Consider the following 57,671-nt stretch of genomic DNA (forward strand, 5'->3'; position numbering starts at 1 on the left):
AGCTTACACCTGATAAACATTCAGGTTCAATGTCACTCAAAAGATTGAGCTCTATGATTTCTTTATTTGTTAAAATCACGACAAACAGATTTACACGTAAATTGGCTACTACTTATTAAATTTTAGTAAGATCTACAATCTCGTTATTTCGATAAAGATTGTTTAGATATAATGACTTTGTACGAAACTGACTGCGCCTTTTAGAGCTGGGTTTATTAGAAGATGCGTCTACTAATTTAATTCCCGGATCATAATAAATATTGCCCAAAGCCATTTGCTGAAGAAATAAATCGAAGCTGGTATCTACACCGAGAATAATTGAAGAGCCATATCGGTACTGCCTGATTAGTCCCTTTGCTACCTGACTCGGTACATAGCAAGCCTGATTGTGTTTTTTGTTCCAATGTCTAAGCATAGAAGCAAAGGACCATGTTGCAGCTTCATTGCCATTAGGGTCTATTAGTGCAATTCGGCCGTCAGCATTCCGAATTTTACCTGATGAGTTATCGAATCCAATCAAATCCATATATAGCTTTGTCGTTGGATGTCGAGCACCTACAATGTGAATACCCCCAAAATTGATACGGTCGGCTCGTCCTCTTTTGTCAGCATAACCATAATGACGCATAAAATAATCAAAGCCTTGCGATACATATATTCCGCCTGTAGGCTCAGGGGTCATGAGCGTAATTGTTTTGCTACTTATTTTTTGAAAACTTGATACGCTAAATTGCTTTATCTCCCATCCCAAAAAATCGGGTTCGGAATAGCCATTAGGAGTAATACCTAATTCTGCTTCTAAAGTATATCCCCCACAGTTCGGAGCGTCACAAGGTATTGGATTGCCGGACCTATCCAGTCTCTTTGAATTTATCCAATTCAAGAGATGAATACGTTTCAACTCCTGAAGTAACTGGTACTTGCTATCCGTAGCTAATAAGCTAAATACCTGAAAAACGCCTAATTGAGCTGTTTCAACGTTTGAAAACTCAGTAGCAAGGCTTGAATTGGGAGAGGTTACAAATCCTAATATACACCCTCCATCAGTTACTGAAAGGAAAAGTAAACGACCTGTTTCTCTTACTGTCATTAAATCAGATGGGGCTTTCTCACAGTTTGCTAAGAAACCGGAAAATCGAACCTCTGGATATTTTGGGTATAAAATAAACTGGGCATTGGGAGCGTCATAAAGTACTCCTTCATCGCTAATCCAAGAGAAATTACAGGCTGCTTTAAATCGCTCTCTCTCCCAGTCGCCGGGCGATTCTGCCCGTATTTCTGAAACCGGAAAAATATTTAGCACATCGAAGCTACCACCTAGATAGACTTGGTTCTTTGAATTGTCATTTGCTGACAGCTTTTTTACATATACCTTCTGACAACCACTATCAACCAACACTTTTTTTAATCTTTCGAGGTTCATATTACAGACATTTTACGACCTCTTGGCCTACCGCCTGCATTAATGGCATAACCACAGAATTACCAAACTGTCGGTATGCCTGAGTATCAGATACAGGAATAATAAAACTGTCAGGGAAACCTTGCAAACGAGCGCATTCACGTGGGGTCAGACGGCGTGGGTTTTCGCCGGGCTCTTGTGGGATTAAAATTTCAGAACCGTCTTTGTGATAACGTGCGCTTAGAGTTCGGGCAATACCATCAAGGGGGGTAAGGCCGAAACCAAACCCGTTACCGGCTGCCTTGTGTTTGGCTGCGTAATCTTGTAAATATTTCCAAAGATTGTTTGTTAGCGTGTACTTAGCTGGTACATCCTTCTCTAAAATATCTTCAATTACTGAAGTAGGTTTTGGTAATTCAGGAAATTCAAACGGCTCGTCGCTGTTGTATCGGTCACGGTCAAAACCTACAATAATAATACGTTCCCTATGTTGCGGTACAAAGTGTTTTCCGTCGAGCACACGGAAATGGATATTATAACGTAGTTCATCTAGTGCTTCGCGGATAATACGGAATGTGTTTTTCTTGTCATGTGAGACAAGATTTTTAACATTTTCGAGCATAAAGGCTTTAGGTCTTTTGTGCTCCAGAATCCGAACAACATCAAAAAATAGCGTCCCCTGCGTCTCGTCTTTAAAACCATGCTCCCTGCCTAAGCTGTTCTTTTTCGATACACCAGCAAGGGAAAACGGCTGACAGGGAAAACCCGCCAATAATACATCGTGGTCAGGTATAATGGTTTCGCTTATTTTAGTAATATCACCAAAAGGTACTTCGCCAAAATTAGCAGCATATGTTTGTTGTGATGCCGGATGCCACTCCGACGTAAAAACGCACTCTCCGCCTAAATTCTGGTAAGCCAGACGAAGTCCACCAATACCAGCAAATAGGTCAATAAACTTAAATTTTGCCGTTTTGGGTGTTGGAAAAGGGACGTTTCTTACTTCATTCTCCAGTATATCAAGTATCTGTTCTACATTGGCTACATCAGGGCCGAGCAATTGTTTTACAAACCTTGTGGCTTCTGGTTCGTAAAATTTTGATTCATCGTTATTACGGTTGTGTAAATAATGGGTTAAGTATGCCATTTTACTGGCAAATTCTTCTTTGCTCAGCTCTTTAAAGTTGCGCGGGTGGATGTCTGCTAACCGAATATCAGATTTAAGAGAATCCTTCTGCCTAGGTTTATGATTTCCTGCACTAATCGGATCAACTTCTGTCTCTTCTCCTGTTATAGCAATGCTCTCTACTATCATGTTATTTAGGGTAAAAGTTATTGGATTTGTCCGCAATTGCGTTTATCCTATTGAAATCTGGTTTAGCTGATCAAGTAGATTTTGCAATGTTTGCTCCCGACTAGCGGGTTTAAGCTCACATTCATATATCGTTATGATTCGCCAGTCTGTTTCTGCTATTTTGGCATAATTGTCTGCATCCCGCTTCCTGTTACCAGTAATTTTGTCTAGCCACCATTCTGTACGAGTTTTAGGTACAACAAAGTACTTACATCCCTGATGCCCATGATAAAAACAGCCATGCACAAAAATGACCGTTTTATATTTAGGCAAAACTATGTCAGGTTTACCGGGTAATTTGTTGTCATGTAATTTGTACCTAAATCCGCGAGCATGTAAAAACTTCCTTACCAGCAATTCCGGTTTAGTATCTTTGCTCTTAACGCGGCTCATATTATAGCTACGCTGTTCAGGTGTGTGTACGTCTGCCATGCTCTCCTGTGCTTGTTATGAGAACCTAGATTACAAAATGTTCAAATAGTGCTATACATCTTGTATGATACATTCTAATAACGTTCATCAAAGTATTCCTCTCCATCTATGAACGTCCGTCTTGACTGACCTGAAAATTGTATCGTACAAACTAGATGTGATAGAGAATAAGCAGCTCGAATGCTGGTAGCGTCTACTTCAAACGACTGCTCGTCATATCCTATGAATTGAGCCGTAATAGGATTCTCTCCGGGCTCACGAATAACCCTGATACTATACGTTTTAACTATCGACATCACCTATAGAAACTGTTCAAGTGCTTCTGTAACCATTTCCTTTAGGCTCTTATCGGCTTCGACGCCCCTCACCTTTAAACGTTTCATAAGGTCTTTAGGAATCCAGACATTTAATTGCTGCTCCTCCTGTGGACTAGCTCTGGTATAGACGAGCTTAGCCTCTACTTGGTTGGCTGAATTTGCATTTTTAGCCATGAGTTTGGGGTCTATAATTATGCAAATATAGAATTCTAAAAGTACAGAAACTAGACTAAATATTCACTATGTGTTTAAAAAGGGATATATAATTGAGCATGAATACTTTATAGAGTGTCTCAATTTGCAGATAACTAATACAACCCAATTTACAATTCTTTGCCATTTAGTCGAAAATAACTGTCTATGCTCCCTCTAACTTAGCTACTAACCAGCCAAGTATATATAAACTTATGACAAACGAACTCAAAATATTATCTAAACCAAGAATACATAATCGATCGGATTATATCAAGGCTGTTTCAATAGCGATTAAACTGAACAATCATTTAAATGAGGATGAAATAATCGCAAGAGTTTCAGAAAAACATATACCCCATGCAAATAGTCGCGAGATCCAAGATATATTATTGCTAAAAGCATTGCAACTTGGATTTCTTAGTGAGAAAAGAGGAATCTTTAAAGGGTTAGCCACGAGCCAGCTTAGGCCAGATTATTTTTTAAAAATAGATGACACCTCCGGAATTATAATGGAGGTCGAAAGAGGAAGAACAATTGCTAACAATATGGATTTGCTTGACCTCTGGAAATGCCATATTTGCCCATATGCAAATTACTTATTTCTGATTGTTCCTAAAATTAGGCAATCTACAAATGGAAGTTCGGATGTATTCCCAAAGGTAGTTCGTAGATTAAGCACTTTCTTCACAGAGAGTAATTTCACGAATGTCGATGCAGTTTTTGTGTTTGGATATTAGATTGTGCTTAACTCGGGTTTTGCATCAGGCAGGTTGAGATTGAAATCTAAGGCTGAATGTTACTAAGGAAGTTTTAGACTGAAATGTAAAGCTCGGCACATTTAGCTGATACATTTCATAAATTTTTACTTTTATTATAGTCCGTATGGCTATTGATGTTTAATAAAGATATTATATGGATTCAACTAATACCCCTTCAGAATTTTGCGCCCTTACTACGAGTGTGGAGGCAATATATCACAGCCTGTGATTGGACAAACGATAGCCCCGGTGGTAGTAGTTAGGCAGTTTATTAGTAAAAAGAATTAACTCAGATTGCTTGGTGTGGATTGAGTTTTCTTTGTACCAAGTTATGAATGCCCATACCCTTATATGCTAATCAAAATGACACACATTGTCCAAGACAGTTTATATCCAGATATACTCTTTCATTTCACCAATAGGAAGGCGTTATTTGACATTTTACGTTCAACTTTCAAAGTATCTTACGCCAGGGAATTTATAACTGGCAAGAATTACGACCGAAAGTTTGCAATCCCTATGATTTCATTTTGTGACTTAAAATTGACAGAACTTAAGAATCATATGGAAAAATATGGTAGCTACGGAATTGGCTTAACGAAGGAATGGGCTAACAGAAATGGACTCAATCCCGTAATGTATATAAGTAGACATTGCGATTTAACGGACGACTTTATTACAGGCCTAAATGGAATATATAATCATTTGGATAAACTTAATAATACAGACAAATTTGAGGGACTAAGCAGAAGTTATACTAATATTCTTTCAGTGTATCAGTATCTTAAAAATTATGAAGGACCTCTTGTAAGAGGTGAAAAATTAATAAACAAAAATTATCGGTTTGCAGATGAAAGGGAGTGGAGATATGTGCCAAATCTAAGGGATACGGGTGGTCAGCCCTTTATACCAATTTCAAAAATTGATACACATGAGAAGAAAATGTATTATAACCAAAAGATAGACCACCTTAGCCTTAATTTTCAGCCAGATGATATCAAGTATTTAATTATCGAGCAAGACGAAGAAATATCTGACCTTATCAGACATTTAAAAAACGTAAAGCAAAAGTTCGACAAGTTAACAATAGAACGATTATCTAGTAGAATCCTTACGGCTGAGCAAATAAGAAGAGATATATGAAGTCTTAAGTAAATGGCTTATTTAGGGCATAATAAAGTAAAATTAGTACAAAAATCATTAAATGTAATATGAGCGTTTCCAGTATACCCCGTTGTTTAACGAAGTCTAATATTGACAAAGCAGTCAGCGACTATTTAAATCTTGTTTCGAATATTCCGTTAAGAATAGAAAGTGATAACTTTCTTGGATTGATGAAGAAATTGAAACGTGGTAAAATAGCTACAGGGCCATATCCTGAGGTATCAATTTTTGAAGCAGCAAATAGAATTATGTCCGATCTGGTAATCTTGTTTGGTGTTCGTGATATATTACAAGATCGATACAAAGAATTTGCTTCTTTCGATGAATTCACAGTTGAGTTAGGCAACGAAAAGGCTAATGCTCATGACATTTATAGCAAGTGCGAAACGGGATCGTTAGCTGGTGAAGCATTCAACGTCGCACCTTCATTTTTTCATGGAAAATCTTCTATGTCTGTAAGAAAGCTATTAGCTAACCAAGACAATCCTGAATTCTTAATTATTCTATGTAATTCTGACTGTTATTCATTTTCCCAAAAGCCTTTGTTTAAAGGTAAGCGCGTTCGAGTAATTCCTGTGGATGTCGTTATTTAATATACAATTTACCGTTCATAATATGGAGTGGACATGCTACATTTTTAGGTGAAAAGTAATTAATATTTTTCTGGCAAAGTAGTAAGTATAGTTGCGTAACCCCTTCCTTTTTTGAATTATGGTTTAATCATATGAAAACTACTAACATTCCACTCTTAATTTTGACCGCGGATATTTTTAGTTAGGCTAACGGTCGTGCAGATTGTTATTAGTAAAGAATTATTATACCCCTCCCCACTGGCCCGTCTGATTCAGTTGTAGAAGGCTATGCACTCAAAAATTGATCTCATAAGGTGTTCCTTTCCAGTAGTTAAGTAAAGCATGGTGTTTCTCGGTCAAGTGCATAGGCTGTGAGTCGGAGAATAATCCTTGTTGTCCTTCCATCTTTTGTAAATACCGTAGGATTCTCCGGCGTATGTTGTTGCGGGGGTTACTTTCTTTGTTTCTGACGTTATGAGCCGCCCTGCTATACTGATCCTCTTTTGAGCCTTTGGTATACTGGTTATGCTGGCGGTCAAGAGTCAGCATGAGGTCGTCGTTGTTCCGTAGCAATAGTGCCGAAACAAAACGTTGCTGTGGGTGCGGTTAGTCAATTGTTACTCTTGTAACCGGATAGATAACAACCCCGAGCGGTGGCGATGGGTGAGGTGGTTTAAGAGTGTAATTATCTGGTTGGTTACTGTCAGCAATTAACTAGAGCGGCTTTGTTATGAAAAGATTCTAAGTTTGTAAACAAGTTTTTCGTAATAACCGATCACATAGAGTTATTGACGACTATATCAGATTATATCCTTTCGTATAATTATAAAATAGAAAAATCTCATTCTTATTTACTATTACAAAAAACTAAATACTTATTGTGCTATGATATCGGCTTCATGGATGCTGCTTACAATAATCATTATTTTATTGACTATTCTAGCTATTAGTTATAAAGGGTTTGATAATAAGCCTAGTGTTAGACTGGGTATTGCCGGAACATTCTTCGCTTTAATGTTACCGTTACTTTCTTACTTGTTTTTATATTCCATCTCAGAAGGTGACAAAAGTATCAGGGACTTTGATAGGTGGGAAAAGGCAGCACAGGTCGCTACTGCTTATGCTGCTTTTATTTCAATTATCGCTAGTGTAATAATTTATAGAGAGTCACGTAAAATAAATATTTCTCAAACTATAGTAGTTTTGTTTGAAAAATTTAGAGATGATAGGTTTGATCATATTCGAAAAGAGGCTTGGCAAACAAGGTACAAATGGAAAGATAATGATTACAAAGCAAAATCAATTAAGGCATATTTTGAGTCAAATTTAACAGGCATAATAGATGCTAAAGAAAGAGAAGCAGTATTAGCGCTAAAGAAAGAACTAAGGTATGTTAGGGATATTTTAGAGTTTTACAATGGTCTAATTCCTTACAAAGAGGATGCTACAACATTAAGGCAGTGCCGATATTTTTTCTACGATTGGTGGAGGCCTTTTCTTTATGAATTTGCTGAACAATGTGATAAGTACTACAAACCGACTATTAATTTAAGTAGCCAAAAATTCGACAATCAGCAGTATCTTAGTATAACCTCTTATACTTTGACTTTAAACCAACTAGATAAAATTTTCGGTTTTGAGAAGATACCTACTGATTTTGAGTTTCATGATTAAAACTATACATATGCAAAGACTAATATGATATTCATATTAGTCTTTGCATATGTATAATGGTCATATCAGAATTGCACTCTATATCTATGACTGTAAAACCATTTTTTTTCCAGAAATCTACTGCTCCCTTTAAAAAAGGGTGGGTATGAAGGTAAATGACTTTGTAGTTTAAGTCTATTGCCTTTTGTATAGCAAAGTTGACTAATCGTTTGCCTATGCCCAGATTTCTTATATTAGGTTCTACATAAAGTTTTACTATTTCAACAGTTTTCACATTATCGTTTTTTATTTGTTGAAAACGATTGTCATAAGGAACAAAACCAATTGTACCTGCTATAGCTCCGTTTTCGTATTCAGCTAATATAAATGAAGCTAATGGGTCATTAATATAAACTTTGTTAAAGTTGATTAAGTCGTAAGGAGACTTATTACCAAGCATAGGATAAAGTATCTTTCTGTAAGAATTTATGTATTGAACTATATATTCAGTATTATCGTCCTTTACTTCTCGTAATGTGATTTTCATTTTGCGTTCTACGAATAAATCATTCTAACATTAAAGTACTGGCGTAATGTTCATTTTCGACAAAAAATGAATACATAAAATAATTGTCTTATATATCTATTTCGTGTCGTGTCCCCCGTCGATAAGCAATTCCGGCCTGTATTCGCTCCGAAAATTGATAGAGTTGGATATTAGGAAAAAGTAGTGGTAATTGCCCTGATGGACCTCGTTGATACTTCTTAATGCGTCGTAGTGGATTATTAAATTGATTAGTGTGGGAATTGCGGATATTATGAGCCATGTAGTAGCATTGTTTATCTAACGAAACTCCGGCCTGTTTTGCAGTTAGAAACCGAGCTGCTACGTTGTCAAACTTGGGGCGGTCAATATCGTATAGGTTCCTCAACTGAGTGGCCGAAAGAAACCGTTGACTTGGCCGAGGTGACTCTATGGGAATATTTGTAATTGGGCAGACAACAGCCCCCGGCGGTGGTGGCGGGTCAGGTGGTTCAAGGGTGTATTTATCTGGCTGGTTACTGTCAGCAATTAACTCAGAATACAAGGGGTTAATTGCTGACATTTCGTTCTTGGCAAAGTTGGTTAATTGCTGACAGGTCGTATAGGGTAAATCCTCACTAGACAAATTGCCAGGGTCGGTTAATTGCTGACATGTACCGCCCAATGAAGGGGGGGGGATTCCTGGTTTCGTTAGGTCTTGCCATGCCGTTAGGTGTTCGTTGATATGTTTCAGTAGAGGGTCGTCAATGGCAGTTAGCTGGGTCCAAGTCTGACCAATGAGCGTAGCTGCCTCATGCTGCCACTTTCCCCCGTATTGCTCAAACAAGACCCGATAACGTCGTCTTTCCCGACCCAATCGCTGGTAGTGAGCGTTGGCCTGTTTCCGGGTTAAATCTTCAGGTATTTGCCAGTAACGCGAGTTACGTCCATTCTGGTAAAGTTGTTGTTTAACGGGGGATAAATTAGCCGAAATAATGGCAGGGTCATCAAATAGGATTTCGTTGAAGGTATCAACCAACAAAGCGCCTAGCAGTGGATAATTCGCGACATTCATTAAATCAGCCAAAGTACGTATTTTAATACCATTGCCTTTGAAATACTCCATTTTATTCACTCGAATCTCAAGCCGCAACCAATTACCATCTAATCCTTTTTGTTTTCCCTTGTCATAACACTTGACGGCGTAGCGTTGTAGCCGACAAATGTAGTAGGGCGTATCGCTGTAAGGGTCGATGCTAAACGGTAAGTTCTTATAACAAACCAGATTATTAAGTACCTGACTAACCGGAAACGGCAACTCGACATTAACGCCAAACTCCAGAGTATTAATTTTTGATTTGAACAGGTTAAAACCGTAAGAGCGGGTTATTTCATCCAGAGTCAGTAAAAGGTCGTTGACGGTGAACTGATCGGCATTATGTCGGCCGTTGTTGTGAAACTTGTGCAAACTACCTTTCATCTCCAGTCGGTAGCCTTGCTGAGTTTGGCGGGGGACAAGTCGAAACCTTAACCCCCGATGATTGGCCCGGCGGATAGGATTCAGGATAAACCCGGTTTGAGTGTCAACTAAAGCCCCGAACGTTAAACGGTCATTGGTCAGTAGTAAATCAACATCTACCGACACGTCGAGTATGGTGGTTCCATCAAACATGGTAAAGAAGAACCGCCCTCACGGTGAAACGTGTGGTAAATACCCGCGTGGGTGGCCCGTTACGTTTAGGTAGTTAGTGAAGTAGTCCCCGTTGAATGATGGCCGATACGAACGCTTCCCGGTCTTTGGGGTAGGGGTAGTAGGCAGGAAAATAGCGAAGGGTCATACGTCCGGCATCGGTGGAGAATTGCACGACAACCCCGTTACGTACTTTATCCCCTCGTTGCCCAAACGTAACAACATTGCCGATGTAAACACCTACATAGTCGGTACGTTGTAAGCCTGTGAAGAAGATTATCTTTCTTCTTGCTCCCTTACCTGTTTCTTTCTTTTGGGTGTTTGGCCCCCGTAGAATAACCTCAGCGTCAATGTTGTCGTTAAACCGCCGTTCCTCCACAGTCAATTCACGAGGCACCTTGCAAAATCCTGGCTCACATTCTTTGACAATGTAGCGGCCCCGGTCGGCATCGAGCCGAAAGGTCAGGCGGTGGGAAGTAGGTAGGTAGGTCATTGGCCCCGGCCCTCCTGTGCCTTATGCCGAAACCGGCGCGGTTGTTTGAGGGCGGCCAATACGTCGGATTTCTGGTAACGAACGCGGCCGTTTATTTTGAGTGGAACTAAAACGGCTGGGCGGTCGTCGGTGTCGGTTGCCCACTCGTGCAAGGTGGTGAGTGATACCTGCAAGGTTTCGGCGGTTTGCCGACGTGTCAGCAAGTCGGGGAGGTTAAGACCTTCCGGCGCGGGTGGTGTATAGTTCGCTAACTCTGAGCGAACGGCCCCCCGTACTAGTTCGGTTAATTGGTCGGGGGTAATCTGGATTTGTGTTACTGTGCCGTACATCTTTGAGTTATACATTGTTTTGTACAACTCAAAATTGATGTTTCTTTATAGTGTAGGGTTAATCATGTAGGAGTAAATCTTCCTACATTTTGTAAGGATTCATCAAGTAAGATTAGCTCGCAAAAAGTCGTCAACTTTCTTAATATCATCCTCTTTGCTGGTATTATACCTGTCCTCCGTTTTTTTTACGCCCCAATAAGTTAGTATAGCTCGGATATCCTGTTCATTTCTACCTAATAATTGACTCAATATTTTTGCCTTCTTTTGAGTGCCAATATTTTGCCAAACAGCGGCATCCTTGAAGCCTAATTTATCTAATGCGATCATCTGCTGTTTGAGTGAAAATCTTTCTGATTTTATTATGGCTTCGATACCAGCGTTTTCTCCAGTATCCTTGTATAGCTCAGGAGCATTCTTCCACTTTTCATATTCTTTAGGGGTAAATCTTCTTGATAAACTTTCGATTTCTGAAGTTATCATTTCAACTGTTTGGCTGATTAACATTATAACAAGCTCATCAACTCTGTATCGTTCGTTATCTTCTTCTTGTCCACTTGGTATCAATAATTCTAAGTGATCATTTTCAAAATATTGATGGAAGCCGTCAATCTCTATTGATTTAAAAAGAGATTGAGCTAGATCTGTTCGCCAAGTTATGCCATGTACTAAATCTAAAAGATACCTTGTATAGCCTTGCTGGGATTCAAAGTCCCGGAAATAACAGTACCTCTTTGCAATTAATGTCCGAATTGTACGAGTATCATAGTTTCCTGATTTCTCTTCCCCTATAGTATTGAATTCTGCTATTGCCTTATAATGGTCCGAATCAATTAAATAGCGAAAACTTTCATTAAGAACGGTCTTTCCATCTTCTGGACGAACGTTAAATAACTCCCTAAGGGGGAAAATCCATTCTAGAGCGAAAACAAAAAATGAATTTAATTTCATGGTGATATCATTCAAGATAACCACTTCATCGGTCTCCATCTCTTTAAAGTCCATATAAATAACATTAATTATTGAAAATGAGCGTGGTCGAGTAACATTATTGCGTTCTGCTCTGATGAAACTTTTATATATCGCAATAGCATCTTTTCCGAACGGTGGCCGGTTATCTGCATAATCTGAATAACTGGCACCTTTGCCAAGTACGCGTTCGTAGCAAATGAACGTCGGGCGGTGTGAGAACTGACCAACTCCCACTTTTCCAAAGTGCGTAATTCATTACGCCCACCCCGCGTCCGATTTACTTCGATCCGGTCATTTATACCCGCTCGTTTGCATAATTCCTTAAGATGATCGTTCAGCCGTTGGTTTGAGATCGGACGAGGGGGCGTACCGTTGTATTTGTTGATGATAGCGACGACTTTAGAGTTGAGGGGTATCGAAACCCGTTCTGATGTTTTCAGCGTTCTACGTGTCAAAATACGGCCGTTAATATTTTCAGGACGTAGCTGCGTAAAGTCGGAAAACCGTAGGCCAGTATAACAGCCAATTAAAAAAAGATCACGCGCCCGTTCAATTCCTGGGGTTGCTGCTAGATTAAGGTTATAGAGTGTTGTTAGTTCGTCTTCAGTCAGATAAATGCTATCAACATCTTCAGAAAACTTTTTAAAGTCCTTATGTTGAAATATGGTGTTTGTATGCAAACCATCCGCGTGAGCCTGTTTCAGCATCACTTTTAGGTCTTTTAGAAGGGAGCCTACATAGTTAAGCGTTAGCCCCTTACCTGTTAGCCATAGTTTAAACAGATGGTAGAATTCAAGAGTAAATGCAGTATAGTCTATAGATTGTCTGGTTGCCTTGCGGTAATCTTCTAATAACCGTTTTAGTTTTAGATAGCCGTTTAGTGTAAACCGGGAGTACTGCGAACTCTTGGCGTTTAGCCGAAGGCCAGCGCGGGCTTCCTCAACAAATCGTTCCAAATACTCAGTAAATGGTTCACCGGGTGACTGTAGTTTATCTTTTTTAGTACGGGTAGTCTTAACTCGATTTAACGTTTGGTCAAGATGCTGTTTAATTAAATCGTTAGTGATTGTGGCTCCAGCTAACTGTAAAGCCGTTACAACCTGTTTGATTGCGGCCCGATGACGTTCTAGGTTACTGTTAATAGTCTCAAACCGTTCCCGTTCAGAACGAGGTTTTAACACAATACGAACTCTTTGGGCGTTAGCGTCCCATTGATAAGGCTCAATTGTCTGTTCAGTTGAATACTTAAACCGGCCAGAATCAAAGCGGTAAATAAGGTAAATGAGTGTTGCCCGGTCGGCGCGGGGGTCTTTGAGCAAAAACTTTACGTCCTTGTCTTGTATAGTTTTCATTGGTTTGACTTGGTTTGGTCAATACCAAGTTACGAATAAAAATAATACAGGGGACGAAATAGGGGACGGAATTAATTGATGAAACCGTATTTGATTTGATAAATTACTATAAACAAAAAACGCTAACTCGTTGAAAGTTAGCGTTTTTTGTTGTTGTCCGTATGGTGTAAGATACGGTATTTGTGCTCCCGAAGGGATTCGAACCCCTATCGATGGTACCGGAAACCACAATTCTATCCATTGAACTACGGGAGCAGGCCCCAATTTGGGAGTGCAAATATAGCTGTCTGATGCCTTTGATGCAAGCTAACCCTAAATCAAAATGGACTTTCTCAGTGCCGTCCGCGACCACCACGGCGGTTTTCACCTTTAGGGGCCGGATCGCGTTTTCGGTCAGAACGACCGCTCTGCCCACCGGATGAACGAGTACGGGCGTTACCAGAACGGCTATTACGGCTGCTTTCGGAACGACTCAGATCACTGGGACGACGGTCGGCTTTGTCGCTGACGAGGGCGAAATCCATGCTACGTCGGGCCAGGTTGGTTTCTTTTACACGTACCACCACTGGATCGCCAAAGGTGTACATTTTTTTATGACGCTGGCCAACGATGCGGTAGTTATCCCTGTCGAACTCGTAATAATCATCGGTCAAATCCTGCATGCGTACCAGTCCTTCGCAGTTGTTCTCGGTGATTTCGACAAAAAAGCCGAATTCTGTAACGCCCGAAATAACTCCCTCGAATACTTGATCAGGAGCCATGCGGCTCATGAATTCAACCTGTTTGTACTTAATACTAGCTCGTTCGGCTTCGGCCGCCATGCGTTCGCGTTCCGACGAATGTTTGCATTTTTCTTCGTACTCATCATGGTCGACAGGTTTGCCTTTGTCTAGGTAGTGCTGTAACAGGCGATGGGCCATCATGTCAGGGTAGCGACGTATCGGCGATGTAAAGTGCGAGTACCGACGAAATGCCAATCCAAAGTGACCAATATCTTCTGTGCTATAGCGTGCTTTCGACATGGTACGTACCGCCAGTTGCTGGAGCATGTTGGCCTCGGGTTTGCCCTCAATGCTTTCCATAAAGCGGTTCATCGAACTGGATAACTGACCTTCATCAACATTCAGTTTATAGCCTAAACGTCGGGCGAACTCCGAAAAGCTTCGGAGTTTGTCTTCTGCAGGACCTTCGTGAATTCGGTACACCATTACGTTCTCTTCGCGATTCTTATTCCGCTTCGACAAAGAGTGCACAAATTCAGCTACTTGTTTGTTAGCCAGTAACATAAACTCTTCAATGAGCTTATTGGTATCCTGTCGGATTTTAGGATAGACGGCCAGCGGTACGCCGTTTTCGTCCAGCCGGAAACGTACTTCGGGCGTCTCGAAATTAATAGCGCCGTTTTTGAAACGCTCGTCGCGTAGCTTGTAGGCTAGCTCATTTAGCAACCGCAATTCTTCCAGATAATCGCCACTGTTGTTGTTTAGAATATCCTGCGCTTCTTCGTAAGCAAATCGCCGGTTCGAGTGAATCGCCGTACGGCCAAACCATTCGTTGACAATCTGTGCGTTAGGCGTTAGCTCAAACACAGCCGAAAACGTCAGTTTGTCTTCGTTGGGACGTAGCGAACACAGACCGTTTGACAGTTTCTCGGGTAACATGGGAACCACCCGGTCAACCAGGTAAACCGACGTAGCACGCTTGTAGGCTTCGGCTTCCAGTTTCGAACCTGGCCGCACGTAGTACGTTACGTCGGCGATGTGTACACCGATTTCGTAGTTGCCATTGGGAAGTAATTGTACTGATAGGGCGTCATCGAAGTCTTTGGCGTCAATAGGGTCAATGGTGAACGTAGTGACCTCACGCATGTCGCGCCGGTTAGCGAGTTCTTTTTCACCTATCTGAGTCGGAATGCTTTCCGCTTCCTGTTCTACGTCTTCTGGAAAATGAATGGGCAATCCGAATTCAGCTAGAATCGCGTGCATCTCGGTCGTATTCTGACCTGCTACGCCAAGTACCGTAATAACTTCGCCCTCAAACTGCTGCTTATGACTGTTGGGCGCCGGGTATTTCGTAAGCCTGACAATGACTTTCTCACCATCCTTAGCACCGCCCAATTTTTCCTGCGGAATGAAAATGTCTTCGTAAATCTTCTTGCTGTCAGGAATTACAAAGCCGTAGGTCGGCCAGACTTCGATACGTCCTACCAGTTCACTACGTCCACGTTCTACTACGTTCGCAACTTTGCCTTCGATACGTCGGCCCCGGTTGCGCGAATCGGTAAAACGTATCACACGTACACGGTCTCCATCGACAGCACCGCCTAAATCATCAGTTGATACCCAGATGTCATCATTACGGTCACCACGGATGCCCGTTGCGGTATCAGGAATAACGAATGCAAACCGGGCATTGACGTGGTCGACAACGCCTTCGATAAGATTGGCATCGGCGTCGGCCCGGTAACTGCCGTCGGTTTGACGTATCAGTGTACCTTCTTCGACCAGTTCGCCAATCAGCCCGTTCATGATGAGTTTCATCCGCCGGTCGTTGGCATCAAAATGATCGAGAATCTGTTCCTGTGTGAACGATCGATCATCGTTAATCTGAAAAAAGGCCATCAGGTCGTTTTTCAGTTCATCCATAAATGAATTTGCTTGTTTTACCGGCCCAGTTCTAACCGGTTTTTCCAGCCCTTTTTCGCGAGAGTGAGACGAATTCGCTCGCCCTGACGTGGGCCTCCCTGATAAGGATTGCCCAGTGGTGGGTTTGTTGTATTTATTTTGTTTTGGTTTTCCGTTTCTCATGTTGTTTTCCCAGCTTCACAGCGAGGTTAAAATAGATGAATACTGCGTGAAAACGAGACAGAGAATTCAGAATCCATGTCTCAATCACTCAGTACGATATGTTCGTCGGCTACGGCCGGAGCCCCAACCATTTTCAGGTACACCTGCACCAGCATCACCATCGAATCGCGGGCGTACTGTTCGATACGTGGCCAGTCGTGTTCGCGGTAGTACACTTCGCTGGTATGGTCGCCTGTCCACTCAAGCGGACGAGACGGTACGTTCAAGACAGCCGCCAGCAGGTCGAGTGGAACAAAATGCCGTTTGTCGCCAAATTGCCACTGTTCAAGCGTGTCTTTGTGGTTAATCTCCCACGGTTTTTTTCCGGAAATCTGTAAAGCCGGTGGAAGCACCAAGCCGTTGGCCATCAACCGCCGACACACGTACGGGAAATCGAACTCCTTGCCATTGTGCGCACAAAGAGTTAACTCACCAGGCGGATATCGGTTAATAATCTCCAGAAATTCTTCCAGAATGGCCAGCTCGATGTCGTTGCTCAGCAGCTTGACTTTCAGGTGAGGCTTATCCTCTTCATCGAAAAATAACCCACCGACACTGATGCAGATGATTTTACCGAATTCCGCGTAGTACGACGCCCGGCGGTCATACCAGCCAGCCGCTGAGATTTCGTCTTCGGTTTTGAAAAAGCGGCTTTTTTCTTCCCATTGCCGTTGCAGACGTGGGTCAACGGTTGTTAACGATGGTTCACCCGCAACCGTTTTAAGGTCGATGAATAGAAAGTTTTTTAGACGGCGTTTCCAGGATACAGGTTGAGGCATAGTCTGTTACGCGGACCGCTAGTCCGCTACGTTATTGGCAAAGGCGGACAGGTTTCCGGTTCGCCAGACCGGCCGCGTTACGTTAGTCGTGCAAAATCCCGTCCAGACCCAGCGCAGGTATCCGGACCAGATTTTCGTCGACAATACTGTCGGGCACGAAGATAAACTTCTTATCGAAAATCTGCTCATCGATGAAGTAGCTTACCCAGTATTCGTTATTCAGGTGAAACACGTCGGGCATAATGGTTTCGACGACTTCGTAAGATGAGGGAGGAACTTCGGCAAAGAAATGCCGTAAAGTCGATGTTTTCTGTTCTTCGTCGTTTTTCTGGCCGTATCCCTTCGAGGTGACAAATACGTTTCGGATTGCTACGTTGTTCTGGTTGATCAAAAAAACCTGCCAGTCATATCCATTTACCAGATTTTCTTTCCGGGCAATCACAACCTGTACGCCTTCAACCGGCAAAAATTGTATGTCTTTCTTCATGCACTCCACGTGGGTTTCATTCCACTAATCAATTGCGGACTTCCGCCCGCGTTACTAATTCCATTTCAAATAAATTAGCCAGATGACGTTGAACATGCTCGATCACTTCATCCAGCGACACTTCCCTGCCTAATTCGACTGCCAGCGACGTAACGGCTTTGTCGGCAATGCCGCACGGGACAATATGGCTAAAATAACGCAAATCCGTATTTACGTTCAAGGCAAAACCGTGCATCGTGACCCAACGGCTGGCTTTTACGCCCATCGCACAAATTTTACGCGGGTTCCGCTTCATTCCTAACTCACCCAAATCCGTTTCATAATCGAGCCATACGCCTGTCAGACCATCGATTCGACCCGCCTGTAAGCCATAATTTGCCAGCGTCAGAATGATGCTTTCTTCCAGTAAACGCATGTAGCGGTGAATGTCGGTAAAGAAATTATCCAAATCCAGAATCGGATAACCCACCAACTGACCGGGACCGTGATACGTTACGTCGCCCCCGCGCCGGATTCGGAAGAATGTAGCACCCAGTTCGTTAGTGAGCCGGTCCTGATCAATAAGCAGGTTTTCAGGATGGCCACTGGTCCCCATTGTATAAACGGGTGGATGCTCACAAAACAGGAGGTAATTTGGCGTAAGTTGCTGTTCCTGATCTAGTAAGGTGCGGTTCAGGAGTTTCTGATTCACAATTCCGGCAAATAGCCGTTCCTGTTCGTCCCAGGCGGTCTGATACTCGATTAATCCTAATTTCTGAACCTCTACTTGTTTATTGACGCGACTATTCATTTTTTTACGGACGAACAGACCTTTCCAGAGGTTGCTCCCTACAACGTACTAACAACGTAGTAGACAGCTTTTGTTCGTTACGTCCTAAACCCATGTATTAAGAATGGCCCAGCACAACGAAACTGGCAAGCAAGGCGAAGCCGAAGCCGTGCGCTATCTGCGCGAAAAAGGCTACGAAATTCTTTCCCATAACTACCGTTACAAACATGCTGAAATTGACCTTATTGCCAAAAAGGGTCAACTACTGGTCTTTGCCGAGGTCAAAACACGTAGCAACCTTAATTACGGAAATCCGGAGGAATTTGTTTCCTACACTAAAGCCAAACTGGTGATGCGGGCCGCCGAAGCCTACATTTTTGCGACCGATTGGATGCATGACGTGCGCTTTGATATCATCGCCGTTACGTTGTCGGGCAGCCAATTAAACGTGAAACACATCGAAGATGCTTTCTGCTAAGTTATAGGCTGCTGGACCACCCCCAACCCCCTCCACTGGAGGGGGTTGGGGGTGGTCCAGCAGTGTAATAGAATCTACCTACCGCCACCACCACTATGTCTGCCTTTAATAATAACGTATTGGCGGATAAATCTTTTCGGTCGAAAATTACGTTTACTAAGTAGCCACGGGTTGGCTCATCAATAAACTCCTATGAACGTAATGACTATCCGGCGCTCGGCGCTGCTTCTATCCGTTGTTGCTACTCTCCTGATGGCGTCCTGCCGAAAGCCCGCCGACGTAACACCCGCTACGGATGCGGAGGTTAAAGAATGGATTCTGTCGAACATGCAGACGTATTACTTCTGGAACGATAGGCTTCCGGCGAATCCGGACAAATCATTGGCTCCCAGTCCGTTCTTCTACTCGCTGCTTTATAACTATAACAACACCGCAGTTCCCGACCGCGACCGTTTTTCCTGGATTCAGGCGAGCGCCGATGAACTGAAAGCATCACTGAGCGGTCAGTCGAAAACAACCGGCATGGAGTATCGCTATTTCTACCGCGACCAAACGCAGTCATCGGTTGGGGCTACGGTTTTATACGTATTGCCAGGTTCGCCAGCCGCAAAAGCGGGTATCAAACGAGGTGATATTATCACGAAAGTGAATGGACAGTCACTAACCGGGACTAATTATACCCAATTGATATCCAGTAGTGTAGAGTCGTATACGTTCGGTTTTGCTACGTTGAAAAATGGCGTTTTGACTGATACCGACCAGACTAAACAGGTAACGCCTATTGTTTTTCAGGAAGATCCGGTGCTGCTGGATACGACCTATATTATCGGCTCAAAAACGATTGGCTATGTTGTCTATAACCAGTTTACGCCGGGCGCTTTTCAATCCGATGGTAGCACTAACAATGCGTATGATCAAAAACTGGATGCCATTTTTGGTAAGTTCAAGCAGAAAGGCGTGAACGAGATGATTCTCGACCTGCGCTACAATCGGGGTGGCTACGTGAGCTCAGCGACTAATCTGGCCAGTTTGATGGGTAAAAATATTGACGCCAACAAAGTGTTTTATTCCCAGAAATGGAATAGCAACGTAATGGCCGATCGTGATAAGCAATCCGGTGTGGGCTGGAATAACCAGAAATTCGTGACGAAGTCGACGGCCATTGGATCTAATCTGAGTCGACTGTACGTACTGACAACCGGAAGTACAGCGTCGGCCAGTGAGTTGATTATTAATGGACTACGTCCGTTTATGACGGTCAATACAATTGGCACGACTACTGTAGGTAAAAATGTTGGTTCCATTACCATTTCCGATAAAACCGGAGCTATTAAATGGGGTATGCAGCCTATTACGTTCAAATCGGCGAATGCGCTGGGTTTTACGGACTATGGGAATGGATTTACACCAGCCGTTGAGGTGAAAGAACCTCTCATCGGTATGAAGGCGCTGGGCGACTTAACCGAATCACTACTAAGCGAAGCCATTTTTCAGATTTCGGGTACACGCACGGCTCGACGAGGAGTAGATGCAGATGTTCAGGAAAGTATTGGGTCATCACTGGATCGCAAAGCGGGCGGTGGTAATATGTTTATTGAAAATTAAGCCCGGCCGCGCACAGTTAAAATTGTATTATTTTACAACAAAAGCGGCTCCAGAGGCTGCTTTTGACGTTTAATAGTGTAACTTTAGGATAAGTAATCCGCCACCACTATGTATGAGAAGAATATAGGTACGAAGCAGAAAGCATTACGTATTAACCTTGATCGGCGCATTTATGGGTCGTTCGCCGAGATTGGAGCCGGTCAGGAAACAGCCGCTATGTTTTTTAAAGCAGGCGGCTCGTCAGGAACCATCGCCAAAACCATGTCGGCCTATGACATGACCTTCAGTGACTCAATTTACGGCGTTGAAGAAAGTGGACGCTACGTAGTTGAATCTAGGCTGGTTAAAATGCTGTCTAAGGAATACAGCCTGCTGGAAAAACGATTAGCCGAAAAACGTGGTCCTGATACCACGTTTTTTGCGTTTGCCAATACTGTTGTTGCACTCAACTATCAGAAAACCAACGAAGCACATGGCTGGCTTGGCCTGCGTTTTCAGTTGAATCCACAAGCAGGGTATAACGACGTCATCATTCACGTCCGAATGACGGACAATGAGAATATCCTTCAGCAACAGGCGCTGGGAGTTATCGGCGTCAATCTTATTTATGGCTGTTACTATTACGCCAAATCGCCTGAAACGCTGGTGCTGTCGTTGATGGACGACCTTTCGCCCGACCGGATTCAGATTGACATGATTCGGTTCAACGGCCCTGATTTTGCAGATGTCGACAACCGTCTGATGACGCTGCACCTGGTAAAAAATGGCTTTACGGATGCCGCGTTGTTCGGACCGGATGGGCAGGTATTACAGCCTTCCGAAGCACTCTACAAAAAACATATTCTGGTGATGCGTGGGCGTTTGCGGCCGCTAACCAACGTGCAACTGGATATGATTGAAAACGGCTTGAAGCAGTTTAAAGATGAGCCCGATGTAGATGCCAGTCGGGTAGTGTCGATGGCCGAATTAACGCTGCACAACCTGAAAGCCAACGAACAGGGAATTGATGAGAAGGACTTTCTGGACCGGGTGGATATTCTCTGCTCGATGGGACAGACCGTGATGATTTCCAACTATCTGGAATACTACAAGCTGGTGGCGTATCTGGCCCGGCTGACCCGCCTGAAAATCGGCCTGATTGTGGGTATCCCAAACCTCGAATACATTTTTGAGGAGGGACACTATGAGTTTCTGCCGGGTGGTATTCTGGAGTCCTTTGCTACGTTGTTCAGCCGCAAAGTGAAGCTGTTCGTGTACCCAACCCTACGGGGTGGTGCGCTGTATACCTGTAATGAATTTAAATTACCGCCCACGCTGGAGCCGCTGTTCCAGTATCTGGTACGTAACGACAAAATCGAAGACATTACTGACTTCAACGAACAGCACCTGCACATCTCGACCGACCACGTACTGGAAATGATTCAGCAGGGAGAAGATGGCTGGGAAACAATGGTGCCTGAGCGGGTAGCTGAGCAGATTAAAGCAAATTGCTTATTCGGATACCCGTGCGAAGTCGAATACGTGCCGATTGGGCAGCAGGTACGTCAGCAGCAGGTAGAAGAACAGACCGTATCGCGTTGATGATCAGCAGCTAGTTGGCATATTGCTGTGCATAAACCCTTTGCACTTTTTCGCGTGTGCGTTTAAGCCGCATTTTCACGGCGCTGTTTTTTAAATTATAGGTTTCTGCTAATTCATCGATGCTCATGCCGTCTTCGTATTTCATTCGAAGTAGCTGTTGCTCACTGGTCGAGAGGGTTTGCATCGCCTTTTTCACTAACTGAAGCGATTCTTCATGCAGGTACGCATCTCTTGACTCGGCCATGTCGTAATGCGGATTTTCATCCATCGACGTCATCGGAAGTCGTTTTGACCGACGTAACTGGTCGGAGCAATAATTGAAAGCAATGGAATAGAGCCAGGTGGAGAAGGTAGATCGTTCCTGAAAAGCGTCTAACTTATCGAATACTTTCAGAAAAATGTCATGGGTAAAGTCCTGAGCTTTTTCTGAATCTTTGGTCATCGACAGACAGCGCTGGTAGACCTTTTTAACATAACGATTGTAAAGAGTCTCAAAGCACTCGGAAGGTTGACTTGACAAATGCTGACGAATTACCTGCTCGTCTGTTAGTGAAGAAGTGTACATGAAAAGTTGCTAATAGTTTCGGTTAGTTAGGTCTTCGGGATTAATTGTCTTTTTGACGTATATTTTATGTTTTGGTAACAAACGATATATGAAAAAAATAGTATTTAGGTTATTTTTCTTTAAAAAACACAATATATAGGTTGTTTTATACCAAATTATTTTTTTTCTAATTTCCGTATTCGTTAACATCTTTTTTATTGATTGAGCGATGTAACTCTTTGATTGTGAAACTCCTTGTTACTATATAGTATATATTATAAATAAAAAACGTGTTTAAGGGAATTTTTCAATCCCTTAAACACGCGCTGAACAATATGACTTTTTAAAGAAATTCCAGATAAGGAGAAGTACAATTTACGTCAACTCTGTCACCCAGTCATCCTGTTCGACAACAGTTCCTTCTTTCAGCACAATCTTGGCAACAGTTCCTGCTTTGGGAGCCGCCACAATACTTTCCATTTTCATGGCTTCGATAACAAACAAAGGCTGATTTTTCTTCACCGTCTCACCTTCTTTTACCAGAATGCGAGTCAGGCGACCTTGTAGGGGTGCTCCTACGTCCCCTGCTTTACTCACTTTGGCGTTGAGTGCCTTCTCCACCTTCGATGCTTTATCGCGCACACGTACCTGACGGCTCTGCCCGTTGAGTTCGAACGTAATGGTACGCATCCCGAATTCATCCGGTTCGGATTTGAACAGCAGACGTACCAGAATATTTTTACCTTCCTCAATGTTGATCAGAATTTCTTCATTCTCTTTCAGACCATAGAAAAAAGCAGGCGTTGGAATGATACTGACGTTCCCATATTGCTCGTTGGCGTTATAATATTCGTCGTACACCTTCGGATACATCTGGTACGACAGATAATCGACGAAGCCATCGCTGTGCGGGTATTTTTCCTGAAAGGTTTTAAAATCAGCGTCGAAATCGATGGGTTTCAGATGCTCGTTCGGGCGGCCCGTAATTGGCTCTTCTCCTTTTAATACAACTTCCTGAATATCTTTCGGAAAACCACCAACCGGCTGCCCCAGAATACCTTTCATCAGTTCTTTTACCGATTCAGGGAAAGAAAGCGATTCGCCCCGTTTCAATACGTCGTCGGCGGTAAGGTTGTTAGCGGTCATGAAAATGGCCATGTCGCCGACCACCTTTGAGGAAGGTGTTACCTTTACGATATCACCAAAAAGCTGGTTAGCTACGGAGTAATTCTTCTTGAGCGTCTCAAACTTGTCGCCCAGTCCAGTTGCGATGGCCTGCGGTTTAAGGTTTGAATACTGACCACCCGGAATTTCGTTTTCGTAGACTTCCGCACTGCTGGCCTTCATACCCGATTCGAACGGATAATAATACTCCCGCACATCTTCCCAATAGTTGGAGAAAGCATTAAGCGAAGGCAGATTCATGTTGCATTCGCGTTCGTGTCCCTGCATCATGGCCACCACCGAATTAAAATTCGGCTGCGACGTCAATCCCGACAAAGCACCCAGCGCACAATCGACAATATCGACACCCGCGTCGATGGCTTTCAGATACGTAGCAGCCTGAATACCTGCCGTATCGTGCGTGTGCAGGTGCACAGGAATGTTCACAGCTTGCTTCAATTCACGTACCAGTACGTCGGCCGCCAGCGGTTTCAGCAACCCAGCCATGTCTTTAATGGCTAGCAGATGCGCGCCTTCATCTTCGAGCTGGCGGGCCATATCGAGGTAGTACTGTAGCGTGTACTTGTGCTGATTCGGCGACAGGATGTCGCCTGTATAGCAGATGGCTGCTTCACAAAGCGCGTCGGTACGTTCACGAACGGCCTTGATGCTTATTTTCATGGCCTCGATCCAGTTGAGCGAGTCGAAAATGCGGAATACGTCGATGCCAGTTTCCCAGGATTTCTCGACGAATTTCTCAATCAGGTTATCGGGATAAGCTGAGTAGCCAACGGCGTTGGAGCCGCGGAACAGCATTTGCAGCAGCATATTCGGCATGGCTTCACGTAGCGCCGACAACCGTTTCCAGGGACTTTCGTACAGGAAGCGCATCGATACGTCGAACGTAGCGCCCCCCCAGACTTCCATCGAGAAAAGCTCTGGATGATTTTTGGCGAATCCTTCGGCCACCTTCATCAAATCCTGCGTCCGAACGCGCGTTGCCAGCAGCGACTGGTGCCCATCGCGGAACGTAGTATCGGTATAAAGAACGCATTGCTGATCTTTCACCCACTGCACGAATTTCTCTCGACCTAACTCCTTCAGACGGTCGCGGTTGCCGGAAGGGTAGGGGCTATACGTATCGAAAGGTGGAACGATGGGCGTACGGAAAATCTTCGAATCGTCTTTTTTCTTGACCTCGGGATTGCCGTTCACAATGACGTCGGCAAGGTAATTCAGTACGCGCGTCGAACGGTCCTGCGGCTTGCGCATGTCGAACAGTTCGGGGTGCGTTTCGATGAACGAAACCCGCGCTTCGCCCCGCTGAAAAATCGGGTGACTGATTACGTTCTGAAGAAAGCCGATGTTTGTTTTAACTCCCCGAATCCGAAACTCGACAAGGGCACGTAGCAGTCGCTGGGTTGCCCCTTTGAGTGTCCGACCCCGCGCCGATACTTTCACAATCATGGAATCGAAGTAAGGCGAGATTTTCATGCCCGCATAACTGCTTCCTTCGTCCAGACGAATGCCAAAACCGGCCGCATTCCGATAAGCCGTTATCGTGCCAAAATCAGGTTTAAAGCCGTTGACGGGGTCTTCGGTCGTGATGCGGCACTGGATGGCGTAACCGTTCAGCGGAATTTCGTCCTGATGGTTGATGTAAATTCCATTGTCGGAAAGCTGGTAGCCCATCGCAATCAGAATCTGCGTCCGAACGATGTCGATGCCCGTCACTTCCTCCGTAATAGTATGCTCAACCTGAATCCGTGGGTTTACTTCAATGAAGTAAATATTCTCGTTTTTATCGACCAGAAACTCGACCGTACCGGCGTTCGAATACTCTACGGCCCGACCAAGTTGCAGGGCGTATTCATAGAGCTTGTTTTTAGTTTCCTGCCGGAGCCCAAACGAAGGCGCTACTTCGACTACTTTCTGAAACCGGCGTTGTACCGAGCAGTCACGTTCATAAAGGTGAACGATATTTCCATGTTGGTCGCCAAGTAACTGAACCTCAATGTGTTTTGGATCTTCGATGAATTTTTCCAGGAAAATGGTATCATCACCGAAAGCGTTTTTAGCCTCGTTTTTGGCTTCCGTGAATGCTTTCGAGAACTCGTCTGCACTACGTACCACGCGCATACCACGTCCACCACCACCGGCAGCCGCTTTCACCATCACCGGAAAACCGATACGTTCGGCTTCAGTCAGAGCGAACTCAGACGTCATATTTTCTTCGCGCGAATCCGGAATCAGCGGTACACCGGCCTTCATCGCCAGATTTTTGGCCCGAACTTTATCGCCCAACGCGTCCATCGCTTCGGGTGATGGCCCGATGAAAATGATACCTTCTTCACGACATCGACGGGCCAGTTTTACGTTTTCCGACAGAAAACCATAGCCGGGGTGAATGGCGTCGATTTTATGGCGTTTGGCCAGCAAAATAATGCCTTCAACATCCAGATACGGTTTCAGCGGGTCTTCATCCCGACCAATCTGAAAGGCTTCGTCGGCCTTATAGCGGTGGAGCGAATAACGGTCTTCATACGTATAAACGGCAACCGTAGTAATGCCTAATTCGGTGGCGGCCCGCATGATGCGAATAGCAATTTCACCCCGGTTAGCAACAAGCAGACGTTTAATGGGACGGATGTAATCTTTCATGGAATTTTAAAGAAACCGGCTTCTGGTTATGAAAGCATCAAACAACATGGCAAGATGGTCGAAAATTTTCAAAAAGCCTTCCTGAACCATAGAATCATCTGAGAAGACAGATTTTTCCGGGAATAATACATTCAACGTAAATGAACAGTGACTTCAGTTACCAGAGCTATACTGTGTATCAAACTATTAACGATTCTATTTCTCTTTGTCGAAGGTATTAAATTGTTGATTATCAATAATATAAACGTAGTATCACTGCCTAGAGATGAAACGGCGTGATACGTTCGGAGCAATCCGACAAATCATGGCATCGAATTTGTTTAGGTGTAGCGAAATAGACTACCCAGCCTATATCAGTAACAAGTTACGCCATGAAAAAACTCTTCGTAACCGTACTGGCTGCCGGCATGACCACTGTTGCCTTCTGCCAGAAAACATTTATTTTATCTCATCAGGATAAAAAGGGATTCTTTGCTGTATCTGCAGGTACCAGTATGCCTGTTGGACGATACGGGAGCTGCCTGACTTCAGATATTAAAGCCTGTATGGCCAGCCAGGGGCTATCCTTTAACGTAGCGGCTGGCTATCGCGTATTCGGCTCGGTTGGGCTGATGGTACGTGGCGAGCAGCACCGGAACGCGGTCGATACAAAAGCCATGCTGAGTTCGCTCTACCGTAACGAAACCGATGTCTGGACTGCGAATGCCGATAACTGGACGATTTCGAGCGTGATGGCTGGGCCGTATATTTCTATTCCACTTGGTCGCTTTTCGGTAGATGCCCGTTTGCTGGCGGGTAAGGCGCAGGCTGTACTACCTAATACGTCGATGGCTGGTAACTTCGGCAGCATTGAAATGTCGCTGAAAACCACGGGTTCACAAAGTACAGCAACGGCCTTTGGCGGTGGTGCTACGTTACGTTACCGGTTAGGACGTAGCATTTCGACACATGTCAACGCCGATTATACTCGTGCTGATTTCCTGTTCCATAACTTAACGTCAACCGCTACAAACGGCAGTCAGAAATCGACAAGTTTGCCTTATAGCAGCAATCGGGTTGTCGACGTAGTGAGTGTGTCGGCTGGCTTTGCGTTCCTGTTCGGAAATAAATACCGTCCGTTCTGACGACCGTTGAGTCAGCTTTGTCAACAGCTTATCCACATTGTGTTGCAACCCATTCGCGAGCGTAGTAGTTTAGCAGTCAATCCTTATCAATTCAGGCTATGACACCGCTTCGCCGACACGCCGTTCTTCGGCGCGTTAAAGATATTACCCTCAGCGCAACCCTCAGTCTGGCACTGCTCAACGGCGCGGCCATGCTCCAAAGTTGCGGTAACAACGATTCCGAGGAGAAGGAACGTACCGAAACCCGATTTGGGAAGGGCGTTCGGACATATATCACCGAAACCGCTCCCGGTACGTTTAAAATCACCGACGAAGTACCTGCCGAACCCGACAAAGCCGGTGCCATCGTGAGTTATCACGACGGCCACCGCGATACGCTCAGCGTTGAAGCGGCTAAACGGCTGGTTGAGTCCGATGAGTCGACACGATCGTACCTACACAATTCAGGGACTTATCATCACCACAGTGGCCTGTCCAGTGCGTTGCTCTGGGGCAGTTTAGGCTATATGCTGGGTCGTTCTTCGAGTCCACAATATGAGGCTGATGCTCGTCGCTACGGATCGGGTGCCTATGCTAACTCAGGGCTTTATGAGCGCTCGACGCGTGTGGGCGAAAGTGTCCGTACATCGCGGGTGACACGTACCGTTCGGCCGTCGGGTGGACGTAGCGGTTTTTTTGGCGGACGTAGTCGGAGTTATTCTTCGTAAAAATAGTTTGTCATGCTAAGTCTTTGTCATGCTGAGGAACAAAGCATCTTGAGGCACCCTGACTAGCTTGTTTGGAAACCTTAAGATGCTTCCTTGGTCAGCATGACAAAGACTTAGCATGACAAAAAAGAAAAACGACTTTTCTCGAATTTGTCCAATTAATGAACTGAAACGTAGCCGTTTGCCTTTATTACGTTATATTTACGGGTATGAATCGGAAAAAAAATTGGGAGCGGCTGCGGCAGGAAACGTTTGACGTTTGCATCATTGGAGCAGGCGCCAGCGGGGCAGGTGCTGCCTTAGATGCTGCGCTACGTGGTTATAAAGTCGCGTTGATTGACCGTAGCGATTTTTCGAGCGAAACCTCGTCGCGTTCAACCAAATTGATTCATGGTGGCGTCCGGTATCTGGAACAGGCCATCAAAAAGCTGGACCTTGCCCAACTTCGGCAGGTAAAGCACGGGCTGGCCGAACGCCGAACGGTGGTACGTAACGCACCATATCTGGCCCATCCGCTGGCTTTACTGACTCCTGTATTCAGTTGGTTCGAAGGTTTATATATGACCATTGGGCTGACGCTTTATGATTTCATTGCCGGACGCGATGCGTTTCCGGGCGGTAAATGGCTCAATCAAAAGGAAGCGCTGGCATTATCGCCGAAATTGACGCGAAAAATGCACAGCGCCGTGCTTTATTACGATGGGCAACTCAACGACGCCCGTTACGCGCTGGCTCTGGTGCAGTCAGCAGACGAAGCTGGTGCCGCTGTGGTCAATTATGCTGCCCTGACCGAGTTTAATCCGGAAAACGGCACAATCAAAGCCGCAACAATTGAGAACCAACTGACGGGCGAAACGATAACGCTACGTGCCAACGTATTTCTTAATTGCACTGGTCCTTATTCCGACGCGATACGTCTGTTAGCGAACCCCTCACTCGACCGTCGGATTCGCCCTAGCAAGGGCGTTCACATCGTGCTTCCCCGCGAAACGCTCAATAGCGACTGCGCGATTCTGATCCCGAAAACCAGTGATGGACGGGTAGTTTTTGCCATTCCGTTTGGCGATAAGGTGTTTGTGGGGACTACCGATACCGATTTTTCGGATTTGGCACACGAGCCCGTGCTGGAACCCGCTGAAGTCGATTACCTTCTCGAAACGGTACGTCCTTACCTCGACCAAACACCCAACAAAGCGGATGTGCAGTCGGGTTTTGGTGGTATTCGTCCACTGATTGTGAGCAGCCGAACCGATACGAAAACCTTACTACGTGACCACGAAGTAGAACTTGACGAAACATCAGGTCTGTTAAGTTTGCTGGGTGGAAAATGGACTACGTATCGACTCATGGCGCAGGATGCTATCGACAGAGTAAGCGAGCAGCTTGGAAAATCGGAACGTAGCAAAACCGAAACACATTATCTGGTAGGTGGCGAAAATTACCGCTACGAAGATTGGCAACTGTTGCAAAAGGCTTATAACCTGCCGCCTGATACGTGTCAGCACCTCATGCGTACTTACGGGAACCGCGCCGAACATATTGCGAAACTCATTCAATCGCAGGCGAATCTGGCTGAAAAAATTACAGACGAACAACCGTTTATCAAAGCCGAAGTGGTTTATCAGGTTCGAGAAGAAATGGCTGTTACGTTACGCGACGTACTGGCTCGACGCTGGCGTCTCGAACTTTCGGACTGGTCGCTAACCGCGCAGGTTGCCCCACAGGTCGCTGACCTGATGGCTACCGAATTAGGCTGGAGTGCTACGTATCGAAACAGCCAGCTTCAATCGTACCAAAATCTATTGGCTTCTTTCGCGAAGCAAGCGGGGTTGGTGGCAGATGGGGCCGCTATAAGTGCGGTTTAGATTTTGGAAAGACATAAAAAAAAGGAATGGCGCAGGTTTTATCCCGCGCCATTCCTTTTTTATCAAAACGTTACGTTTCAGTCTTACTACTGCTTATCCCACCAAACACGGGTATCCAGATTGTCGGGCCCTTGCCGGGTGATGGCTTCGTTAACTTTGGCCCCATTTACCGAAATCTCTGAATCTGGATAGCTCAGGCGATTGATGAAATTACCTTTGATTTCCTTGCCAGGATACGGATTGGGCGTCAGTTTTGGAAAACCACTACGTCGGAAATTAGCAAAAACTTCTGGGCCATTCAGGAAAGAAGCTACCCAATACTGTGTATTGATGAGTTCCAGACCCTGAGCCGCTACGTATGGATTCTTCTGCAAATAAGCTGTGATATTCGCGTCCGACACCAGCGACGTAGCATCGTAATCGCCCAACTGCTTCATGTGCGCCGTTACGCCCGCATTGTAGTAATCGGCGACACTGCCCGTTGTCCAGCCTCGTTGTGCGGCCTCAGCCAGTAGCAACTGCGTTTGGGCATACGTAACCAGAAAGCAGGGCGCATTGAGGCCACCCATACGGGTGCGGTCGAGCTGCGAGTAATCGTAAAAAGTAGCTAGTCCGTCTTTGGTAGCCTGCGCCGGAATAGTACCATTGTCGAAACCCAGCGGCATACCAATTTGTACGGCTGGGTCGCGACTGGCGCGGGCAGCTGTTTGTTCAGGACCGCTTTTGGCGCCAACGTAACGTACTGCAATAGAAGTCAAACGTGGGTCGGATGTGTTTTTCAGATAATCGACAAACGTCTTGGTCAGGTAGTAGTTAGCTGCCTCGGTCGAATTCAACGTAACGCCAACCGGATTTTGGTAATTGGCGTTGTTCCGAACCACGCAGTTATCCGCGTTCGACTGCATCAGACCAGCCGCTACGGCTTTTTGCACCGTCGATTGAGCCAGCGTCGGATTCACTTTCGTGAGCCGCATTCCCGCCCGAAGCAGTAGTGAGTTGGCGAATTTTTTCCACTTGGCAATATCGCCCCCATAGATGAGGTCGCCTGCTTCAATGGTTTTGGCCGCATCAAGAGCCGCCGGTGCTTCCGACAGTTCTTTCAAAATATCGGTATAAATGCTTTCCTGCGTATCGTATTTCGGGGTAATGTTTGCCGACATATACCCTTGTCCAGCTTCGGTGTAGGGAACATCGCCGTACGTATCGGTCAGCACCATGAACACGTATGCTTTCCAGATACGCATCATATTATACAGATTTTGCCGGCTGGCATCGGATTTCGTTTTGGCCAGCGCATCGACCAGATACCGGACATTATCCCGATAATACCGTTGCCATAAGGCCGCATTGGCGCCCGCTGCACCCCGGTTATCGATGTTGAAATTCCCACCTGAAATAATTCCGGAGTTAGGAGAAAACATCTGTTGGACAATCGGTTCCTCGAAAATCAGCAACGAACCGCCGGGGAACGTAGTGTTGACAATAGCGTTGTTGAACGTAAAAATCGGGTTCAGTGACGTAGCGGCTGTAGGGTTAGTATTGAGTTGATCGAATCCCTTCTCGCAACTACTAAGGCTCACTAGTCCCGCAATCAGTGGTATATATAGGAGTGTTTTTTTCATGACTTTTAAAAATTAATACCGGTTCCAGATTAGAAGCGAACGTTCAGGTTGAACCCAATGCTACGTGTAATGGGCAAACCAGTCGACTCAAGACCAATCAGGTTATCCGAGCTAAAGCCGAATTGTTCTGGGTCGATGTTTGGAACCCATTTCTTAAGAATCGCTACGTTGTTAGCCACTGCACTTAAGCGAATGCCTTTAATGAACAGGCTCTTGGGAAGTAACGAAGTGAAATCGTACCCAATGCTGATCTGGCGAAGTTTCCAGAGACCGGCATCGTATACAACCTGTTCGCCCAGGCTCTTCGTGCGGCCAACTGAATAGTAATCCTGAACCGTAGCACGTACCGTGTTAACCTCGCCATTTGTATTGACGCCAGGGCCTACCATTCTGTTATCAGCATCGCCACGACCAACCAGCGTTTCTTTCTGTAGACCATGACGGAACGCATTCAGGTTGGTGCCCGATATCATTTTGCCACCCAGTTTGAAATCGATCAGGAACGACAGACTGACACCTTTGAAATTGAACGTATTGGTAATGCCGCCAACGTACTTAGGCAGCGCCGAACCAAACGAGATCTGATCGGCTGTTCGGTTGGGAATACCATCGCTACCATTTATGATACGTCCCTGTGCATCACGTGCGTATCCGTAGCTGTAAAGCTGACCCAACTCCTGACCTACCACCTGACGTAGTTCGCCTACGTAGATACCTGTACCAACGGTGATACGTTCGGCCTGTTTGTCTTTGTTGATATCCTTTTCGGGCGATCCGTCGTCGTCGGTGAGCAGTTTCAGCAGTTTAGTCTTGTTATAAGAACCGTTCAACGTAACATCCCAGGAGAAATCCTTAGTCCGCAAAGGCGACAGGTTTAACAGCACCTCGATACCCTGATTACGGCTTTCTCCATTGTTAATGAGGACGCTGGTATAACCCGATGCATCAGACGACTGGGCTTGCACAATCTGGTCGCTGGTGATTTTGTTGTAGACAGCTAAGTCCAGGCCAACCCGGTTGTTGAACATCTTCAACTCCAAACCAACTTCGGTTTCCTGGGTACGGCTGGGACGTAGCGTGTTGCTGGGAACCGTATTCGACGTAATATTACCTACCGGCTGACCCTGCCCAGCGGGGTTTGGAAAAAGGTTAGCCGCTACGGCGTAGAACAGGTTGTTCGAGTAAGGTGCTACGTCGCCATCGCTACCTACGGCAGCATAAGCCGCGCGGAGTTTACCAAAGTTCAGCCAGGCAGGCAGTTTGTCGAAGGCTTGCGAGAAGACGAAACTACCCGTTACCGACGGATACAAAATGCTCCGATTGCCAGCCGCCAGCGTCGAGAACCAGTCATTGCGAACGGTTCCGTTCAGGTACAGGAAGTCTTTGTACGATAATTCAGCTGCGCCGTAAAGTGAATTGACTTTCCGCTCGCTGAGGCCGTAGGTTGGGTCTTTGACACGTCCGTTCTGAGGAACGTACAAGCCGCGGACAATGAAATCGGTAGCCTGTACGCTGTTCAAATCGCTTCGACGGTAGAGCTGGTTGCCGCCCAGCGTCAGGTCTACGCCAATTGCCCCGAATTTCCGCGTGGCGCCAATCAGGAAGTCGGTGTTGACTTCGCGGAACCGGCGAGATTCCTGCACATACGCTCCATTCACGAAGCCAGCCGGAGCCGCAGCCAGCGACGCCTGACCAGTCGGGAAGTTATAATCCTGATCGCGCGACCAGTAATCCTGACCAACCCGACCCTGAACATACAACCAGTCTGTTACGTTGTAGCGAGCCGAAATATTGCCAAACAGACGGTCACGACGGATGTTTTCAAACTTATAGTTCATGACGAAATATGGATTCGTCCGGTTCATGAACCGAGAGTAAATAAACTCGTTGCCAGTAGCAGGGTTAATCTGATTGGCTTCCAGTACGTCGAGTGGCATCGAGTTCGCGAGCGTGTAAATAACCGTGGGCGTACTGTTATCCTGCTGAGCAATCTGGGGCGGGTTTTTATTGTACTCGTTCGAGTAGTTCATCGAGCCCGTCACCGTCAGGCGATTCGAAAGGTTATAGCTAAAGCCGAGGTTAATGGTTTTCCGGTTGAAGCTATTATTTGGCGTAATGCCCTTATTGTCCAGATTGGAGATCGACAGATTGAAGCCGCCTTTTTCGCTACCCGACGAAACCGCTACCGAATTCGTCCACGTAGAGCCTTCACGATAGAACTTGTTGATAATGTTACGTACTGGCTGATACGGAACCGTTACGCCCCCGAAAAGCACCTGTGTTTGTCCTGCGAATTTTTCCCCGAAACTCCACATGCCCGACGTTGGGTTGGGCGCCGTCGGGCGCACGCCGTATTCACCCTGTCCGTATTCATACTGATAATCTGTGTAATCGAGCGGATGATCGGTGGTGAAGTTGGTGTTATACGTAACACCAATGCCTTGACCGGTGCCTTTGGTTTTGGTCGTAATCAGAATAGCGCCGTCTTTGGCCCGCGAGCCATAAAGAGCGGCTGCCGTTCCACCTTTCAGTACGGTCATACCTTCAATATCGTCGGGGTTGATCGACGACAGACCGTCGCCACCGTCGGAGTAGTTCCGGTCGCGGTTACCGATGGAGTTGTCGCTACCCGTGTTCCCGTTGTTTTGTCCGAAGTTGGTATTATCGACCGGTACGCCGTTGATAACGATAAGCGGGCTGTTCTGACCCGAGAACGACGACTGACCGCGAATCCGGATTTTACTGGTTCCCGCAGCGCCCGTGCCCAGGCTACTGATGTTTACACCGGCAATTTTCCCCTGAAGCGCATTTATAAAGTTAACCGTACGGTTGGTAGTCACCTGTTCGGGGCTCACAATGGCGGTAGCGTAGCCAAGTCGTTTCGCTTCTTTTTTGATACCCAGCGCCGTCACGACCACTTCACCAAGGTTTTGTTCAGACTCCTGAAGCGTAATGGTTAACTGGGTCTGATTGCCAATGGATTGAGTAACTCCTGCGAAACCAATAGCACTAAACACGAGCGTAGCATTAGGCTGTACGTTCAGTGTAAAACTACCATTACCATCGGTGGTTGTTCCTAGTTGGGTATCACGCACCAGAATACTTACGCCTGGAATCGGTTGCTGATCTTTGCCCGATAAGACGCGACCTGTGACACGGCGGTCCTGCGCCTGGGCCAAATGTGTCACGAAAAAGGCAGTCAATAGCAAGAAGCAGAGACTGAGCCTGAATTGTACAACATGTTTCATTAGATAGATTGGTTTGATTGGAAGTTATTAGGTGATACTGAGTGATTACAGATTGCTTTTGACAACCAGTAACTCGTACTATTTATCCGAAGACGAAGTAGAGAATAACACTAAATTGTCAAATAGACACAATTTTAAAAATGTTACATTTTATCGGAGAATAATAAAATTTGTCTTTGTTCATAAAGAGATGGCTAAGTAATTCCTACTATGTATCTTAAAAAGAATCAAAAAAATTTGGAAGTAATATGAAGATTATTCACCTTTGCCCACCGACCTAGAAGAGTAATCATTTTTTTGACTTTATTCTTATGGAAACCAACTACGTATCATCGACTTATTTCTGCACTGGTACTCCTCCTGTCTTTTCTGGAATGGATGCCATGCGAATGTGTTGTTGACCCTATCAGTTTGTCCGATACGTAGCACTAACCCAGCATCATTTTTGATTTAAAGTTCGTTTAGCAAACAATCAGTTTGCCTTTCATAACCTCTAATACTATACTTAATCTGTATAGTAAGTATTTTAAAATTATTTGTTATGACTTTAATCGCTGAATTGCCTAAAAACCAAGTACGTAGTAGTGTGCAGCCTAATTTCTTGCTGACTGACGAGCAAAAAGCTTTTTTCGACAAGAATGGTTTTTTACATATCAAGGGATTCGTCCAGCGCGAAACGGTGCAACTCTTTATACAGGAGTTACAGCGTGTCGAAGCGAACTGGATCGCTGAAAAGGTCGATAAAATCAACGGCACACCTATTAAATATGGCCGCGATGAAAACGGACAGCAGATTGTACAGCGATTTGCGTTTGCTTCCTGGTTTAGTCCGGTGCTACGTGAATTTTTACAGGATAAGCGCCTGAAAGCACTTACTACATTGCTGCAGCCGTATGATGGACGTATCGGCGAAGATGAAAAAGACGGTCTGGTGGTGAATCACTATGTTCGGACGCCGGAGAGTAATTTCTCGAGAATGGGCTGGCATACCGATAGCCCGCGCGATCTATTTCTGGGCCACCGTATCCGGCCGATGCTCAACGTTGGCCTGCACCTCGACGATTGCCCCATGACAAATGGTGGCCTACGGGTATTGCCCGGCACCCACAAGCAAAGCACCCTGCTGACCTTGTTCCGCAAACGGCAGTTCATCGACCACCGCCCCGACCCACGCGAAGTAGGTTTCGACATCGAAGCCGGTGATTTAACCATTCACAATGGCAGCCTGTGGCATCGGGTTGAGCAGTCACCGAATCTGGGAGCCGCCAGCCGTCGGCGCGTGATGTACATTCCGCTCATTACGGGCGAATACCAACCCAAAACGGCTGCCAGCAAAACGCCATTTTACCATATTTTAGGACGTAAAATTTTACGGTAACAACGCTACGTTCAGACGTAGTAATCTGACTAAAAGCGAAGTAATAACGAACGTATGGATTTCAACTGGCTAGCTTCTTTTCTTGTACATGCCAATTGGCTGGCTTTTGCCGTTCCGATCTTCCTCTTATTTATGGGGATCGAGTACCTCGTTGCCCGGTGGCAGCAAAAGAAGTATTTCCAATTCAGTACGTCGGTCGCTAACATAAACGTAGGCATCGCCGAACGCTTGCTGGATACGTTCACTGTTGGCGCTTTTTACTTCGTATACGATTCTCTACACCGCCATTTCGCCATTTTCGATATACGTCCAACGGTCTGGACGTGGGTTAGTTTGCTCATCGTGACCGATTTTGTCTGGTACTGGTATCACCGGCTGGCGCACGAAATCAACCTCTTTTGGGCCGTACACGTAGTACATCACCAGAGCGAGGATTTTAACTACACCGTCTCCGCCCGGATCACGGTTTTTCAGGCCGTGGTACGTACCGGTTTCTGGTCGATTTTGCCGGTTATCGGTTTTCCAGCGGAGATGATTACGACCATTCTGCTCGTTCATGGGCTGTATCCGTTCTTCATTCATACCCGCACAATTGGGAAACTCGGCTGGCTCGAATACGTATTTGTGACGCCTTCGCATCACCGCGTACATCACGCCAGCAACCCCGAATACCTGGACAAAAACTACGGCGACGTACTGATCATTTGGGACAAGCTCTTTGGTACGTTTGTTGAAGAACGTAGTGTGCCGGTCTATGGCTTAACGAAGCCGCTCGGCAGCCATAGTTTTTTGTGGCAGCATTTTCACGGATTGCTCGAACTGTTGGTGGCAAGCTGGCAGGCCGACGGATGGCGGGCAAAATGGAACGTATTGTTCGGTCGCCCGGATGAGCTGAACCCAACCATTCGTCAGGAACTTGAATCCAGATTTTTGTCGACCAGCGCGGCTGAACGTCGGGTGGAGCATACGCAACGACGGCGTTTTCGGGGGTACGTAGCGGGGCAACTGGCGGGAACGTTACTGATTTTATTCGTTTTCCTATTATTCGAACACTACGTTCCGGGCTGGCTTCAGTTGCTGACAGCGCTGTTTATCCTGCTGACACTCATCAATTGCGGGGCTTTGCTGGAACAGCGACAGTGGGTTTTGTATCTTGAAGTAGGGCGGGTAGCCGTGCTCTGGCTGGCGTTGTATGGCTTGCTTGGCTATCCGATGCTGATTGTGTTGGGCTACATTGGCGCACTGTCGCTCTGGGCATATTTCTCGTTTATTCGAAGGCATTATTTTCAATTAGTGTACGGCTCTGGCCCCGACAGGCTCTGGCTTTCTGAGTCTCAATAGCGACTAACAACTTTATCAACACAAATCCGACAGCCAGAGCCTGTCGGGGCCGAATACATTCACCATCACGAACAACCTGATAAATAGCTACTCAAATGGCACATAACACGGATGATGAACCAAAAACGAACCGATCGACGTATCGAAAGCGGCTCAGAAATGCGCTATCGTTCAAAAAGACACGTAGCAGACGCCGAAAATCACTGAATCCGTATTCCATCAGCTTTTTCGGCGTATGGTTTCTGGCGATGATAGCCGCCGTAGGATTCCATGCACCTGATGAGCCGTCGTACCGGGCGCAGTTGGAAGAATGGCACCAGAACCGTATAAAATCGCTGAAAAGTGAAACCGGCTGGCTGAATCTGGCGGGGCTTTTCTGGTTGAACGAAGGTAAAAATTCAGTCGGTCGCGGCCCTGATTTCGACGTTCGGTTTCCAGTCGCCAATGAGCTGAAAGAACTGGGCATATTTACCCTGCAAAATGGCGAAGTTCGCTTTACACCGAATCCTGGAGCCAGTGTTCAGGCCGATGGGAAACCTGTAACGGAATCACTGGTCATTTTTTCGGGCGCTAAAAGTAAACCGCCTGTGTTGGCGCATGAGTCGTTACGTTGGTTTATCATTAAGCGAGGCCCGAAATACGGCGTGCGGTTACGTGATCTGGAAGGTCAGTTTCTGCGCGATTTTCACGGAATTGATCGTTTCCCTATTGATGAAACCTGGAAAGTAAAAGCTAAGCTTGAGAAACCTTCGGAACCCAAAACCATTCCTATTCTGGATGTATTGGGTCAAACAACGCAGACGCCGTTGGCCGGTACGTTAGTGTTTGACCACGCTGGAAAGACGTATCGACTGGATGCCGTAGGTGAAGGCGAAAAGCTGTTCATTTTGTTTGGTGATCCTACGAATGAGCATGATACGTATGGTGCGGGCCGGTTTCTGTACGCCGATAAACCCGCAGCCGATGGCACCACAACGCTCGATTTCAACCAATCGATCAACCCACCCTGCGCCTTCACGCCCTATGCTACGTGTCCGCTTCCGCCCAAACAAAACAAGCTGGCAGTGGCTATAAAAGCGGGTGAAAAACGGTACGGCGATCATTAAGTCATGCAGAACGAACGAAACGACCGTGGTGCGACTTATTTCTATGGTTTGCCCTATCATGAGCAACTCAATCTGGTCTGGCAGCGGGGGATGCTGATTGAAGCCCGACGAATTCCGGGTTTCTGGTTGCATCTATACGCGGTCAATACGTTTTTTGTGGAGATGTGGGTTTGCCAGCGTCGGTACGATGTTACGTTGGTGAGAGTGCTCAGTAATACCGATGAGTTGGAGCCGTATATTGACAAAATTTCGCTAAAAGAACTGGTGTAGGCCCCGACAGGCTCCGGCTGTCGGAGTTGCGGCAGCAAATGCTAGAGAAGCTGTATTATAGCTGACAGCCAGAGCCTGTCAGGGCCAATTAACTGATTTACATGAATACGCTGACAAGCGCTACGTTGCCCTCGAAACTGCCGAACGTCGGGACAACCATTTTTACGGTGATGTCGAAACTGGCGGCTGAAGTAGGAGCCATTAATCTGTCGCAGGGATTTCCGGGTTTTGATTGTTCGCCTGAACTGGTGTCGCTGGTAGAGCATTATCTGCGCCGAGGATTCAATCAATATGCGCCGATGACGGGCGTACCGACGCTACGTGAAGCGCTGGCGCAGAAAACGTCCGATCTGTATAACGTAGCGTATCACCCTGATACAGAAGTGACTATTACGTCGGGAGCTACAGAAGCGATCTTTGCGGCAGTTACGGCAGTGATACGTCCCGGCGATGAAGTGCTGGTTTTTGAACCGGCTTACGACAGCTACGTTCCTGCTATCGAACTGAACGGCGGCATTCCCGTTTACGTAACGCTTACCCCACCCGACTATAGCATCGACTGGAAAACAGTACGTGAAAAAATCACCGACAAAACCCGGCTGATTCTGATCAATACGCCCCACAACCCAACAGGCCGCGTCTGGACGGTAGACGATCTGGTGCAACTAGCCAACATCGTCCGCGACCGTGATATCTGGATTGTAAGCGATGAAGTGTACGAGCATATTCTGTTCGACAATCGAACACACCATTCACTAATGACGCATCCCGTATTGCAGGAACGAACATTTATTGTGGGTTCTTTTGGGAAAACGTTTCACATTACAGGCTGGAAAATCGGTTACTGCCTGGCCCCGGCTGAACTGACGCGCGAGTTTCGCAAAATTCACCAGTACCTGACGTTCAGTACCGTAACGCCCATTCAATACGCGCTCGCCGATTATCTGGCGCAGCCTGCTCACTATCAGGAGTTACCAACTTTTTACCAGCGCAAACGCAACTTGTTTCTGGATGGCCTACGGAATTCTCGTTTCGAGTTCAAACCGGCTGAAGGAAGTTTCTTTCAAACGGTTTCGTATGCAGCCATTACCGACGAACCGGACTATGATCTGGCGATACGTCTGACAAAAGAAATCAACGTAGCGTCGATTCCGGTATCGGTGTTTTACAATCAAAAAAACGATTACAAGATTCTTCGGTTCTGTTTCGCCAAAGACGACGCTACGTTACAAAAAGCCGCCGAACGACTGAGCCGATTGTAACGCGGGTTTCCAGCTACGGCCGAACGTCCGCACAACATATCATGGAAAAAGAAACGAATCAATCAACCTTATCACTTCATCAACAGGCACTCGAATGCCCGGTAGATGGTGTAAAAGTGAACGAAAATAAAGTGCGCACAGTCGCTTTTGGCGTTCTTCTGACCACAATCGCGTATCTGCTTACGGGCTTCTGGCCGCTCTTCCTGTTCCTGCTAATCGACTTTGCGTTACGTGCCTTTAACTTCGGGCAATACAGCTTACTGGCTCGATTGAGCGATGGAGTCATCAAACTGTTAAAGTTTCCAGTTGTGCCCATCGACCAAGCTCCGAAGCGCTTTGCGGCAGGGGTTGGTATGGTTTTTTCGGTTGTTATTCTAGGGCTGCATGGTTTGGGGATTTCGGCCTTTTGGGTGGCAGGCGTGATAGCTGTTTTCGCAGCGCTGGAATCGCTGGCGGGTTTTTGCGCGGGTTGCTACGTGTATACTTTACTGAAAAAAATCCGGGTAATCAGCTAGGTTTGTATTTCTTTATCTAACTAAATACATTCGGAAATGCCCAGAATTAAGCCATTACCTATCAAAGAAGCTACGTCCGACGTACTGGCGGCTTACGATGCGCACATAACGGATTATCCGGGGAGCCGCATCACCAACATGAAGGCAACGCTGGGACGGTCGCTGCTATCGTTTCAGATTTACATGCAATGGTACCCGTTGTATGAAGAGGTGAAGAAAATTCTTGGCTTTAGATTGGCATATCTGTATGCTCATGCCATTTCCGAAGGTTCGAATTGCCCGCTTTGCACAACGTTCTTCCGACGTATCATCATCGACAATGGCGAACGGCCTGAAAACCTGCAGCTAACTGAGCATGAGCAGGAAGTTGTTGATTTCGGTAGCGCTATTGCCCAGCATAAAGGTGAGATTTCGGATGAGCTTTACGTACCTGTGGCTGAGCGTTATACCGAGGCACAACTGGTCGTATTGATTGCATTTGCGGGTCAGATGATTGCTACGAACGTATTCAACAACGTACTGGAGGTGAACATCGACGAATATCTGTATCCGTATTTACCTTTAATGCAGCAGCAGGTTCAGACACAACAATAATGGCTGATTTCGACGGAAACGTAGCATTTATCACGGGGGCGGCACACGGGCAGGGTAGGGCTGTAGCGCTGGCTCTGGCAAAAGAAGGAGCTAATATTGTGGCTTTCGATTTGGCGAAACCACAGTCCTATCCCGGATACGCGCTAGGATCTGACACAGAATTAGATAGCCTGAAACGTGAGGTTGAAGCCCTTGGAAAACACTGCCTGACAGTTCAGGGGGATGTTCGTCGTGATGAAGATATCAGTCGGGCGGTCGATGCTACGTTGGTCAACTTCGGACGTATTGATATTCTGTTCAATAACGCGGGCATCTGCGCCTACGGACTCGTCCACGAGCTCCCCGAAAGCGAATGGGACGCTATGCTCGATATCAACCTGAAAGGAGCGTGGCTGGTGGCCCGACGTATCATTCCGGTGATGATGAAGCAAAAGTCGGGCGTGATTATTAACAACTCATCGATTGCCGGGCTGCGTGGTATGAACCGGCTTAGTCATTACGCGGCTTCCAAATGGGGGCTGGTCGGTCTGACGAAATCGTGGGCTATTGAACTGGCTCCCTATAATATTCGCGTCAATTCCATTCATCCAACGGGCGTAAACACACCCATGAACGACGGTCTGGCTGAGCTAGAAGGTACCACAACGCAGGAAATCGCCGAGCGTTCAGCCGGGAATCTGCTGCCTGTGCCCTGGGTTGAAACCGAGGACGTAGCAGCTATGGTACTCTACCTGGCTTCTGAGAAAGCCCGCTACGTTACGGGTTCGCAGTTTGTGCTTGATGCTGGACTACTAACACGGTAATTGTCTGACAACGTAGTGAATAAACGTTGTTTTGCGTATCTACTAGCCCTCAAAATGAGGGCTTTTTTGTTTGTAAGCACCTAAACCAAAAAACGGCCTTAATGTTGCAGAAATCCATTATTTTGCTAGTTTTGATAATTCTAATATTAAATAATTGTTAACAAATTGTTAAGAAGTATGCAGGGAAATCTCCACTCTATTATGCTCAAAAGGCTATCAATCACGCTGATAGCCTTTTTGATTTCTCACTGTATCTGGGCGCAGGGGCTCGTGCAGGGTACAGTGCTGGATGCCAAGAAAGCGGCTTTGGTAGGTATTAACGTAGTGGTGAAGGGAACCACACGGGGTACAGTAACGGATGTTAACGGTAAATTTTCGGTAAGTGCAGACCCTTCGTCCACCCTTATTTTTTCGGGGGTTGGTTTTGTGCGTCAGGAAGTACCGATCGGCAACAGTACCGAACTGAACATTACGTTGTCGGAAGACAATGCCGTACTGAGCGAGGTGGTTGTAACGGCGCTCGGTATCAAGCGCGATAAGCGGTCGCTGGGATATTCGGTGCAGGAAATCAACGGGCAGGAACTCTCAACGGCGAAAGAAGCGAATCTCGCTACGGCGTTGGCCGGTAAGGTGGCGGGCGTTCAGGTCACGCGCTCGGCGAATGGTGCTGGTGGTTCGTCGCGAGTGATTATTCGCGGGGCTAACTCGCTGGTGGGAAACAGCCAGCCGCTCTATGTCATCGACGGTGTTCCAATGGATAACCAGAATCCACGTGCGCCCGGCAGCACAGGTGGTATCGATTACGGCGATGGTATTTCCAACATCAATCCGGAAGATATTGAAACGATGTCGGTACTGAAAGGCCCAAACGCGGCTGCACTCTACGGTCAGCGGGGAAGTAACGGCGTCGTGCTGATTACCACGAAATCGGGTAAAAACAAAAAAGGAATCGGCGTTAAGTACGGTATTGACTACTCATTAGGAAACGCGTTGGTGCTACCTGATTTTCAGGATGAATACGGACAGGGGCTGGACAATACGTTCACCAATTTCCGGGGTAACGATGGCAGAATTTATACCTGGGCGGCTGCTCAGGCGGCTGGCATTCAGGGGATTCCCAAAATGAGCGGTGGTCGCGACCGATTTACCCGCGCCAGTTGGGGGCCGCGTATGGATGGCCAGCAATACGAAGACCAGTGGGGCAACGTACTGAGTCTGACACCACAACCCAATACGTTCCAGAAGTTTTTCAACACCGAAAAACAGATGGTCAATAACCTGAGCGTGGAAGGTGGTAACGAATCGGTAAACTACCGGCTGGCTTATTCCAACACGAAAATTGACGGATACGTACCGACTAATACGTTGACACGTAACAACATCAGCTTACGGACGGTCGCCAAAGTGACGTCGAAACTGGAGGCCGATGTGAAGGTCAATTACATTGCACAGGCTGGCGTGAATCGCCCAACGGTTTCGGATGCGGCTGATAACCCGGCTTACATTTTCATCAGCCAGCCACGTAGCATGCCGATGGACATTCTGGCTAACTCAGCCTGGACTGCCGACGACGTAGCGAAACAACTCGGCTATGGCACTACGGGTTTTGTAGGCCTGGAAAAAACTTACGCGACCAATTCCTCAACCGCCAATCCATACTGGACCCGAGATCATACAAGTAACGTCGATGACCGCCGTCGGGTGATTGGTTTGATTCGACTGAGTTACCAGTTCAACGACTGGATTCGCCTGACGGCTCGCTCCGGAACGGATTTTTACACCGACCAGCGTTTCCGGTACCGGGAAAAAGGTACCTACGTAACGACGAACAAAAATGGCGACATCAACGAAGAGGTGACACGGACGCGCGAAGACAACAGCGACGTACTGCTTTCGCTGACGCCTAAAATTTCGGACGATATTTCGTTTTCGTTGAATCTGGGTGCCAACCACCAGCGCTACACCTCACGTACCACAGGTAATACGGGCAATGAATTCATTGCGCCAAACCTCTACGTTATCAACAATACGTTGACAAACTCGTATGTTTTCGGCCTCACGGAATCGTCGATCAACTCGGTTTATGGATCGGGTTCGGTTGGCTATAAAGACATGGCGTTTATCGATTTTTCTGCTCGAAATGACTGGTCGTCAACACTTTCGCCCAAGAATAACTCATTTTTCTATCCGGCCATCAGCGGAAGCCTGATTCTAACGGACGCTTTCCGACTACAAAGTCCGGTGCTGAGTTTCCTGAAAGTGAGAGCGTCGTGGGCGCAGGCAGGTAGTTCGGGAAGCCCGTACCAGTTGAACGGAAACTATTCGCTCGATCAGTACACACAAGGCGGAATTCCGCTGGCGTCGTTCGCGTCAACCATTCCCGACCCGAATCTGAAAAACGAGCTCACTACGTCGAACGAGTTTGGGTTGGAAGCTCGCTTGTTGAAAAACCGAATCGGTCTGACTTTCGCGTATTACAACGCCAGCACCAAAAACCAGATTCTGAACGTACCACTGCCTCCATCGAGCACGTTCACATCGCGGCTCATCAACGCGGGCGAAATTCGGAACCATGGCATTGAATTGTCGCTGACCGGAACGGCGGTGAAAACGCCATCAGGCTTCACCTGGGATGCTACGTTCAATTACTCGCAGAACCGCAACGAAGTTGTCTCGCTGGCCGAAGGTGTGCCGACATACATTCTCGGTAGCGACCGGGGTGTACAGGTTATTGCGACGCCAGGCAAACCGTTTGGTACCATTCTGGGTAACGGTTTCCAGTGGTTACGCGATGGCGCTGGCAATCGCATCATCGACCCAGCTACGGGCCTGCCAGTGAAAACGAACGCCAAAATTCTGTACGAAATGGGTAACGCACTGCCTAAGTGGATTGGTGGTTTCAACAACGTATTTCGCTATAAAGGCATCTCGCTTTCCGGGTTGGTCGATATCAGCCAGGGCGGCAATGTGTATTCGCAGAGTTTGCGCGAAGAGTTGATTTACGGCACCATCAAGAAAACCCTTCCCGGTCGTGACGGTAGCTACGTAGCATCGGGCGTCGTTGGGACGAAAGGGGCCGATGGTACTTGGACGAGCACTGGACAGACCAATACTAAACAGGTACGGGCGCAGGATTACTGGAACGTAATAGCGCCGGATAAAGACAACGTAGTGGCCGAAGAAATGCTGAACGACGCGAGCTACATCATCATGCGGGAAGTTACGCTGAATTACAGCCTTCCAGCGAAACTGGTGAGCCGGACACCGTTCCGGGGCATCCGTGCGGGAGTTTACGGTCGAAACCTGTTCTATTTCCAGCGGAAAACCGATGGATTTGCGCCCGAAGCGTCGGCTTTCAACGTCAACAACTCGTCGTTGGGATTGGAATCAACGGCTCTGCCACTGCTACGTTATTTCGGCTTTAGCCTGAATTGTGAATTGTAGATTAAGTAATGCGGGTGGAAACCCGCAAGTCTCAGCCAATTACTGCGGGTTTCCACCCGCATTACGTCAATGAAAAAAATAATAAAACCTCTCTGCATTGCACTCGCGCTATTTATGGCGCAGGCCTGCACCGACGATTTTGAAAAAATAAATACGCCACCCACCTCCGTTACGTCCATTGACCCCGGATTGGTACTGTCGAAAGTACAACGGGATGCGGCTTTTTCGGAAGGATTTGAATACCCGAATAACCAGTTTGGTTCGTGGGTGCAACAGTGGGCGGGGGGCGTTCTGATTTCGAGTTCGCGCTATATCCAACAGGCTGATACCGATCTGTGGGCCAGCCAATACGTTTATATCCGGAACATCACACAGATACGTAACCAGTTGTTAAAAGGGCTCGAAAGCGACCCGCGCGGACGTACCAAACTGGCCATCGCCCGGATTGTTGAAATAGCTCTTTGGCAGCGACTGACCGATCTGTTCGGCGACGTACCATATTCGCAAACGGCGCTGGGCACCGAAAATGTGAATAATCAGCCTGTTTTCGATACGCAGGAATCGATCTATAAGTCGCTGATTACGACGCTCGATGCAGCTATTGCCCAACTCAATGCCAGTGATGCCAGCTACGGAACCGCCGATTTTTATTACAAAGGCGACGTAACGAAATGGAAAAAGTACGGCAATTCGCTGAAACTTCGTCTGGGTATGCGCGCCCGTTATGGCGATCCCACGCTGGCGCAGAAAACCGTGACTGAAGCCATGGGCCAGCCGTTGCTGGAATCGAACGCTGATAACGCGGCTATTCCGACGTATAACGATGCCACTAACGCCAACGTCCATCCAGTGTTGAACCACTGGCTGGCTGGTAGCCCGGACTTAAAATATCTGGCTGATACGTTTGTGAACCAGTTGGTTACCACAAATGATCCGCGCCTTCCTGCTTTGGTCCAACCGACGGTTAATTCGGTAAAAGCGGGCAAACCAGCTTACAAGGGTATTGGTGTGGCGCTGACGGATGCGCTGCTCAAAACCATTATTAAGGACGATTATTCGACGGCTTCGCAGGCTACGTTCTTCAACAAGGCATACAATCCGCCCATTCCGTGCGTGCAGATGACCTTTGCCGATGTGAGTTTCTATAAAGCCGAAGCTGCGCTTGAGGGCTGGGGTGCTACGTCTGACCAGGCTGAGAAGTTTTATCAGGATGGCGTAAAAGCGGCTATGTCGATGGCTCCTTACAACGTAACAACCATTCCTGCTACGTATGGCGAACTGTCGTTTACGGGTTTGACGAAGGAGCAGAAACTAGAGAAAATCGGTACGCAGAAATGGATTCAGTTGTTCGGACGCTCTTATGAAGCCTTTATCGAATGGCGTCGGATGGGTTATCCAAAACTGACGCCCGGTCCAAACGCTGGTTCGACTAACGGGCAGATTCCGCGTCGGGCTGTTTATTCCACGCAGGAAGCGTTGCTGAATAAACCCAATTACGATGCCGCCGTGGGACGTTTGCCAAGTGGCGATACGTACCTGAGCAAAGTTTGGTGGGATAAACGGTAGACGGTAAGGAATTCAGGGGCGAACATGACGTATGCCATTACTTGGAGTAATGGCATACGTCATGTTCGCCCCTGAATTCTTTACTCAACAGAACCGCACCGGTAACCCAGTGCGGTTCTGTTTTTTTGCTTATTTTGTCAGATAACCTCTTTCTTATATGAAAACGAGCCTGTTACGTCTCCTGCCAGTTTTTATTCTTACTTGTTTCATTTGGAACAATTCGGTTAACGCCCAGCCCATAACGTCTGCGCAGATTGATGACGTAGTACAGCGAACACTCACTACGTTCGATGTGCCGGGTATTGCCGTGGCTGTGGTGAAAGATGGGAAGGTTATTCATTCAAAAGGTTATGGCGTTCGATCACTGAGAACCAAGGAGAAAGTGGATGAAAATACGCTGTTTGGCATTGCGTCGAACAGTAAGGCGTTCACTTCGGCATTATTAGGCATCCTCATTGATGAGGGTAAACTGAAATGGGACGACAAAGTGATTGACTATATTCCCGAATTTCGGATGTATAACGGCTACGTAACCGAAGAATTTACGATTCGTGATTTGCTAACCCACCGCAGCGGTCTCGGCCTCGGCGCAGGCGACCTGATGTTCTGGTCCGATTCGAGCAATTTCACCATGAAAGACATTATCCATAACCTGCGCTATCTGAAACCTGTTTCAGGTTTTCGGACGAAGTATGATTACGATAATCTGCTTTATATGGTGGCGGGCGAAGTAATTGAACGTATTAGCGGCAAAAGCTGGGAAGCGTTCGTAGAGGAACGTATCATGAAACCGCTTCAGATGACACGTAGTGCCGGTACGTATAGTCGACTGGCCGATAAAGTCAATGTCATTGATGCCCACGCGTCGGTCAATGGGAAAGTGCAGGTAATCAGCCGCGATATGTTTCGGTTTGGTAATTCGGCGGGGGGCATTAATTCGAGTGTAGCCGACATGAGTAAATGGGTAATTATGCAGTTGAACCGCGGAAAATACGGTCCAAATCAGAGCCAGCAATTGTTCAGTGTAAATGTGCACAACGACATGTGGGCACCGCAGACTATTACGCCAGTTAGTCCGACGCCTGTTCCACCCTACAATACGCATTTTTCGGCTTACGGGCTGGGTTGGGGCCTCAGTGATGTGAAAGGCTACAAGCAAGTGACACACACGGGCGGCCTCGCGGGTATGGTAACGCAGGTAACGTTACTTCCTGAGCTTCAACTTGGTATCATCGTTTTCACAAATCAGCAGGTCGGCGCGGCTTTCAGTGCTGTTACGAACACAATTAAAGACAGCTACCTCGGCTTACCGCAAACCGATTGGGTGAAGACTTTCAGTGAACGGGTAAAAAAGGGCCAGGACGAAGCAAATCAAATCACCAAAAACATCTGGGACAGTATCGAGAAAGAACAGAAAGGCGGTACGTCGAAAACGGATGTTACGTCTTATCTCGGAACGTATCACGATAACTGGTTTGGCGACGTATTGATTAGTAAGAAAAACGGACAGCTTTGGTTTCAGTCACTACGTTCGCCGAAGCTGACGGGCGAAATGTTCTTCTACAAAAACAATACGTTCATCGTGAAATGGCTGAACCGCAGCCTCGATGCTGATGCCTACGTTACGTTCCAGACCGATGAAACCATGAAGCCGGTTTCTCTCAAAATGAAGCCTATCTCGCCCCTCACCGATTTCAGCTTCGATTTTCAGGATCTGGATTTGCAGCGTGTGCCAGAAAAGACAGCTAATTAATTTAATCGCTTTTACTATGGCAGTTGTTTCACCTTCTACCACATTTCCGCTGGCCGGTTATCAACGGTTGTGCTTCCTGAAAACCTGATTAATCATCCCCAAATTACGATTGGCGATTATGCGTACTACGATGATTTTGAGACGGTTGAGAACTTTCAGAAAAATGTGCGTTACCTGTTCGATTTTACCGGCGCCCACCTCACAATCGGTAAGTTTTGCATGATTGCTTCTGGCGTCGAGTTTATCATGAATGGCGCTAACCACCTTGTTGAAGCCGTTAGTTCGTATCCTTTTGCTGTTTTTGGTGGCGACTGGAGCAAGGCTATGGACGGCAAATCATATCCACAAAAGGGTAATACGTTTATTGGGAACGATGTATGGATTGTTACCGGGCCAGTATTTTACCGAGCATTACCATCGGTTATGCTCGGATGGGCGCTTTTTTGGGCCATGCTTATGGCTTGGCCTGCTACCGGGCCGGGTGGGTTGGTGACCAGAATCAATGTAGTTCTGAGCTGATTCGCTTTGGATTGAGCTACAAACTTGGTGATAGTGTTTTTTGATAAACGCCTAGGAATGACTCCGTAACCACTCTTTAATGGCGTTGTCCAGATTGACATACTTAAACCAGGCCTGCTTATAAAAAACCGTTCCGTCGGGCTCGATAAAATAAGCCATATTGGGCGCCTGACCGTAAGCGAGCCAGAAATCATTCGTTGGTTTATCGACCACAACGGGCGCTAAAATGTTGTTCTGTTGCTTCCATTTCTGGGCGAGCGTCTTCCTTTCTCCATACGTTTTAGCCTGTTTGGCCTCAATGTGCTCCCGAATATTATCTTTCGCCAGACTGACCTGATTCGTCTGGGAATAAGGGCTGGCTACATCCGATGGATGTGCATCGATTGTGTAGATGAGGTAAATACTGGCTTTATCTTTATACCGGGCAGTCAACGCATTTACATCCAGTAAGTTATGTCGGCTGATGTCGCATGTATAGCTACCCGAGATCAGCAGGAGTGGTTTGCCTTTCGCCAGTATTTCCGACGTATTAAACTTCACACCATCAGGAGAATACAGTGTCAAATCCGAGATTTTTGCGCCTTTCTGGTAGCCTAATTTCTCAAAATCTCTATAATTATTTTTGATGCCTTCTGATACAGGCAAATTTACAGTTGCTTCATCTTTAGGAAGTTGACTATTACCTCTTGATACATTGTAACTTGTCTGGCAGGAACATAAAGTAGCCACTAAAAGTAAGCTAAATAAGTAGCTTATTAATTTCATAACTAAAACGTTGATAAAAATGGGCGATTTTATAATCGATAAAAATTGGTTTTAAACTAAGCAATTATGAGATCGAAAAATTTTTTAAGGGTTAAAAAGATCTTAAAATAAATTATGTATAATTATTTGATTTTCAAATTATTGGGTAAAATTTCTAGTGTTAAATATGAAATAATAACCTGGTATTTTATTGCTATTATAAGCGAATAGTACTAGGTAATTCATTGCTATTTTAGCAAAAGAAATAGTGAAAATAAATATTTAAAAACCCTGATATATAGGCATTTGTACGGGTAAAAAAATTCTACAACTTACTTAGTAGTCAGTATGCACTATAATAAGTCAATTGGGTAAGAATGTAATAAATACTCACTCGTTTGAATAAGTAGATAACACACATTAAAAATTTGAAAATCTTTTAGGAGAAATGCAGAAAATAGTATTGGGTTAGCTGCACTCATTAAATGAACGGGTAAACCCAATTTTGGGCTAGCTTTCTTTTAGAAAGCGTAGTTCGATAAGGCTCGCTTACCATATAGGAAACTACCGTAACCTAAATAGTTCGTAGTCAGTATCATAGGTTTTACTTTATTGGCACTCTATTCTATGAGGGCTAACTGAGATCATTTCTAACCTTAATTCATTATTCAGGCATGAATCCGAACAAAGCATTGTGGGAAAAAGGGGATTTTACCCAAATTGCCCAAGCCATTCGTGAAAGCGGTGAAGCGCTGGTCGCCCAACTTGGTATCACACCCGGACTTAATGTTCTGGATCTGGGGTGCGGTGATGGTACCACCGCCATACCGGAAGCCAGACTAGGAGCTACAGTTTTAGGTGTGGATATTGCCAGTAACCTGGTCGAAGCGGGAAACCGTCGGGCTAAAGCCGAAGGACTTACCAATTGCCACTTTCAGGAAGGGGACGCAACTGACCTACATGAGTTAGAGGATCAGCGTTTTGATCTGGTTGTGACCATTTTCGGAGCCATGTTCGCGCCAAAGCCATTTGACGTAGCAAAGGAAATGGTTCGGGTTACGCGCCCGGGAGGACGTATCGTGATGGGCAACTGGATACCGGGCGATCCTACTCTGGTTGCGCAAGTCTTAAAAATTAGTTCGGCTTATACCCCGCCACCTCCAGAGGGTTTTATCAGTCCTATGTTGTGGGGCGTCGAAAGTCACGTAATCGAACGGTTTGAACAAGTGGGCGTACCCAAGGAGAACATTAGCTTTTTAAAGGATACGGCTACTCTCAGGGCTTCGTATTCCCCCGCTGAGTTGCTCAGTAAGTTCAGAAACTATTATGGACCTACCATGAATGCCTTCGAAGCGGCTGAGAAGAATGGTAAGGCTGAGGCTCTACAGGAGGAACTAAAAGCCCTGTTTGAAAGCCAGAACATAAGCGACGATAAGACTAAAACGTTGATACCTGCCGCATTCTTAAGGGTAACGGTTACTGTTTAGCCCCACAAACACGCATTTTCGGCCTGTACCGTTCGATCAGTCGTCCTTATTTTCCGACCACTCATCAAATCCCGTTGCCGTTCCAGTAGTTTGTAATACATAGTACTAGCTACCGCCTATAACTTTGGTGCAACAAATCGGGAAAGAAACCCCGACCTGCTTAGAACTAAACACAAACAACAACATACAATGAAAACGCTCATCAAATCTTTCGCTCTTGCTCTTTCACTGGGTATCGTTACTGCATCTGCTACGTTAACCGAAGCTAAACCAATCGGTATCAAGGACCCTTCGTCTGCCGTTTCTTACCAGACCGGTATTTATACCTCGAAAGACAATAAACTGAACATTGCCCTGAATAAGGAACTAGGTGGAACTGTCGATGTTAAATTCAAAAACAATGAAGGTACGGTTTTATTCAGCGAACGCTTGGGTAAAAACGAAACCGCCTACCGCACTCGCCTGAACCTGGGCGAACTGCCCGACGGCGTGTATCAGGTTGAAATCACCAACGGTGTTGAAACCCAGAAGCACGTAGTGACGATCAAAACCGAGCAGCCTGCAACCTCTGGCCGCGTAGTGGCTATGAATTAATAGGATTGAATTAAAGTTAGTTTTTCCGGACTGGACACCCGACTTCCCCAAAGCTCTAGACTTTCGGGAAGTTTTGTTTTTAACGCTACGTATCAGAAAACGCCTGGTCTTCCAACGAGCAATCGGCTGATGGGCCGGTAATCAGTGAACTCGATGGACGGTGCTACGTATCCGGGTTTTATGGGTTCTTCACGTACCAGATCGGTACTGAGGTATTTTTTGTTACTATCGCACAAAATGGTCACGACGCGGGCATCAGCACCTAATTCGGTTTGTAAATTAATTGCTCCGATCAGGTTGGCGCCTGATGAAATACCAACTGCTACGCCCAGTTGCAGGGCCAGTTTTTGCGCCACCAGAATAGAATCGCCATCGCTGGCTTGTACTACGTGGTCCAGCTCGTCCAGTTTCAGAATGTCGGGAATGAATTCATCGAAAAACCCCTGAATTCGGTGTGAACCCGTTTTATACCCGACTGACAACGTGGGTGATTCGGCAGGTTCGAGCGGATGAACGCGAATATCCCGTTTGCGCGATTTGAGATACCGACCGACGCCCATCACCGTTCCGCCCGTTCCGACACCAGCCACAAACGCATCGGGTGTTACGTCGACTCCCTGCAATTGCAGCCAGATTTCTTTGCCCGTCGTAAGTCGGTGCGCTTCAGCGTTATATTGATTGGCAAACTGACGTGGCAGAAAAACTTGTGAGTCAGCCGCAGCCATCTCCTCCGACCGACGTATCGCCCCCAGAAAACCGCCTTCTTCTTTGGTAAACAGAATAATATCGGCTCCCAGGCTGCGGATGATGTCGATACGTTCCTGACTGATACCAGCGGGCATGATGATGGTAACCGGATGACCAAGCGCCCGACCCACCGCTGAAAAAGCAATCCCCGAACTGCCGCTGGTGGCTTCCACAATCCGGTCGCCGGGTTGAATATGCCCCTGCCGGTATGCCTGATGCAGTACGTGCAGGGCCATGCGGTCTTTCATGCTGCCGGTCAGGTTATAATGCTCGCATTTGACGTAAAGCGACCGGGGCTGGCCTTCGTAGGTATAAAATAATTCCAGCATTGGCGTGTTACCGACCAGGTGCCAAAGGTGCTCGAATTTTTCCTGAATGGCGGGTTTTAAGGTGATTTCGGAAGATGAAGTCATACGTAGTGAAAAAGTTGGCCTGTAACGTTTTTGTCATTCTGACGCAGGAAGAATTTTAACGCATCCTAACTAGAACGTAAGGAAACACTGAGATTCTTCCTGCGTCAGAATGACAAAAAAATCGGCGTGTTACGTTTCAGACGGAGTTGTATAAAAAAAAGTACCCGCAACGTTCGGAAATCATTGCGGGTAACGTAATACGTTGCTGGATTTATCGTCAGGGTTTGGCGGCCAGAATCTCGCCGAGTTTTTTGCCGAGTTCTTCGCCCCGAATGTTCTTGGCGACGATTTTACCATCAGGACCGAGCAGAAAATTCTGCGGAATAGACCGGATACCGTACTGTTTTGCTACGTCGTTCTCCCAGAATTTTAAATCCGATACGTGCGTCCAGGTCAGATTATCCTTGTGGATGGCTTTTAACCAGGCTTCTTTCGCGTTAGGACGGTCTAAGGAAACGCCCAGAACGGTAAAGTTTTTGTCTTTATACTGCTGGAAGTTTTTCACTACGTTCGGGTTTTCAGCCCGGCAGGGGCCACACCAACTTGCCCAGAAATCGACCAGTACGTATTTACCCCGAAAACTCTTGAGTGATACGTCCTTACCAGACGTATCGGCCTGTGAAAATTCGGGAGCGATCTCGCCAATGGACGTAGCTTTTACGCTGGCCAGAACTTTGGCGTACTCTTTTCCGCTTTTACCGTTTTTGATTACTTCACCTAAGCCCTCATACATAGGTGCAACTTCGGCGTACTCGGGTGTGTAGTCATATTGTTGTAGTGTATACAGACTAACCAGTGAATTCGGGTTTTCTTTAATGAACTGCGCCTTCACTTTTTTCTGCTCGGCTTCGATGGCTTCGTACCGTTTATCAAGATTTTGCTCAAACTCTTTCGATTTTTTCTGCTCAGGCGTAGCAGCCCTATATTCTTTCATCAACTCCGCCATTTTATCGGTCGTTTGTCTCAGCATGCCCGTTAGCTTCTGATTATCAATATTAAGCGGAGTTCCGTCGGCAAAGGCATTGGCGAGCGAATCAGGGCTTTCTACGGTAATGTTACCTGGTTCCAGATAAAGGCTTATGTATGAAATGGGACGTTTCGTCGTGAAGCCCGTTCCAAGCTTATCGACGTATAAACCTGCTGAAATAGGTTCGTCGACGGCGCCCATAAACGAGAACGTACCATTATCAATCGTAACCGAATCCATTTTTACGTCGGTACCGATCCGGTAACGCAGGTAGGCTTTAGCTGGAGCGTTTACGCCACGAAGTTTTCCCTTTAGGTTATACGTACCTTTCTGTGCCCAAAGCAGCGATGGACTTAGCAGGCATATAAGAACAAGTAATTGTTTCATAGTGATGAATGTGTTCAGTTGCAAAGCTCTAAAAGTAACGATAATCTGCGGAGTTCGCACATACGTAACAGAAAAACGGTCAGCTCCTTGCGAGGCTGACCGTCGGTGATACGTAGTAGTAAACCTTATTATTTGATCGGTACGTTGAACGTACCATCGGTTAGGGTGATTTTAATTCCTTTTTCATTATACGCGGTGAAGGAGAACGTACCAGCAATTTCAGTAGCGGTCTTTTTCGTTATCGTAACCGTGCCAGTTCCAGGCTTAACTACTGTTGAATACGCGTCACTAGTGCTGGCTTTGGTAAACGAACCGAAACTGATAGAGCTTAATTCGTGCGTTCCTACTTGTGCTGAGTTTGGCAGGGCGATAACTGCTACGTCACTGGTTTTGCTGTCGAGGCCGTAGATGCCGTAGTAACCATCATTACCGGGGAAACTAATTTTAGCGTAGGCGAAGTCAGGTTTAAACTCTTTACCATCAACTTTGGTAGCGAAGGCTACACTCGACTGTTGCTGTGTTCCGGTTCCGGTTGGAGTGACACTATCGTCATTTTTTTTGCTGCACGAGGTTAAGCTAATGATACCAGAGAAGGCGAGGATTGCTGCGAAACGTAACGTTTTCATGATTTGAGAAGATTTTTTGTTTTTGAAAAAGTGAAGGGTTTGATTTAGTGTCAGGAGATTCAGTACATCAGATTACTTAAATGGTACGTTGAATTTCCCGTCGGTGATGGTACGTTTAACGGTGCCTTTGTCATTATAAGCCACGAACGAGAAGGTGCCTTCGACGTTAGTAGTAGTTACTTTAGTGATCGTAACAGTACCTTCGCCGGGTTCCACGCGGGTTGAGTATGAATCAGTGCCGTTACCAAGCGAGAAGCCACCGTAATTAACGTAGCTTAATTTGTGGGTACCAACCAGCGCTGCATAAGGCAGGCCAATAAACACTACGTCGCCGGTTCTGCTGTCGAGGCCGTAGATGCCATAGTAACCATCATTGCCAGGCATTACTGCTTTGCTATATACAAAATCAGGGATGTAGTCTTTGCCATCAATTTTGGCCACGAAGCCTGTTGAAGTCAGAGCCGCCGTTGATGATGTTGTAGTGGTGGTGGTTGGCGTGGTTGTCGAAGTGGTAGTGGATGTTGGTGTTGTTGGTGTGGCTTGAGTCGGCGCAGGCATTACGTCGTCATTTTTTTTGCTGCAAGACGTTAAACCGATGATACCAGAAAAGAAAAGGATTGCTGCTACGTGTAAAGATTTCATGATTGAAAGAGTTGTTTGTGCCTGTTAAAAGTTAGTTGCTATGTTAGGATGATTCAGTCACCTGAGTCAGTGAGGAGAGCGCCGTGCGGTGTTTCTTCCTGTTTGACGATTCAAAACTACTACGTCCAGAAAGCGACTATCGGAGAGACTATACAGAAGGCGGTCTCTGGTTTAAAAGCGGTGGAAATGACTCTAAAACTGGCGGAATTTTGGAGAAGTTGTCCCAGTCAGCAAGATGCTGTCTGGGCCTGCCCTAAAAAGCAACAGCCCGATACGCTGGGCATATCGGGCTGTTGAATTAAAAAGTATGAATCACTACGTTATGGCTTCGCTTCCTCTTTCGAAGCGTTGCCGCTGGCGGGTGCAAGTGAGTTAATCCAGGCAGCAATCTTCAGCGCGTCGGCTTTGGGGACCTGCGGCATAGGAGGCATCTCGGTCGCGTAATCGGGCCAGTGTTGTGGTTTAGGGCTGTAAATCAGCTCAACAATCTGATCGTTGGTATATTTCCGTTTCGCTACGTCCGCGAAAGCAGGGCCGACCTGCCGTTTATTGGTCTGATGACAGGCTGCACACGTATGACGTGTCAGCAAGCTTTTTACCTGCTCATAAGTCGGGGCTTTGGCCATCGTTACGGCCTGACCTTCCACCAGTTTTGGCTTGCCGCCTTTGGTAGCCGCTGCTTTCGTGGCGGCTGGCGTTGTTGCTGGTGTGGCTGCCGGAGCTGGTGTTGCCGCCGAATTTTTGGTGCTCAATTCACTAGCAGCCAGTTTTTGCCCTTCGGGAATATTATTCAGCGTATAATAGGCAATCGGATGCACGAGCGAGTAGGAGCCTTCTGTTCCGCGAACGCCGTCGAGTGTTAGCTGATGAATGTAGTACTTCCGAAGATTATCGACTACCAGACGAGCTTTCAGACCATCGGCCGACACTTTTACTCCTTTGAGAGGCAGCGCTTCTTTATTAATAGTCGGGCTGCCATAAACCGGGTGGTATTTGTAAATGAAACTTTCGACCCGATATGAAGCCAAATCCTCGGCAGTTTTCCGGTCAACCGGTTTGGTGAATTCGATTTCGAAACCATCGGGCATCGCTTTTACGGTACGCATCTCGAATGGAATCACGTTGTTCCAGGCAAGGCGTTGCAGTCCTTCGTTGGCTTCACCGGCTGAACCCCAACCCCGGTTGGTTTCGCCTACAAACAGCGATCCGTCTTTAGCAAAAGCCATACGTAACACCCCTGATTTGAAACCGTTACGGAACTCGATGGCACCACCCTGGTATTCGCCATTCACTTTTTCCATGAACACCCGCGAAATTTTACTCATACCCTGGTCGCCCACGAGCAGTTGCCCGGAAAACGGCCCGAAAGCGCCCTGCGGAATTTCAAGAATTTCGGAATTGGAGATACCCAGAATACCGTGCGGCAACCAGACGGAAGGCGTTTGAATGTCAACACCCGGAAACTTATCTTTCATCTGATAAAGCATGTTCGGGGTTTCGTTCACTACGTTTTCGGGTTTAATAGCCCGTCCATTTTCGCCCCGGCGCTTGCGCTCATCAATTTGCGCATCGAATTGCTCAATAGACAATTTAACCGGCGAATTGGCCTGCCCTGTCCAACGTAGTCCTGCTGGATGCCCCACAAAAGAGCCTTTCTTTACATGCACGATGCCGCCTGAGCCCATCCAGTCGCCCTGGTTATCAGCGTAGAACAGTTCACCATCAAAAATACCAAGTCCGCAGGGTGAGCGCATACCCGTAGCCCAGGGCTGCATATTGCCTTTTTCATCTATTTTCATGGTCCAGCCTCGCCAGGGAACACGACTTTCG

The 57,671-nt window shown here is 46.4% G+C and carries 49 protein-coding genes and 1 tRNA gene (2 of these 50 running past the window's edge); 24 read left to right on the forward strand and 26 right to left on the reverse strand.

Translation table 11 applies throughout. The annotated features are described in order from the left end of the window. From IC229_RS04245 to IC229_RS04265, 5 genes are all read right to left on the reverse strand, one after another. Nucleotides 1-79, reverse strand: partial view of a dCTP deaminase gene (locus IC229_RS04245; protein WP_190885672.1) — the start only. It extends 770 nt beyond the left edge of the window; only the first 79 of its 849 coding nucleotides appear in the window; it begins with the start codon at nucleotides 77-79; its stop codon lies off the left edge, out of view. 36 nt (nucleotides 80-115) lie between these two features. After that, on the reverse strand, nucleotides 116-1,423 hold the full coding sequence (locus tag IC229_RS04250; RefSeq protein WP_190885673.1) for an MvaI/BcnI family restriction endonuclease: 1,308 nt from the start codon (nucleotides 1,421-1,423) through the stop codon (nucleotides 116-118). A gap of 1 nt (nucleotide 1,424) precedes the next feature. Further along, nucleotides 1,425-2,717 carry a DNA (cytosine-5-)-methyltransferase gene (dcm, locus tag IC229_RS04255; RefSeq protein WP_317171523.1) on the reverse strand — a complete coding sequence of 431 codons (1,293 nt, stop codon included), beginning with the start codon at nucleotides 2,715-2,717 and terminating at the stop codon, nucleotides 1,425-1,427. Between the two features lie 42 nt (nucleotides 2,718-2,759). Further along, nucleotides 2,760-3,188, reverse strand: coding sequence for a very short patch repair endonuclease (locus IC229_RS04260; RefSeq protein WP_190885674.1), 429 nt, complete (start codon nucleotides 3,186-3,188; stop codon nucleotides 2,760-2,762). Nucleotides 3,189-3,487: 299 nt separating this feature from the next. Then, nucleotides 3,488-3,679, reverse strand: coding sequence for a hypothetical protein (locus tag IC229_RS04265; RefSeq protein ID WP_190885675.1), 192 nt, complete (start codon nucleotides 3,677-3,679; stop codon nucleotides 3,488-3,490). A gap of 233 nt (nucleotides 3,680-3,912) precedes the next feature. Between IC229_RS04265 and IC229_RS04270 the strand changes: the two genes are divergently transcribed. The 4 genes from IC229_RS04270 to IC229_RS04285 all read left to right on the forward strand — a co-directional run bounded on the left by IC229_RS04270 (nucleotide 3,913) and on the right by IC229_RS04285 (nucleotide 7,868). Then, the gene (locus tag IC229_RS04270) at nucleotides 3,913-4,437 is read left to right on the forward strand and encodes a hypothetical protein (RefSeq protein WP_190885676.1); all 525 of its coding nucleotides are present in this window, start codon (nucleotides 3,913-3,915) and stop codon (nucleotides 4,435-4,437) included. Nucleotides 4,438-4,821: 384 nt separating this feature from the next. Then, on the forward strand, nucleotides 4,822-5,601 hold the full coding sequence (locus IC229_RS04275) for an abortive infection system antitoxin AbiGi family protein (protein WP_190885677.1): 780 nt from the start codon (nucleotides 4,822-4,824) through the stop codon (nucleotides 5,599-5,601). Nucleotides 5,602-5,669: 68 nt separating this feature from the next. Then, on the forward strand, nucleotides 5,670-6,215 hold the full coding sequence (locus IC229_RS04280; protein ID WP_190885678.1) for a hypothetical protein: 546 nt from the start codon (nucleotides 5,670-5,672) through the stop codon (nucleotides 6,213-6,215). Between the two features lie 864 nt (nucleotides 6,216-7,079). Then, the gene (locus IC229_RS04285) at nucleotides 7,080-7,868 is read left to right on the forward strand and encodes a hypothetical protein (RefSeq protein ID WP_190885679.1); all 789 of its coding nucleotides are present in this window, start codon (nucleotides 7,080-7,082) and stop codon (nucleotides 7,866-7,868) included. 31 nt (nucleotides 7,869-7,899) lie between these two features. Here IC229_RS04285 and IC229_RS04290 read toward each other — a convergent pair whose 3' ends face one another. The 11 genes from IC229_RS04290 to lipB form a co-directional block, all read right to left on the reverse strand. Beyond that, on the reverse strand, nucleotides 7,900-8,394 hold the full coding sequence (locus tag IC229_RS04290) for a GNAT family N-acetyltransferase (RefSeq protein ID WP_190885680.1): 495 nt from the start codon (nucleotides 8,392-8,394) through the stop codon (nucleotides 7,900-7,902). Between the two features lie 88 nt (nucleotides 8,395-8,482). Next, nucleotides 8,483-10,042: a hypothetical protein gene (locus IC229_RS04295; RefSeq protein WP_190885681.1), complete on the reverse strand. Its 1,560-nt coding sequence runs from the start codon at nucleotides 10,040-10,042 to the stop codon at nucleotides 8,483-8,485. A gap of 73 nt (nucleotides 10,043-10,115) precedes the next feature. Beyond that, nucleotides 10,116-10,553: a hypothetical protein gene (locus IC229_RS04300; protein WP_190885682.1), complete on the reverse strand. Its 438-nt coding sequence runs from the start codon at nucleotides 10,551-10,553 to the stop codon at nucleotides 10,116-10,118. After that, nucleotides 10,550-10,882 carry a helix-turn-helix domain-containing protein gene (locus IC229_RS04305; protein WP_190885782.1) on the reverse strand — a complete coding sequence of 111 codons (333 nt, stop codon included), beginning with the start codon at nucleotides 10,880-10,882 and terminating at the stop codon, nucleotides 10,550-10,552. Before IC229_RS04305 ends, IC229_RS04300 begins: the two co-directional genes overlap by 4 nt. A gap of 102 nt (nucleotides 10,883-10,984) precedes the next feature. Next, nucleotides 10,985-11,884 (reverse strand): hypothetical protein, encoded by a 900-nt coding sequence (locus IC229_RS04310; protein WP_190885683.1) that lies wholly within the window; start codon nucleotides 11,882-11,884, stop codon nucleotides 10,985-10,987. A 14-nt stretch (nucleotides 11,885-11,898) separates the two neighbouring features. Then, nucleotides 11,899-13,203, reverse strand: coding sequence for a site-specific integrase (locus tag IC229_RS04315; protein ID WP_190885684.1), 1,305 nt, complete (start codon nucleotides 13,201-13,203; stop codon nucleotides 11,899-11,901). Nucleotides 13,204-13,386: 183 nt separating this feature from the next. Next, nucleotides 13,387-13,458 (reverse strand) — tRNA-Arg (locus tag IC229_RS04320). Between the two features lie 77 nt (nucleotides 13,459-13,535). Continuing rightward, nucleotides 13,536-16,010, reverse strand: coding sequence for a ribonuclease R (gene rnr, locus IC229_RS04325; RefSeq protein ID WP_190885685.1), 2,475 nt, complete (start codon nucleotides 16,008-16,010; stop codon nucleotides 13,536-13,538). A gap of 80 nt (nucleotides 16,011-16,090) precedes the next feature. Further along, the gene (locus IC229_RS04330) at nucleotides 16,091-16,828 is read right to left on the reverse strand and encodes a 3'-5' exonuclease (RefSeq protein WP_190885686.1); all 738 of its coding nucleotides are present in this window, start codon (nucleotides 16,826-16,828) and stop codon (nucleotides 16,091-16,093) included. An 82-nt stretch (nucleotides 16,829-16,910) separates the two neighbouring features. Beyond that, nucleotides 16,911-17,315 carry a hypothetical protein gene (locus tag IC229_RS04335; protein ID WP_190885687.1) on the reverse strand — a complete coding sequence of 135 codons (405 nt, stop codon included), beginning with the start codon at nucleotides 17,313-17,315 and terminating at the stop codon, nucleotides 16,911-16,913. A 28-nt stretch (nucleotides 17,316-17,343) separates the two neighbouring features. Beyond that, entirely contained in the window at nucleotides 17,344-18,105 is a 762-nt protein-coding gene (gene lipB / locus IC229_RS04340) for a lipoyl(octanoyl) transferase LipB (RefSeq protein WP_190885688.1), read from the reverse strand. A 103-nt stretch (nucleotides 18,106-18,208) separates the two neighbouring features. On the opposite strand from lipB, the gene IC229_RS04345 reads away from it, so the two are divergent. From IC229_RS04345 to IC229_RS04355, 3 genes are all read left to right on the forward strand, one after another. Beyond that, the gene (locus IC229_RS04345; protein ID WP_190885689.1) at nucleotides 18,209-18,562 is read left to right on the forward strand and encodes a YraN family protein; all 354 of its coding nucleotides are present in this window, start codon (nucleotides 18,209-18,211) and stop codon (nucleotides 18,560-18,562) included. Nucleotides 18,563-18,754: 192 nt separating this feature from the next. Then, nucleotides 18,755-20,167, forward strand: a complete 1,413-nt coding sequence (locus tag IC229_RS04350) for a S41 family peptidase (protein ID WP_190885690.1) — start codon at nucleotides 18,755-18,757, stop codon at nucleotides 20,165-20,167. A 108-nt stretch (nucleotides 20,168-20,275) separates the two neighbouring features. Then, entirely contained in the window at nucleotides 20,276-21,748 is a 1,473-nt protein-coding gene (locus tag IC229_RS04355; protein WP_190885691.1) for a TonB-dependent receptor, read from the forward strand. Nucleotides 21,749-21,758: 10 nt separating this feature from the next. Here the strand turns inward: IC229_RS04355 and IC229_RS04360 are convergent, their stop codons facing one another. Both IC229_RS04360 and IC229_RS04365 read right to left on the reverse strand, forming a co-directional pair. Next, nucleotides 21,759-22,313: an RNA polymerase sigma factor gene (locus IC229_RS04360; protein ID WP_190885692.1), complete on the reverse strand. Its 555-nt coding sequence runs from the start codon at nucleotides 22,311-22,313 to the stop codon at nucleotides 21,759-21,761. Nucleotides 22,314-22,667: 354 nt separating this feature from the next. Then, nucleotides 22,668-26,117, reverse strand: a complete 3,450-nt coding sequence (locus IC229_RS04365) for a pyruvate carboxylase (RefSeq protein ID WP_190885693.1) — start codon at nucleotides 26,115-26,117, stop codon at nucleotides 22,668-22,670. Between the two features lie 371 nt (nucleotides 26,118-26,488). Here IC229_RS04365 and IC229_RS04370 point away from each other — a divergent pair, with 371 nt between their 5' ends. From IC229_RS04370 to IC229_RS04380, 3 genes are all read left to right on the forward strand, one after another. Beyond that, a complete protein-coding gene (locus IC229_RS04370) occupies nucleotides 26,489-27,241 on the forward strand; it encodes a hypothetical protein (RefSeq protein ID WP_190885694.1) in 753 nt (250 codons plus the stop codon). 98 nt (nucleotides 27,242-27,339) lie between these two features. Continuing rightward, entirely contained in the window at nucleotides 27,340-27,948 is a 609-nt protein-coding gene (locus IC229_RS04375; RefSeq protein ID WP_190885695.1) for a hypothetical protein, read from the forward strand. Between the two features lie 209 nt (nucleotides 27,949-28,157). Continuing rightward, entirely contained in the window at nucleotides 28,158-29,813 is a 1,656-nt protein-coding gene (locus IC229_RS04380; protein ID WP_190885696.1) for a glycerol-3-phosphate dehydrogenase/oxidase, read from the forward strand. 86 nt (nucleotides 29,814-29,899) lie between these two features. Here the strand turns inward: IC229_RS04380 and IC229_RS04385 are convergent, their stop codons facing one another. Both IC229_RS04385 and IC229_RS04390 read right to left on the reverse strand, forming a co-directional pair. Next, nucleotides 29,900-31,435 (reverse strand): SusD/RagB family nutrient-binding outer membrane lipoprotein, encoded by a 1,536-nt coding sequence (locus IC229_RS04385; protein WP_190885697.1) that lies wholly within the window; start codon nucleotides 31,433-31,435, stop codon nucleotides 29,900-29,902. Between the two features lie 29 nt (nucleotides 31,436-31,464). Further along, nucleotides 31,465-34,683 carry a SusC/RagA family TonB-linked outer membrane protein gene (locus tag IC229_RS04390; RefSeq protein ID WP_190885698.1) on the reverse strand — a complete coding sequence of 1,073 codons (3,219 nt, stop codon included), beginning with the start codon at nucleotides 34,681-34,683 and terminating at the stop codon, nucleotides 31,465-31,467. Between the two features lie 541 nt (nucleotides 34,684-35,224). On the opposite strand from IC229_RS04390, the gene IC229_RS04395 reads away from it, so the two are divergent. The 12 genes from IC229_RS04395 (at nucleotide 35,225) to IC229_RS04450 (ending at nucleotide 49,234) form a co-directional block, all read left to right on the forward strand. Continuing rightward, nucleotides 35,225-36,061 carry a phytanoyl-CoA dioxygenase family protein gene (locus IC229_RS04395; RefSeq protein ID WP_190885699.1) on the forward strand — a complete coding sequence of 279 codons (837 nt, stop codon included), beginning with the start codon at nucleotides 35,225-35,227 and terminating at the stop codon, nucleotides 36,059-36,061. A gap of 54 nt (nucleotides 36,062-36,115) precedes the next feature. After that, on the forward strand, nucleotides 36,116-37,402 hold the full coding sequence (locus tag IC229_RS04400; RefSeq protein WP_190885700.1) for a sterol desaturase family protein: 1,287 nt from the start codon (nucleotides 36,116-36,118) through the stop codon (nucleotides 37,400-37,402). A gap of 95 nt (nucleotides 37,403-37,497) precedes the next feature. Beyond that, complete coding sequence (locus IC229_RS04405) at nucleotides 37,498-38,508, forward strand: DUF1684 domain-containing protein (RefSeq protein WP_223833844.1); 1,011 nt, start codon at nucleotides 37,498-37,500, stop codon at nucleotides 38,506-38,508. Between the two features lie 3 nt (nucleotides 38,509-38,511). Then, nucleotides 38,512-38,778 (forward strand): hypothetical protein, encoded by a 267-nt coding sequence (locus IC229_RS04410; protein ID WP_190885701.1) that lies wholly within the window; start codon nucleotides 38,512-38,514, stop codon nucleotides 38,776-38,778. 101 nt (nucleotides 38,779-38,879) lie between these two features. Beyond that, nucleotides 38,880-40,040, forward strand: coding sequence for a methionine aminotransferase (locus IC229_RS04415; protein WP_190885702.1), 1,161 nt, complete (start codon nucleotides 38,880-38,882; stop codon nucleotides 40,038-40,040). A gap of 41 nt (nucleotides 40,041-40,081) precedes the next feature. Then, a complete protein-coding gene (locus tag IC229_RS04420) occupies nucleotides 40,082-40,555 on the forward strand; it encodes a DUF4395 domain-containing protein (protein ID WP_190885703.1) in 474 nt (157 codons plus the stop codon). Nucleotides 40,556-40,591: 36 nt separating this feature from the next. Then, nucleotides 40,592-41,149: a carboxymuconolactone decarboxylase family protein gene (locus IC229_RS04425; protein ID WP_190885704.1), complete on the forward strand. Its 558-nt coding sequence runs from the start codon at nucleotides 40,592-40,594 to the stop codon at nucleotides 41,147-41,149. Then, on the forward strand, nucleotides 41,149-41,952 hold the full coding sequence (locus IC229_RS04430; RefSeq protein ID WP_190885705.1) for a mycofactocin-coupled SDR family oxidoreductase: 804 nt from the start codon (nucleotides 41,149-41,151) through the stop codon (nucleotides 41,950-41,952). Before IC229_RS04425 ends, IC229_RS04430 begins: the two co-directional genes overlap by 1 nt. Nucleotides 41,953-42,153: 201 nt before the next feature. Further along, nucleotides 42,154-45,396 carry a SusC/RagA family TonB-linked outer membrane protein gene (locus IC229_RS04435; protein WP_223833845.1) on the forward strand — a complete coding sequence of 1,081 codons (3,243 nt, stop codon included), beginning with the start codon at nucleotides 42,154-42,156 and terminating at the stop codon, nucleotides 45,394-45,396. 69 nt (nucleotides 45,397-45,465) lie between these two features. After that, nucleotides 45,466-46,962, forward strand: coding sequence for a SusD/RagB family nutrient-binding outer membrane lipoprotein (locus tag IC229_RS04440; protein WP_190885706.1), 1,497 nt, complete (start codon nucleotides 45,466-45,468; stop codon nucleotides 46,960-46,962). A 157-nt stretch (nucleotides 46,963-47,119) separates the two neighbouring features. Next, nucleotides 47,120-48,715 carry a serine hydrolase gene (locus tag IC229_RS04445; protein ID WP_190885707.1) on the forward strand — a complete coding sequence of 532 codons (1,596 nt, stop codon included), beginning with the start codon at nucleotides 47,120-47,122 and terminating at the stop codon, nucleotides 48,713-48,715. 69 nt (nucleotides 48,716-48,784) lie between these two features. Next, nucleotides 48,785-49,234 carry an LbetaH domain-containing protein gene (locus IC229_RS04450; protein ID WP_190885708.1) on the forward strand — a complete coding sequence of 150 codons (450 nt, stop codon included), beginning with the start codon at nucleotides 48,785-48,787 and terminating at the stop codon, nucleotides 49,232-49,234. Between the two features lie 51 nt (nucleotides 49,235-49,285). Here the strand turns inward: IC229_RS04450 and IC229_RS04455 are convergent, their stop codons facing one another. Beyond that, on the reverse strand, nucleotides 49,286-49,999 hold the full coding sequence (locus IC229_RS04455) for a deiodinase-like protein (RefSeq protein WP_190885709.1): 714 nt from the start codon (nucleotides 49,997-49,999) through the stop codon (nucleotides 49,286-49,288). Between the two features lie 653 nt (nucleotides 50,000-50,652). On the opposite strand from IC229_RS04455, the gene IC229_RS04460 reads away from it, so the two are divergent. Both IC229_RS04460 and IC229_RS04465 read left to right on the forward strand, forming a co-directional pair. After that, a complete protein-coding gene (locus IC229_RS04460; RefSeq protein WP_190885710.1) occupies nucleotides 50,653-51,465 on the forward strand; it encodes a class I SAM-dependent methyltransferase in 813 nt (270 codons plus the stop codon). A gap of 189 nt (nucleotides 51,466-51,654) precedes the next feature. Beyond that, nucleotides 51,655-52,059, forward strand: a complete 405-nt coding sequence (locus IC229_RS04465; protein WP_190885711.1) for a hypothetical protein — start codon at nucleotides 51,655-51,657, stop codon at nucleotides 52,057-52,059. 92 nt (nucleotides 52,060-52,151) lie between these two features. Here IC229_RS04465 and IC229_RS04470 read toward each other — a convergent pair whose 3' ends face one another. The 5 genes from IC229_RS04470 to IC229_RS04490 form a co-directional block, all read right to left on the reverse strand. Further along, nucleotides 52,152-53,219 (reverse strand): PLP-dependent cysteine synthase family protein, encoded by a 1,068-nt coding sequence (locus tag IC229_RS04470; protein WP_190885712.1) that lies wholly within the window; start codon nucleotides 53,217-53,219, stop codon nucleotides 52,152-52,154. 217 nt (nucleotides 53,220-53,436) lie between these two features. Further along, a complete protein-coding gene (locus tag IC229_RS04475) occupies nucleotides 53,437-54,573 on the reverse strand; it encodes a TlpA disulfide reductase family protein (protein WP_190885713.1) in 1,137 nt (378 codons plus the stop codon). A gap of 128 nt (nucleotides 54,574-54,701) precedes the next feature. After that, a complete protein-coding gene (locus IC229_RS04480) occupies nucleotides 54,702-55,199 on the reverse strand; it encodes a DUF6252 family protein (protein ID WP_190885714.1) in 498 nt (165 codons plus the stop codon). Nucleotides 55,200-55,271: 72 nt separating this feature from the next. Continuing rightward, on the reverse strand, nucleotides 55,272-55,841 hold the full coding sequence (locus IC229_RS04485) for a DUF6252 family protein (RefSeq protein ID WP_190885715.1): 570 nt from the start codon (nucleotides 55,839-55,841) through the stop codon (nucleotides 55,272-55,274). A gap of 320 nt (nucleotides 55,842-56,161) precedes the next feature. Beyond that, nucleotides 56,162-57,671, reverse strand: the 3' portion of a protein-coding gene (locus IC229_RS04490; RefSeq protein ID WP_190885716.1) for a c-type cytochrome. 488 nt of this gene lie beyond the right edge of the window; the window shows 1,510 of its 1,998 coding nt (coding positions 489-1,998); its start codon lies off the right edge, out of view — the gene reads right to left on this strand; the stop codon is at nucleotides 56,162-56,164.

It is taken from the genome of Spirosoma profusum, from assembly GCF_014699005.1.
Classification (GTDB): domain Bacteria; phylum Bacteroidota; class Bacteroidia; order Cytophagales; family Spirosomataceae; genus Spirosoma; species Spirosoma profusum.

Coding starts and splice junctions, on each gene's coding strand:
- IC229_RS04300 (WP_190885682.1), bottom strand. CDS start 10,553: ATGACCTACCTACCTACTTCCCACCGCCTGACCTTTCGGCTCGATGCC.
- rnr (WP_190885685.1), bottom strand. CDS start 16,010: ATGAGAAACGGAAAACCAAAACAAAATAAATACAACAAACCCACCACT.
- IC229_RS04390 (WP_190885698.1), bottom strand. CDS start 34,683: ATGAAACATGTTGTACAATTCAGGCTCAGTCTCTGCTTCTTGCTATTG.
- IC229_RS04455 (WP_190885709.1), bottom strand. CDS start 49,999: ATGAAATTAATAAGCTACTTATTTAGCTTACTTTTAGTGGCTACTTTA.
- IC229_RS04285 (WP_190885679.1), top strand. CDS start 7,080: ATGATATCGGCTTCATGGATGCTGCTTACAATAATCATTATTTTATTG.
- IC229_RS04260 (WP_190885674.1), bottom strand. CDS start 3,188: ATGGCAGACGTACACACACCTGAACAGCGTAGCTATAATATGAGCCGC.
- IC229_RS04275 (WP_190885677.1), top strand. CDS start 4,822: ATGACACACATTGTCCAAGACAGTTTATATCCAGATATACTCTTTCAT.
- IC229_RS04435 (WP_223833845.1), top strand. CDS start 42,154: ATGCTCAAAAGGCTATCAATCACGCTGATAGCCTTTTTGATTTCTCAC.
- IC229_RS04400 (WP_190885700.1), top strand. CDS start 36,116: ATGGATTTCAACTGGCTAGCTTCTTTTCTTGTACATGCCAATTGGCTG.
- IC229_RS04360 (WP_190885692.1), bottom strand. CDS start 22,313: ATGTACACTTCTTCACTAACAGACGAGCAGGTAATTCGTCAGCATTTG.
- IC229_RS04265 (WP_190885675.1), bottom strand. CDS start 3,679: ATGGCTAAAAATGCAAATTCAGCCAACCAAGTAGAGGCTAAGCTCGTC.
- IC229_RS04335 (WP_190885687.1), bottom strand. CDS start 17,315: ATGAAGAAAGACATACAATTTTTGCCGGTTGAAGGCGTACAGGTTGTG.
- IC229_RS04420 (WP_190885703.1), top strand. CDS start 40,082: ATGGAAAAAGAAACGAATCAATCAACCTTATCACTTCATCAACAGGCA.
- IC229_RS04370 (WP_190885694.1), top strand. CDS start 26,489: ATGAAAAAACTCTTCGTAACCGTACTGGCTGCCGGCATGACCACTGTT.
- IC229_RS04380 (WP_190885696.1), top strand. CDS start 28,158: ATGAATCGGAAAAAAAATTGGGAGCGGCTGCGGCAGGAAACGTTTGAC.
- IC229_RS04365 (WP_190885693.1), bottom strand. CDS start 26,117: ATGAAAGATTACATCCGTCCCATTAAACGTCTGCTTGTTGCTAACCGG.
- IC229_RS04425 (WP_190885704.1), top strand. CDS start 40,592: ATGCCCAGAATTAAGCCATTACCTATCAAAGAAGCTACGTCCGACGTA.
- IC229_RS04355 (WP_190885691.1), top strand. CDS start 20,276: ATGTATGAGAAGAATATAGGTACGAAGCAGAAAGCATTACGTATTAAC.
- IC229_RS04330 (WP_190885686.1), bottom strand. CDS start 16,828: ATGCCTCAACCTGTATCCTGGAAACGCCGTCTAAAAAACTTTCTATTC.
- IC229_RS04270 (WP_190885676.1), top strand. CDS start 3,913: ATGACAAACGAACTCAAAATATTATCTAAACCAAGAATACATAATCGA.
- IC229_RS04430 (WP_190885705.1), top strand. CDS start 41,149: ATGGCTGATTTCGACGGAAACGTAGCATTTATCACGGGGGCGGCACAC.
- IC229_RS04440 (WP_190885706.1), top strand. CDS start 45,466: ATGAAAAAAATAATAAAACCTCTCTGCATTGCACTCGCGCTATTTATG.
- lipB (WP_190885688.1), bottom strand. CDS start 18,105: ATGAATAGTCGCGTCAATAAACAAGTAGAGGTTCAGAAATTAGGATTA.
- IC229_RS04290 (WP_190885680.1), bottom strand. CDS start 8,394: ATGAAAATCACATTACGAGAAGTAAAGGACGATAATACTGAATATATA.
- IC229_RS04395 (WP_190885699.1), top strand. CDS start 35,225: ATGACTTTAATCGCTGAATTGCCTAAAAACCAAGTACGTAGTAGTGTG.
- IC229_RS04345 (WP_190885689.1), top strand. CDS start 18,209: ATGGCCCAGCACAACGAAACTGGCAAGCAAGGCGAAGCCGAAGCCGTG.
- IC229_RS04315 (WP_190885684.1), bottom strand. CDS start 13,203: ATGAAAACTATACAAGACAAGGACGTAAAGTTTTTGCTCAAAGACCCC.
- IC229_RS04485 (WP_190885715.1), bottom strand. CDS start 55,841: ATGAAATCTTTACACGTAGCAGCAATCCTTTTCTTTTCTGGTATCATC.
- IC229_RS04295 (WP_190885681.1), bottom strand. CDS start 10,042: ATGTTTGATGGAACCACCATACTCGACGTGTCGGTAGATGTTGATTTA.
- dcm (WP_317171523.1), bottom strand. CDS start 2,717: ATGATAGTAGAGAGCATTGCTATAACAGGAGAAGAGACAGAAGTTGAT.
- IC229_RS04375 (WP_190885695.1), top strand. CDS start 27,340: ATGACACCGCTTCGCCGACACGCCGTTCTTCGGCGCGTTAAAGATATT.
- IC229_RS04470 (WP_190885712.1), bottom strand. CDS start 53,219: ATGACTTCATCTTCCGAAATCACCTTAAAACCCGCCATTCAGGAAAAA.
- IC229_RS04410 (WP_190885701.1), top strand. CDS start 38,512: ATGCAGAACGAACGAAACGACCGTGGTGCGACTTATTTCTATGGTTTG.
- IC229_RS04305 (WP_190885782.1), bottom strand. CDS start 10,882: ATGTACGGCACAGTAACACAAATCCAGATTACCCCCGACCAATTAACC.
- IC229_RS04405 (WP_223833844.1), top strand. CDS start 37,498: ATGGCACATAACACGGATGATGAACCAAAAACGAACCGATCGACGTAT.
- IC229_RS04310 (WP_190885683.1), bottom strand. CDS start 11,884: ATGGACTTTAAAGAGATGGAGACCGATGAAGTGGTTATCTTGAATGAT.
- IC229_RS04475 (WP_190885713.1), bottom strand. CDS start 54,573: ATGAAACAATTACTTGTTCTTATATGCCTGCTAAGTCCATCGCTGCTT.
- IC229_RS04385 (WP_190885697.1), bottom strand. CDS start 31,435: ATGAAAAAAACACTCCTATATATACCACTGATTGCGGGACTAGTGAGC.
- IC229_RS04445 (WP_190885707.1), top strand. CDS start 47,120: ATGAAAACGAGCCTGTTACGTCTCCTGCCAGTTTTTATTCTTACTTGT.
- IC229_RS04465 (WP_190885711.1), top strand. CDS start 51,655: ATGAAAACGCTCATCAAATCTTTCGCTCTTGCTCTTTCACTGGGTATC.
- IC229_RS04480 (WP_190885714.1), bottom strand. CDS start 55,199: ATGAAAACGTTACGTTTCGCAGCAATCCTCGCCTTCTCTGGTATCATT.
- IC229_RS04460 (WP_190885710.1), top strand. CDS start 50,653: ATGAATCCGAACAAAGCATTGTGGGAAAAAGGGGATTTTACCCAAATT.
- IC229_RS04350 (WP_190885690.1), top strand. CDS start 18,755: ATGAACGTAATGACTATCCGGCGCTCGGCGCTGCTTCTATCCGTTGTT.
- IC229_RS04250 (WP_190885673.1), bottom strand. CDS start 1,423: ATGAACCTCGAAAGATTAAAAAAAGTGTTGGTTGATAGTGGTTGTCAG.
- IC229_RS04280 (WP_190885678.1), top strand. CDS start 5,670: ATGAGCGTTTCCAGTATACCCCGTTGTTTAACGAAGTCTAATATTGAC.
- IC229_RS04415 (WP_190885702.1), top strand. CDS start 38,880: ATGAATACGCTGACAAGCGCTACGTTGCCCTCGAAACTGCCGAACGTC.